General features: G+C 74.8%; 44 protein-coding genes and 1 riboswitch (1 of these 45 running past the window's edge). Of the genes, 30 read left to right on the top strand and 14 right to left on the bottom strand.

Going from position 1 to position 57671, the window contains the following annotated elements:
- A protein-coding gene (locus ACIQPQ_RS23365) for an amino acid adenylation domain-containing protein (RefSeq protein ID WP_401306587.1) crosses the window boundary here: on the bottom strand, positions 1-15953 show its 5' portion. It extends 3589 nt beyond the left edge of the window; the window shows 15953 of its 19542 coding nt (coding positions 1-15953); its start codon is at positions 15951-15953; its stop codon lies beyond the left edge, outside the window.
- Between the two features lie 174 nt (positions 15954-16127).
- Between ACIQPQ_RS23365 and ACIQPQ_RS23360 the strand changes: the two genes are divergently transcribed.
- From ACIQPQ_RS23360 to ACIQPQ_RS23340, 5 genes are all read left to right on the top strand, one after another.
- On the top strand, positions 16128-17168 hold the full coding sequence (locus ACIQPQ_RS23360) for a FecCD family ABC transporter permease (protein ID WP_401306584.1): 1041 nt from the start codon (positions 16128-16130) through the stop codon (positions 17166-17168).
- Between the two features lie 232 nt (positions 17169-17400).
- Positions 17401-18540 carry a FecCD family ABC transporter permease gene (locus ACIQPQ_RS23355; RefSeq protein ID WP_401306581.1) on the top strand — a complete coding sequence of 380 codons (1140 nt, stop codon included), beginning with the start codon at positions 17401-17403 and terminating at the stop codon, positions 18538-18540.
- Between the two features lie 121 nt (positions 18541-18661).
- Positions 18662-19522 carry an ABC transporter ATP-binding protein gene (locus ACIQPQ_RS23350; RefSeq protein WP_401307155.1) on the top strand — a complete coding sequence of 287 codons (861 nt, stop codon included), beginning with the start codon at positions 18662-18664 and terminating at the stop codon, positions 19520-19522.
- Between the two features lie 256 nt (positions 19523-19778).
- Positions 19779-21131, top strand: coding sequence for a lysine N(6)-hydroxylase/L-ornithine N(5)-oxygenase family protein (locus tag ACIQPQ_RS23345; RefSeq protein ID WP_401306579.1), 1353 nt, complete (start codon positions 19779-19781; stop codon positions 21129-21131).
- A gap of 250 nt (positions 21132-21381) precedes the next feature.
- Positions 21382-22536 carry a serine hydrolase domain-containing protein gene (locus ACIQPQ_RS23340; protein ID WP_401306576.1) on the top strand — a complete coding sequence of 385 codons (1155 nt, stop codon included), beginning with the start codon at positions 21382-21384 and terminating at the stop codon, positions 22534-22536.
- Positions 22537-22666: 130 nt separating this feature from the next.
- Here the strand turns inward: ACIQPQ_RS23340 and ACIQPQ_RS23335 are convergent, their stop codons facing one another.
- Positions 22667-23734 carry a PP2C family protein-serine/threonine phosphatase gene (locus tag ACIQPQ_RS23335; RefSeq protein ID WP_401307153.1) on the bottom strand — a complete coding sequence of 356 codons (1068 nt, stop codon included), beginning with the start codon at positions 23732-23734 and terminating at the stop codon, positions 22667-22669.
- 341 nt (positions 23735-24075) lie between these two features.
- Positions 24076-24840, bottom strand: coding sequence for an IclR family transcriptional regulator (locus tag ACIQPQ_RS23330; RefSeq protein ID WP_401306575.1), 765 nt, complete (start codon positions 24838-24840; stop codon positions 24076-24078).
- A 183-nt stretch (positions 24841-25023) separates the two neighbouring features.
- Here ACIQPQ_RS23330 and ACIQPQ_RS23325 point away from each other — a divergent pair, with 183 nt between their 5' ends.
- Genes ACIQPQ_RS23325 through ACIQPQ_RS23315 form a run of 3 tightly spaced genes read left to right on the top strand, consistent with a single transcriptional unit; the run spans position 25024 to position 26872 of the window.
- On the top strand, positions 25024-25815 hold the full coding sequence (locus tag ACIQPQ_RS23325; RefSeq protein ID WP_401306572.1) for a nucleotidyltransferase domain-containing protein: 792 nt from the start codon (positions 25024-25026) through the stop codon (positions 25813-25815).
- Complete coding sequence (locus tag ACIQPQ_RS23320) at positions 25812-26096, top strand: BON domain-containing protein (RefSeq protein WP_401306570.1); 285 nt, start codon at positions 25812-25814, stop codon at positions 26094-26096. Before ACIQPQ_RS23325 ends, ACIQPQ_RS23320 begins: the two co-directional genes overlap by 4 nt.
- Before the next feature lie 50 nt (positions 26097-26146).
- Positions 26147-26872 (top strand): metallophosphoesterase, encoded by a 726-nt coding sequence (locus ACIQPQ_RS23315; RefSeq protein WP_401307151.1) that lies wholly within the window; start codon positions 26147-26149, stop codon positions 26870-26872.
- 333 nt (positions 26873-27205) lie between these two features.
- Here the strand turns inward: ACIQPQ_RS23315 and ACIQPQ_RS23310 are convergent, their stop codons facing one another.
- Entirely contained in the window at positions 27206-28225 is a 1020-nt protein-coding gene (locus tag ACIQPQ_RS23310; RefSeq protein WP_383774006.1) for a YihY/virulence factor BrkB family protein, read from the bottom strand.
- Positions 28226-28406: 181 nt separating this feature from the next.
- On the bottom strand, positions 28407-28904 hold the full coding sequence (locus ACIQPQ_RS23305; RefSeq protein WP_401306568.1) for a MarR family transcriptional regulator: 498 nt from the start codon (positions 28902-28904) through the stop codon (positions 28407-28409).
- A 147-nt stretch (positions 28905-29051) separates the two neighbouring features.
- Here ACIQPQ_RS23305 and ACIQPQ_RS23300 point away from each other — a divergent pair, with 147 nt between their 5' ends.
- From ACIQPQ_RS23300 to ACIQPQ_RS23220, 17 genes are all read left to right on the top strand, one after another.
- On the top strand, positions 29052-30329 hold the full coding sequence (locus ACIQPQ_RS23300) for a PP2C family protein-serine/threonine phosphatase (RefSeq protein ID WP_401306566.1): 1278 nt from the start codon (positions 29052-29054) through the stop codon (positions 30327-30329).
- Between the two features lie 109 nt (positions 30330-30438).
- Positions 30439-30644, top strand: a riboswitch (cobalamin riboswitch).
- Between the two features lie 29 nt (positions 30645-30673).
- On the top strand, positions 30674-31384 hold the full coding sequence (locus ACIQPQ_RS23295; RefSeq protein ID WP_401306563.1) for an energy-coupling factor ABC transporter permease: 711 nt from the start codon (positions 30674-30676) through the stop codon (positions 31382-31384).
- On the top strand, positions 31381-31779 hold the full coding sequence (locus tag ACIQPQ_RS23290) for an energy-coupling factor ABC transporter substrate-binding protein (protein ID WP_401306561.1): 399 nt from the start codon (positions 31381-31383) through the stop codon (positions 31777-31779). Before ACIQPQ_RS23295 ends, ACIQPQ_RS23290 begins: the two co-directional genes overlap by 4 nt.
- 6 nt (positions 31780-31785) lie before the next feature.
- Positions 31786-32535, top strand: coding sequence for a cobalt ECF transporter T component CbiQ (cbiQ, locus tag ACIQPQ_RS23285; RefSeq protein WP_401306558.1), 750 nt, complete (start codon positions 31786-31788; stop codon positions 32533-32535).
- Positions 32532-33389, top strand: a complete 858-nt coding sequence (locus tag ACIQPQ_RS23280) for an energy-coupling factor ABC transporter ATP-binding protein (protein ID WP_401306556.1) — start codon at positions 32532-32534, stop codon at positions 33387-33389. Before cbiQ ends, ACIQPQ_RS23280 begins: the two co-directional genes overlap by 4 nt.
- Positions 33390-33484: 95 nt before the next feature.
- Positions 33485-34240, top strand: coding sequence for a YqjF family protein (locus ACIQPQ_RS23275; protein ID WP_401306553.1), 756 nt, complete (start codon positions 33485-33487; stop codon positions 34238-34240).
- Between the two features lie 409 nt (positions 34241-34649).
- A complete protein-coding gene (locus ACIQPQ_RS23270; RefSeq protein ID WP_401306550.1) occupies positions 34650-36209 on the top strand; it encodes a hypothetical protein in 1560 nt (519 codons plus the stop codon).
- Positions 36210-36461: 252 nt separating this feature from the next.
- Complete coding sequence (locus ACIQPQ_RS23265) at positions 36462-38129, top strand: FAD-dependent oxidoreductase (protein WP_401306547.1); 1668 nt, start codon at positions 36462-36464, stop codon at positions 38127-38129.
- Between the two features lie 283 nt (positions 38130-38412).
- The gene (locus tag ACIQPQ_RS23260) at positions 38413-38910 is read left to right on the top strand and encodes a hypothetical protein (protein ID WP_401306544.1); all 498 of its coding nucleotides are present in this window, start codon (positions 38413-38415) and stop codon (positions 38908-38910) included.
- Positions 38911-39070: 160 nt separating this feature from the next.
- Complete coding sequence (locus tag ACIQPQ_RS23255) at positions 39071-39739, top strand: class F sortase (RefSeq protein WP_401306541.1); 669 nt, start codon at positions 39071-39073, stop codon at positions 39737-39739.
- A gap of 211 nt (positions 39740-39950) precedes the next feature.
- Positions 39951-41135, top strand: coding sequence for a SchA/CurD-like domain-containing protein (locus ACIQPQ_RS23250; RefSeq protein ID WP_401306538.1), 1185 nt, complete (start codon positions 39951-39953; stop codon positions 41133-41135).
- A gap of 101 nt (positions 41136-41236) precedes the next feature.
- Positions 41237-41710 carry a cupin domain-containing protein gene (locus tag ACIQPQ_RS23245; RefSeq protein WP_401307148.1) on the top strand — a complete coding sequence of 158 codons (474 nt, stop codon included), beginning with the start codon at positions 41237-41239 and terminating at the stop codon, positions 41708-41710.
- Positions 41707-42975, top strand: coding sequence for a beta-ketoacyl-[acyl-carrier-protein] synthase family protein (locus tag ACIQPQ_RS23240; protein ID WP_383774030.1), 1269 nt, complete (start codon positions 41707-41709; stop codon positions 42973-42975). Before ACIQPQ_RS23245 ends, ACIQPQ_RS23240 begins: the two co-directional genes overlap by 4 nt.
- A complete protein-coding gene (locus ACIQPQ_RS23235; protein WP_401306536.1) occupies positions 42972-44228 on the top strand; it encodes a beta-ketoacyl synthase N-terminal-like domain-containing protein in 1257 nt (418 codons plus the stop codon). The genes ACIQPQ_RS23240 and ACIQPQ_RS23235 overlap by 4 nt, the downstream gene beginning before the upstream one ends.
- 40 nt (positions 44229-44268) lie before the next feature.
- The gene (locus ACIQPQ_RS23230; protein ID WP_383774034.1) at positions 44269-44526 is read left to right on the top strand and encodes an acyl carrier protein; all 258 of its coding nucleotides are present in this window, start codon (positions 44269-44271) and stop codon (positions 44524-44526) included.
- Position 44527: 1 nt separating this feature from the next.
- Positions 44528-45007 carry an SRPBCC family protein gene (locus ACIQPQ_RS23225; protein WP_401306532.1) on the top strand — a complete coding sequence of 160 codons (480 nt, stop codon included), beginning with the start codon at positions 44528-44530 and terminating at the stop codon, positions 45005-45007.
- A 60-nt stretch (positions 45008-45067) separates the two neighbouring features.
- A complete protein-coding gene (locus tag ACIQPQ_RS23220) occupies positions 45068-45403 on the top strand; it encodes a TcmI family type II polyketide cyclase (RefSeq protein ID WP_383774038.1) in 336 nt (111 codons plus the stop codon).
- Positions 45404-45505: 102 nt separating this feature from the next.
- Here the strand turns inward: ACIQPQ_RS23220 and ACIQPQ_RS23215 are convergent, their stop codons facing one another.
- The gene (locus ACIQPQ_RS23215; RefSeq protein ID WP_401306530.1) at positions 45506-46570 is read right to left on the bottom strand and encodes a methyltransferase; all 1065 of its coding nucleotides are present in this window, start codon (positions 46568-46570) and stop codon (positions 45506-45508) included.
- A 62-nt stretch (positions 46571-46632) separates the two neighbouring features.
- Entirely contained in the window at positions 46633-47739 is a 1107-nt protein-coding gene (locus tag ACIQPQ_RS23210; RefSeq protein WP_401306528.1) for a nitrous oxide reductase family maturation protein NosD, read from the bottom strand.
- A 170-nt stretch (positions 47740-47909) separates the two neighbouring features.
- On the opposite strand from ACIQPQ_RS23210, the gene ACIQPQ_RS23205 reads away from it, so the two are divergent.
- Entirely contained in the window at positions 47910-48326 is a 417-nt protein-coding gene (locus ACIQPQ_RS23205; protein WP_401306526.1) for a VOC family protein, read from the top strand.
- A gap of 13 nt (positions 48327-48339) precedes the next feature.
- Here ACIQPQ_RS23205 and ACIQPQ_RS23200 read toward each other — a convergent pair whose 3' ends face one another.
- The 3 genes from ACIQPQ_RS23200 to ACIQPQ_RS23190 all read right to left on the bottom strand — a co-directional run bounded on the left by ACIQPQ_RS23200 (position 48340) and on the right by ACIQPQ_RS23190 (position 50591).
- A complete protein-coding gene (locus tag ACIQPQ_RS23200; RefSeq protein ID WP_401306523.1) occupies positions 48340-48918 on the bottom strand; it encodes a hypothetical protein in 579 nt (192 codons plus the stop codon).
- A gap of 145 nt (positions 48919-49063) precedes the next feature.
- Positions 49064-49741, bottom strand: coding sequence for a sigma-70 family RNA polymerase sigma factor (locus tag ACIQPQ_RS23195; protein WP_401306520.1), 678 nt, complete (start codon positions 49739-49741; stop codon positions 49064-49066).
- Positions 49742-49898: 157 nt separating this feature from the next.
- On the bottom strand, positions 49899-50591 hold the full coding sequence (locus ACIQPQ_RS23190; protein ID WP_401306518.1) for a hypothetical protein: 693 nt from the start codon (positions 50589-50591) through the stop codon (positions 49899-49901).
- A gap of 584 nt (positions 50592-51175) precedes the next feature.
- On the opposite strand from ACIQPQ_RS23190, the gene ACIQPQ_RS23185 reads away from it, so the two are divergent.
- From ACIQPQ_RS23185 to ACIQPQ_RS23170, 4 genes are all read left to right on the top strand, one after another.
- Positions 51176-51655, top strand: coding sequence for a DUF4247 domain-containing protein (locus tag ACIQPQ_RS23185; RefSeq protein WP_401306516.1), 480 nt, complete (start codon positions 51176-51178; stop codon positions 51653-51655).
- Between the two features lie 84 nt (positions 51656-51739).
- Positions 51740-52177, top strand: coding sequence for a DUF350 domain-containing protein (locus tag ACIQPQ_RS23180; protein ID WP_401306513.1), 438 nt, complete (start codon positions 51740-51742; stop codon positions 52175-52177).
- A gap of 12 nt (positions 52178-52189) precedes the next feature.
- Complete coding sequence (locus tag ACIQPQ_RS23175; RefSeq protein WP_401306510.1) at positions 52190-53839, top strand: polyamine aminopropyltransferase; 1650 nt, start codon at positions 52190-52192, stop codon at positions 53837-53839.
- A gap of 137 nt (positions 53840-53976) precedes the next feature.
- Positions 53977-54900, top strand: coding sequence for an LLM class F420-dependent oxidoreductase (locus tag ACIQPQ_RS23170; RefSeq protein ID WP_401306508.1), 924 nt, complete (start codon positions 53977-53979; stop codon positions 54898-54900).
- 27 nt (positions 54901-54927) lie between these two features.
- On the opposite strand, the gene ACIQPQ_RS23165 is transcribed toward ACIQPQ_RS23170, so the two are convergent.
- The 4 genes from ACIQPQ_RS23165 to ACIQPQ_RS23150 all read right to left on the bottom strand — a co-directional run.
- On the bottom strand, positions 54928-55425 hold the full coding sequence (locus ACIQPQ_RS23165) for a hypothetical protein (RefSeq protein ID WP_401306505.1): 498 nt from the start codon (positions 55423-55425) through the stop codon (positions 54928-54930).
- A gap of 134 nt (positions 55426-55559) precedes the next feature.
- Positions 55560-56522 carry an alpha/beta hydrolase fold domain-containing protein gene (locus ACIQPQ_RS23160; protein ID WP_401306503.1) on the bottom strand — a complete coding sequence of 321 codons (963 nt, stop codon included), beginning with the start codon at positions 56520-56522 and terminating at the stop codon, positions 55560-55562.
- A gap of 50 nt (positions 56523-56572) precedes the next feature.
- On the bottom strand, positions 56573-57244 hold the full coding sequence (locus ACIQPQ_RS23155) for a lactate utilization protein C (RefSeq protein WP_401306500.1): 672 nt from the start codon (positions 57242-57244) through the stop codon (positions 56573-56575).
- Positions 57241-57671 (bottom strand): lactate utilisation protein LutB domain-containing protein (locus ACIQPQ_RS23150; protein WP_401306497.1); only part of this gene is annotated, 431 nt, incomplete at its 5' end. The genes ACIQPQ_RS23150 and ACIQPQ_RS23155, both read right to left, overlap by 4 nt.

Raw genomic sequence — 57671 nt, 5'->3', positions numbered from 1 at the left:
GCGAGGTGGACCACCATGACCTGGAACAGCGGGTGCCGGGCGAGCGAGCGGGCCGGGTTCAGGACCTCCACCAGCCGCTCGAACGGCACGTCCTGGTGGTCGAAGGCCGCCAGGTCCGACTCCCGCACGCGGGCCAGGAGTTCACGGAACGTCGGGTCGCCGGAGGTGTCGGTGCGCAGGACCAGCGTGTTGAGGAAGAAGCCGACGAGGTCGTCGAGACCGGCGTCGGTGCGGCCCGAGATGGGGCTGCCGATCGGGATGTCGTGTCCGGCGCCGAGCCGGGTGAGGAGGGTCGCCACCGCGGCCTGGAGCACCATGAAGACGCTGACGCCGTTGTCGCGGGCCAGGGTGTGCAGGGCGGTGCCGAGCGCGGCGTCCAGGGAGAGGTCGGCGGCGCCGCCCCGGTAGGTCGCCTCCAGCGGGCGGGGCCGGTCGACGGGCAGCGCCAGCTCCTCCGGCAGCCCGGCCAACGCCTGCTTCAAGTACGTGAGCTGACGGGCCGCCAGGCTGGTGGGGTCCTTCTCGTCGCCGAGGACCTCACGCTGCCAGAGCGTGTAGTCGGCGTACTGCACCGGCAGCGGCGTCCACCGCGGTGCCCGGCCCTCGGCGCGGGCCGCGTAGGCGAGGGCGAGGTCGGTGTGGAGCGGGCCCTCCGACCACTCGTCCCCGGCGATGTGGTGCAGGAGCAGCAGCAGCGTCCACTCCTCCTCGCCGGTACGGAACACGTGGACGCGCAGCGGGAGTTCGCGGTCCAGCGCGAAGCCGTACTCCCCCGCTTCGGCGAGGAGTTCGGGCAGCAGGTCCGCGTCGGTGTCGGTCACCGCGAACGGGACGCGGACCTCGTCGGGCGCGAGGACGTGCTGGCGGGCGCGGCCCGCGTCGTCGGGGAAGACCGTGCGCAGCGTCTCGTGGCGGACCACGACGTCGTGCACGGCCGCCTCCAGCGCGGCCACGTCCAGCGCGCCCGTGAGCCGCCACGCGGACGGGATGTTGTACGTCGCGCTGGGCCCCTCCACCTGGTACAGCACCCACAGCCGCTGCTGGGCGGAGGACAGCGGCAGTTCGGCGGGCCGTTCGCGGACCGTGAGCGCGGGGCGGCCGGTGCCGCCGTCCTCGGTGAGGACGCGGGCGAGGCGGGCGACCGTCGGCGCGTCGAACACGGTCCGCAGGGACACCTCGGCGCCGAGCGCGGCCCGGATGCGGGCGGTCAGCCGCATGGCGAGCAGGGAGTGACCGCCGAGGGCGAAGAAGTCGTCGTCGACGCCGACCTCGGGCACGCCGAGGACGGCGGCGAACGCCTCGCCGAGAAGGTCCTCGCGCGGGGTCCGCGGGCGGCGTCCGGAGCCGCTCGCGGCGAGGTCGGGCACGGGCAGCGCCTTCACGTCGAGCTTCCCGGCGACGGTCCGCGGCAGCGCGTCGACGGCCACATAGGCGGTCGGCACCATGTGCGCGGGCAGCGCGGCGGCGGTGTGGGCGCGCAGCAGCGCCGGGTCGGGCGCGCGTCCGGCGGCGGGCAGGACGTAGGCGACGAGCCTGCGCACGCCGGGGGTGTCCTCGCGGACCACGACGGCGGCGGTGGCGACGTCGGGGTGGGTGGCGAGGTGCGCCTCGATCTCCCCGGGTTCGATGCGGAAGCCGCGCAGCTTGACCTGGCCGTCGGCGCGGCCGAGGAACTCCAGGGAGCCGTCCCGGCGGCGCCGGACGAGGTCGCCGGTGCGGTACATGCGGTCGCCGGGCGCGCCGTGCGGGTCGGCGGTGAAGCGTTCCGCGGTGAGCGCCGGGCGGCCGAGGTAGCCGCGGGCCAGGCCCGCCCCGGCGAGGTACAGCTCGCCGGTGACGCCGACGGGGACGGGCCGCAGGGCGGCGTCGAGGACGTGGGCGCGGACGTTGTCGAGCGGCGCCGCCCAGGAGCCGTCGGCGTCGCTGTGCCAGCCGTACGCGTCGACCGCGTTCTCCGTCGGCCCGTACAGGTCGTGGACCTGGACGCCGGGCAGGGCGCGCAGCCGCTCCCACAGCGGGGCGGGGGTCGCCTCGCCGCCGACGGCGATCACGCCGGGCAGGGGGGCGCCGTCGGTGAGGAAGCCGTGGTGGATCAGCTCGCGGAGGTAGGTCGGGGTGACGTCGAGGAAGTCGACGCGTTCCCGGCCGAGGTGGGCGAGGAGGGCGGCCGGGTCGGCCATGACCGCCTCGTCGGTGACGTGGAGTTCGTGCCCGGCGAGCAGCCACAGCAGTGGTTCCCAGGAGCCGTCGAAGCTGAACGAGGCCGCGTGCACGGCCCGCAACGCGTCGCGTCCCAGGGCGCGTTCGGCGGGACGGATCAGGTCGTCGCGGTGGGCGGCGAAGAGGTTGCTCAGACCACCGTGGGTGCCGACGACGCCCTTGGGCGTGCCGGTGGAGCCGGAGGTGAAGATGACGTACGCGGCGGAGGCGGGGGTGAGGGCGGGCGCCGGGGCGGTGACCGGGGTGGTGGCCTCGGGGTCCGGGGCGCCGGTCTGCGCGTCACCGGTCGCCGGGTCGCCGGTGTGCGACGCGCCGGTCTGTGCGTCGCCGGTCTGCGGGTGGCCGTCGGTGTCGAGGAGAAGCAGCGGAGTGCCGTCGGGCAGCTCGGGTGCCAGGTCGACTGTGGTGAGAACACAGAGCGGTGCCGTGTCGCGGAGCATGAACTCCTGCCGCTCCACCGGAAGTCCGGGGTCGAGCGGGAGGTAGGCGGCGCCGGAGGCGAGGACGCCGAGGAGCGCCGGGACCATGAGGTGGCGGGGCAGGGCGAGGGCGACGACGCGTTCGGGGGCGGCGCCCCGGTCGCGCAGGGCGCGGGCCACCGCGTCGACCCGGTCGCCGAGCGCGCGGAAGGTGAGGCGGGCGGTGCCGGTGGCGAGGGCGGGCGCGTCGGGCCGCTCGCGGACGACGTCGGCGAGGATCTCGGGGACGGTGCGGGTCTCGGCGGGACGGGTGGTGTCGTTCCAGACCGTGGCGGCGGCGGTGCGCTCGGCGTCGGTGAGGACGTCCACGGCGGCCAGCGGGCGGGCGGGGTCGGCGGCGACCTGGCCGAGCAGGGAGAGCAGACGCCCGGCGAGCGTGGCGGCGGTCTCCTCGTCGGTGAGGTCGGTGGCGTACTCCAGGAGGAGCGCCATGTCATGGCCGGGGCCGTGGTCGACGAAGGTGAAGTCCAGGTCGAACTTGGCCATGCCGTTGTCCATGTCGAACCACTCGGTGGCCAGGCCGAAGAGGTCGGGGTCGCCGTCCGGCCGGTGGTGGTAGCCGAGCATGACCTGGAAGAGCGGGTTGCGGTCGGCGGCGCGGACCGGGTTGACGGCCTCCACGACCCGGTCGAACGGCACGTCCTGGTGCTCGAAGGCGGCCAGAGCCGCTTCCCTTACGCGGCCGAGGAGTTCGGCGAAGGTCGGGTCGCCGGACAGGTCGGTGCGCAGCACGAGCGTGTTGACGAAGAAGCCGACCAGGTCGTCGACGGCGCTGTCGGTGCGGCCCGCGATGGGCGCCCCGAGCGGGATGTCGTCGCCCGCGCCGAGCCGGTGCAGCAGGGCGGCGGTGGCGGCCTGGAACAGCATGAACATGCTGACCTGGTGGGTGCCGGCCAGCGTGCGCAGGACGTCGGCGGTGGTGTCCGGGAGCGTGGCGCGGACGACGGCTCCGCGGCCGGTGACGCGGGCGGCTCGGGGGCGGTCGAGCGGGAGCGGGATCTCCTCGGGGAGTCCGGCCAGTGCCCGGGTCCAGTGGGCGAGCTGGGTCTCCTCGGTCTGTGCGAGGAGGCGTTCCTGCCAGAGGGTGTAGTCGGCGTACTGCACGGGCAGCGGCGCCCAGTCGGGGGCCCGGCCCGCCGCGCGGGCGGCGTAGGCCCGGTCGAGGTCGGCGAGGAAGGGCCGGTCGGACCACTCGTCGGTGGTGATGTGGTGCAGGACGACGGCCACGACGTGGTCGTCGGCGGCGAGCCGCAGCACCTCGGCGCGGACCGGGAGGTCGGTGGCGAGGTCGAACGGGCGGCGCTGGGCGCGCTCGGTCCACTCCGCGATCGCGTCCTCGGTGCCGTCGGTGACCCGGACGTCGGGCGCGATCCCGCCGGGCGGGGCGATCCACTGGTACGGCTCGCCGTCGGCCTCCACGAACCGCGTGCGCAGCGTCTCGTGACGATCCGTCACATCCTGGAGGGCGGCGCGGAGGGCGTCCAGGTCGAGGGCGCCGCGCAGGCGGGACACCAGGGGGAAGTTGTAGGCGACGCTGTCGCCGGTGATGCGTTCCACGAGCCACAGGCGGCGCTGCGCGGCCGACAGCGGGACGCGCTCCGGGCGGTCGGGGGCGGCTTCGAGGACGGGCCGGGCGGGCTTGCCGGTGGCCGCGCGCAGGGCGAGCGTCTCCGGGGTGGGCGCCTCGAACAGGTCGCGGATGGCGAGTTCGGCGCCCAGTTCGGTGCGGGCGCGGCTGATGAGCCGGGTGGCGAGCAGCGAATGGCCGCCCAAGTCGAAGAAGTTGTCCTCCGCGCCGGTCCGGGGCAGCCCCAGCACCTCGGCGAACAGGCGGCACAGCACCTCCTCGACGGGGGTGCGCGGGCCGCGGCCCGCCGAGAGGGCGACGGCCGGTTCGGCGTCCGGCAGGGCGCGGACGTCGAGCTTGCCGTTGTCGTTCATGGGCAGGCCGGGCAGGACGACGAAGGCGGCGGGCACCATGTAGGCGGGCAGCCGCTGTCCGAGGTCGTCGCGCAGGCGCCGGACGAGGGCGGTGTGACCGCGTCCGGCGGCCGGGGTGTTGGCGTACGGGGCGTCGCCGCGGTCGGCGCGCGGCCGGTACAGGCCCGTCGTGCGGGTCTCTTCGGTGCCGGGCACGAACACGGCGTCGTAGTGGCCGAGTTCGTCGGACCAGGTGGTGAGCAGCCGGTGGCCGAGGGCTTCTGCCGTCTCGCGCAGGTCCTCCGGTTCGACGCCGGTCGCCCCGACGCCCGCCGGGCGGCCGGTGTCGAGGGCGCGCAGGCCCGCGAGGTCCCCGGCGGTGCGCGGGTCGGGCACGCGGCGCACGCGGAGCGGGCCGGTGCCGTCGAGGCGGGCGCGCAGGGCCTGGAGGCCGCTCCAGTCGACGGCGGGGACGTCGGCGAGCGCGGGCACGCCGGTGCCGTCGGGGGTGGCGTGCAGGACGACGTCGTAGCGGTAGCGGGTCAGTTCGTTGTGGTGACGGCCCGCCTTGGTGCGCAGGTCGACGCCGACGCCGAGGGTGGTGAACCAGTCGGGGTCGACGAGGAGTTCCTTCTCCAGGGCGAGGCCGCGCTCGACGGCCCGGCGCAGTGCGTCCGGTGCGGCGTCGGCCCCGGCCCGCGCGACCTGGATACCGGCCTGGAAGACGCGGGCCTGCCGCAGGTCGCGGATGTCGCCGAGGAAGAGGGAGCCGCCGGGGGCGAGGAGGCCGAGGGCGCCGCGGATGACCTGGTGGAGGTGGTCGAGGCTCGGGAAGTACTGGACGACGGAGTTGATGACGACGGTGTCGAACCAGCCGGTGGGCAGTCCGTCGGTCACCTCGGCGGGCTGGCAGCGCAGTTCGACCTTGCCCGCGAGCGCCGGGTCGGTGGAGACGCCCTCGGTGAGCTTGCGGATGACGGGGGCGGCGAAGTCGGTCGCCCAGTACGCCTCGGCGTCGGGGGCGAGTTGGGAGAGGAGGAGGCCGGAGCCGACGCCGATCTCCAGGATGCGGCGCGGGCCGAGCGCGCGGATGCGGGCGACGGTGGCCTCGCGCCACTCCCGCATGCCCTCCACGGGGATGGGGGTGCCGTCGTAGGAGCTGTCCCAGCCCGCGAAGTCCTCGGTGAACAGGGCGGTGCCGATCTCGGTGTACTCGGCGGAGTAGATCTCCTGCCATTCGCCGATCTGCTCGGCCTCGGCGGACGCGCGGGCGGCGGCGTCGGGTTCGGCGGGGACGACGTAGCCGACGAGGCGCTTGGTGCCGGGGGCGTGGACGTCGTCGCGGGCGAGGACGGCGGCCCGCGAGACCTCCGGGTGCTGGGCGAGGGCGGTCTCGATCTCGCCGAGTTCGACGCGGTAGCCGCGGATCTTCACCTGGTCGTCGGTGCGGCCGAGGAAGTCGAGGTTGCCGTCGGGGCGGCGGCGCACGAGGTCACCGGTGCGGTACAGGCGCTCGCCGGGCAGGCCGTAGGGGTCGGCGACGAAGCGTTCGGCGGTCAGGCCGGGCCGGTCGAGGTAGCCGCGGGCCAGGCCGACGCCCGCGATGTACAGCTCGCCCGGTACGCCCTCGGGGGCGGGCCGCAGCCAGGTGTCGAGGATGCGGGCGCGGGTGGCGCGGATCGGGCGGCCGACGGTCGGGGTGGCGCTGTCGAGGGTGCCGCCGCCGAGGGTGTTGATGGTGTACTCGGTCGGCCCGTACAGGTTGTAGCCGTAGGTGCCGTCGGTGTCGCGCAGGGTGTTCCACACGGTCTCGGTGACGGCCTCGCCGCCGAGCAGCACGAGCGGCGGCCGGTGGCCCTCCAGCAGGCCCTCCTCGATGAGGAGATGGGCGTAGGTGGGGGTCACGTTGACGACGTCGACGCGGTGTTCCTCGCAGTACGCGACCAGGGCGGTGGCGTCGCGGCGCAACTCCTCGTCGCAGATGTGCACTTCGTGGCCCTCGACGAGCCAGAGCAGCTCCTCCCAGGACATGTCGAAGGCGAAGGAGACGGTGTGCGCGATGCGCAGCCGCCGTCCGCCCGCGGAGGCGATCGCGGGGGCGAAGATCTCCTTCTGGTGGTTGAGCTGCATGTTGGTCAGACCGGCGTACGGCGTGACGACGCCCTTGGGGCGGCCGGTGGAGCCGGAGGTGTAGATGACGTACGCCGGGTGGTCCAGGCTGAACGTCACCTCGACCGGGGCGGCGGAGCGGGCCGCGAGGTCGGCGGCGGTGTCCGGGGCGTCGAGCAGCAGGCGCGGCAGGTCGCCGGTGAGGCGTTCGGACACGGCCCGGTTCGACAGCAGGAGCAGCGGGCGGGCGTCGGCCAGCATGGCGGAGAGCCGGTCGTCGGGGTGGTCCAGCTCCAGCGGCAGGTAGGCGGCGCCGGTGCGCAGGACGGCGAAGAGGGCGACGACGGTGTCGAGGGAGCGGGGCAGGCCGAGGGCGACGACCCGCTCGGGTCCGGCGCCGTGCGCGATCAGCAGCCGGGCCAACCGGTTGCAGGCGGCGTCGAGTTCGGCGTACGTGAGGGTGGCGTCGCCGAAGACGAGGGCGGTGGAGTCGGGGGTGCGGGCGGCCTGCGCGGCGAGCAGGTCGGCGACCGTCTCGTGCGGGACGGGCTGCCGTTGGGCGGCGTCCTCGCGGGCGAGGCGCGCGGTCTCCCGCAGCAGGGCGGTGTCGAGGGTGCCGACGGGCGCCGACGGGTCGGCCACCAGGCGTTCCACGAGGAGGACGAAGCGGTCCAGCAGGGCGCGGGCGTAGGCGTCGTCCAGCAGGTCGGGCCGGTAGGCGAGGGTGACGCGGACCCGGTCGCCGGGGGTGACGACGAGGTTGGCCGGGTAGTGGGTGGCGTCGACGTTGGCGACGGCGGTGGCGCCGTGCCGGTCGCGCAGCTCCGCCAGCCGCTCGTCGGTGTCGGCGTTGCGGAGCACGAACAGCGTGTCGAAGAGCCTGCGGTGCCCGGTCTCGGCCTGGAGCACGCCGAGGCCGAGGTACTCGTAGGGCATGAGCGCGAGGCGTTCGCCCTGGATGCGGCGGAGCAGGTCGATGACCGGTTCGCGCGGGTCGAGGGCGACGCGGGCGGGCACGGTGTTGAGGAACATGCCGATGACGTTCTCGACGTCCGGGACCTCGCTGGGGCGTCCCGCGACGGTGGTGCCGAACGCGACGTCGGTGCGGCCGGTGACGGCGGCCAGGGTGAGCCCCCAGGCGGCGTTCAGAACGGTGTTGGCGGTGAGGCCGTGACGGCGGGCGGTGTCGCGGAGCCGGTCGGCGGCCTCGGGCGCGAGGACGGCGTCGAGCTGCTTGGGGATCACCGGTTCCAGGCCCCGGTCGGAGACCGTGGGGGCCAGCAGGGTGGGCTCCTCGAAGCCGCTCAGGGCGGTGCGCCAGGCGCGGGTGGCCTCGGAGTCGTCCTGGTGCTCCAGCCAGGTGAGGTAGTCGCGGTACGAACCGGGCCGGTCCAGGCCCCACGGGTCGCCGCCGTTCTCGTAGAGGGCGAAGAGCTGGTCGAGGAAGAGCCAGGCGGACCAGCCGTCCCAGAGGATGAGGTGACGGCCGATGACCAGGCGGTCGCCGCGGTCGGCCCCGAGGCGGACGAGGAGCATGCGGAACAGCAGCGGGCTGGTCAGGTCGAAGCGGCGCGAGCGCTCCTCGTCCATCAACTCCCGCAGCCGTACGTCCTGTTCGGCGGGGTCAAGGGCCGAGAGGTCGACCTCGGTGAGGGGGATCCCGGCGTCCCGCACGATGAACTGCACGGGCTGGCGCAGGCCTTCGCTGGTGAACCCGGCGCGCAGGCTGGGGTTGCGGGCGAGGAGGGTGCGGGTGGCGGCGGTCAGCCGGGCGGTGTCGACGCGTTCGGCGAAGTCGAAGGACTCGTGGACGGTGTAGACGTCGAGGACGCCGTCGTCGTAGGTGGAGTGGAAGAACAGACCTTCCTGGAGCGGCGCGAGGGGCCAGACGTCCTCGACGCGGCCGGGGGCGAGCCGCTCGACGCGGGCACGCTCCTCCTCGGTGAGGGCGAACGCCCCCTCCACGGTGGCCGGTTCGGCGGGGGCGGCGGACTCGTGGAGGCCGGCCGCGGCGGCGAGGGCGGCCGGGGTGCGGTGCTCGAAGACGTCGCGCGGGCCGATCGCCAGGCCCGCGCGGCGGGCGCGGCTGGAGACGGCGATGGAGGTGATGCTGTCGCCGCCGAGCAGGAAGAAGTCGTCGTCGACCCCGGCGTCGGGGAGCTTGAGGACGGCCGCGAAGATCTCCGTGAGGACCTGCTCGCGGGGGCCGCGCGGCGCGCGGGCCTCGGCGCGGACGGCGCGCGGGGCGGGCAGCGCGGCCCGGTCCAGCTTGCCGCTCGGGCTGAGGGGCAGCGCGTCCAGCGTCACCCAGGCACCCGGCACCAGCGCGGCGGGCAGGAAGGCGGCGACGGCGTCCCGCAGGGCGCTCACGTCGGCGGGCGCACCGCTCCCCCGGGTCCCGGCGGCGTTCTCTTCCGCACCGGCGACGGTCCCGGCGACCGCAGCGGCTCCGGTGGCGGGGACGACGTAGGCGACGAGGGCGTTGTCGCGGACCGTCACGGCCGCCTGGGCGACCTCGGGCAGGGCCGTCAACGCGGCCTCGATCTCCCCGAGTTCGATCCGGTTGCCGCGCAGCTTGACCTGCCGGTCGGTGCGGCCGAGGTACTCCACGACGCCGTCGGCGCGGCGGCGCACCAGGTCGCCGGTGCGGTACATGCGGCTGCCGGGCGGCCCGTAGGGGTCGGCGGTGAAGCGCTCCGCGGTCAGGCCGGGGCGGGCGTGGTAGCCGCGGGCGAGCTGGACGCCGGTCAGGTACAGCTCGCCGGGGACGCCGTCGGGCACCGGGCGCAGCGCGGTGTCGAGGACGCGCAGGCTGGTGTTCCAGACCGGGCGGCCGATCGGCACCGCCGCTCCCGTACCGGTCGCGGCCGTCGGGTCGAAGGGGTGGTGGGTGACGTCGACGGCGGCCTCGGTGGGGCCGTACAGGTTGTGCAGCGGGACACCGGTCAGGGCGTGCCAGCGGGCGGCGGCGCCGACGGGCAGCGCCTCGCCGCTGCTGAGGACGCGGCGCAGGGAGGCCGCCCAGGAGGCGTCCTCGGTGACCTCGTCGGCCTGGAGGAAGGCCTCCAGCATCGACGGCACGAAGTGCATCGTGGTGACGCGTTCGGCGCGGACGAGTCCGGCCAGGTAGGCGGGGTCGCGGTGGCCGTCGGGCCGGGCGAGCACCACGGCGGCGCCTTCGAGGAGCGGCCAGAAGAACTCCCACACCGACACGTCGAAGCTGGACGGCGTCTTCTGGAGCACCCGGTCGTCGGCGGCCAGCCCGTACGCGTCCTGCATCCACGCGAGCCGGTTCACGATCGCCCGGTGCGTGACGACGACACCCTTGGGGCGGCCGGTGGAACCGGAGGTGTAGATGAGGTAGGCGGGATCGTCGGGCCCGGCCGTACGTACGGCGGCCCCGGCCTCCCCGGTCTCCCCTGCTTCCCCGTCGCCCACTGCGACTGCGTCGGCTACGTCGGCTACGTCGGCTACGTCACCGTCGGCACCCCGCGCTCCCCGCGCGTCCCCCGTCTCCTCCGCGTCGAGGATCAGCACCCGGGCCGGATCGGTGCCCTCGGGGAGCCGGTCGGCGGTGGCGGCGAGGGTGATCACGGTCGTGGCGCCGGAGTCGTCGAGCATGTGGGCCACCCGGTCGGCCGGGTAGTCCAGGTCGAGCGGCAGATAGGCGGCGCCCGCCCGGAGCACGCCGAGGAGGGCGACCATCAGCTCCGCCGAGCGGGGCACGGCGACTGCGGCGAACGTACCGGGCCGGGCCCCGCGCGCCCGCAGCCGGACCGCCAACGCCTCGGCGCGCGCGTCGAGTTCGGCATAGGTGAGCGAGGTGTCGCCGAAGACGACGGCCGTCGCGTCGGGCGTACGGCGGACCTGGTCCGCGAACGCGGCGGCGAGGGTGGTCTCCGGGACCTCGCGCGTCTCGCCGTGCGGGTGGGCGCGCAGGGCCTCGTCGGGGGTGAGGAGGTCGAGGGCGGCGACGGGCCGGGACGGGTCCTCGGCCAGCGCCTCCAGGAGGCGGGACAGCCGCTCGCCGAGCGTCCGGACGTACTCGGCGTCGAGGCGTTCGGCGTGGTGCTTGAGCCGCAGGTCGAGGCGGCGGCCGGGCTTGACGATGAGGGCGAGCGGATAGTGCACGGCGTCGTTGAAGGCGTCGGCGGTGATGCGGACCGTGCCGGTGGCGTCGCTGAGGTCGTGCTCGGCCGGATAGTTCTCGAACACGACGAGGGTGTCGAAGAGTTCGCCCTCGCCCGCGTGGCCGGTGAGGCGCTGGATCTCGGCGAGGCCGAGGTGCTGGTGGTCCAGGAGGCGGGCCTGCTCGTCCTGGAGACGGGTCAGGAGCGCGCCGAGCGTCTCCCCCGGAGCCCAGGTCAGGCGGGTGGGCAGGGTGTTGATGAAGAGGCCGACCATCGAGGCGATGCCGTCGACCTCGCCGTCGCGCCCGGACACCGTGGTGCCGAACACGACGTCGTCGCGGCCGGTGAGCCCGCCGAGCAGCAGACCCCACGCGGCCTGGACGACGGTGCCCAGGGTGACCCCGTGCTCACGGGCCCGCTCCGCGAGCAAGGACGTGGTGCGCTCGGGGAGTTCGAGGCGCACGTGCGCGGGGCGTACGGGGCCGGCGGCGGCCGGGGCGGTGACCAGGCGGGTCGGCTCGTCGAGCCCGGCGAGCGCGTCGCGCCAGGTGGCGCGGGCGGCGTCGCGGTCCTGCCCGGCGAGGCGGCGCAGGAAGGCGCGGTAGGGGGTGACGTCGGGCAGCGGCGGGGCGTCGGTGCCGTAGAACGCGAGGAGTTCGCGGTGCAGCACCGGCAACGACCAGCCGTCGGCCACGATGTGATGGAACGTCAGGACCAGACGGCTGCGGTGGGCGCCGAGGCGGACCAGGGCGCAGCGCAGCAGTGGGGGCGCGGCGAGGTCGAACCCGGCGGCCCGCTCCTCCTCGGCCACGGCGTCACCGAGTCCGTCACGCAGCTCGGGCGTCCGCGCCGACAGGTCGACCTCGCGCCAGGGGAGTTCGGCGGTGCGGGTGATGACCTGGACGGGGGTGCCGTCGGGGCGCTGGCGGAACGCGGCGCGCAGCGGGGCGTGGCGGTCCAGGAGGCGCTGGGCGGCGCGGCGCAGGAGGGTGGCGTCGACCGGGCCGGTGAGGTCGAGGATCTGCTGCACGACGTAGATGTCGGCGGGGGTGCCGGAGGCGGTGCCGGTGTGCGGCGTGGCCGTGCCGTCGATGCCGCCGGTCAGGGCGTGGAAGAAGAAGCCCTGCTGGAGCGGGGTGAGCGGGAGCAGTTCCTCGATGTCGAGGGGGTGGGTGCCCTGGATCTCGGCGCGTTCGGCGGTGTCGGCGTCGATGAGCGGCGCGTCGGCGGTCGCGGTGCCGCCGGGGAGGGTGTCGTCGTCGGTGCGGACGGCGGCCCGCGCGAGGGCCTCGGCGGTGCGGTGGCGGAACACCTCGCGGGTGGTGAGCCGCAGGCCCGCCTCCCGCGCGCGGACGAGGAGCTGGATGGCGGTGATGCTGTCCCCGCCGAGCGCGAGGAAGTCGTCCTCGGCGGTGACCGACTCCAGGCCCAGGACCTGCGCGAACAGCCCGCACAGCAGCTTCTCGCGGGGGGTCTGCGGGGGGCGTCCGGAGCTGAGGGCGGCGTAGTCGGGCGCGGGCAGGGCCCGGCCGTCGATCTTGCCGCTGGGGGTGACCGGGAGGGCGTGCAGGGGCACGAAGGCTGCCGGGACCATGTACTCGGGCAGCCACTCGGTGGCGTGCGCGCGCAGCGTCCGCATCAGGGCCGTCACGTCCCGGAAGGGGGCGGGGCGGTTGGCGTGCGGGAAGCGGGCGGCGGGCCGGTGCGGGCGGTACAGGCCGGTGAGCAGGGCACCGGCACGGGCCCCGGACTCCCCCGGCTCGCCTGTCTCGCCCGACGCCCCTGAGCCGACCTGGACGGAGCCCGGCACGGAGCCCGGACCGGTGGCCGGGGCCGGGACGAAGACCGTGTCGAACGCGCCGTCGTCGGCGGCGCCGTTCCACGTGTCGACGGTGATGAAGCCGTGCGCGGCGGCCAGCGCGCGCAGGGCCTCGGGGTCGGCGCCGGGGGTGTCGGCGCGGCTGCTGCCGTCGACGGCCCGCAGGTCCGCCAGGTCCTCGGTGAGGCGGGCGTTGGGTATCCCGGTGACGCGCAGCCGGGCCGGGCGGGCCGTGAGCAGCGCGGTCAGCCCGTCGGTGCCGCCCGCCTCCGCCCAGGAGACCTCCCGGCCGTCGGCCACGGCGTCCACCGGACCCGCGGAACCTACGGAACCCGCGGAACCCTGAGGGTCCGGAGTGTCCGTGGCGTCCGCCGAGGGCGTCAGCACCACGTCGTACCGGTAACGGCTCAGCTCGTTGTGGTGCGTGGCCCGCTTGAGGCGGATGTCGGCGTCGAGGCCGTCGAGGGAGGCGAAGAAGTCGGGGTCGAGGAGGAGTTCGTTCTCCCAGCGCACCGACCGCTCGACGGCGTCGCGCAGGACGCTCTTGTCCTCGGGCCCGGCGTCCCCGGCCTGCCCGGCGCCCCCGCCGAGCCGACGGGTCTCGACCGCCGCGCGCAGGGTGCGCAGCAGCCGCAGGTTGCGGACGTCGCCGACGACGATCCGGCCGCCGGGCGCGAGCAGCGCGGTGACCCGGCGCAGGACGTCGGCGAGGTAGGCGGCGTCCGGGAAGTACTGGACGACGGAGTTGATGACGACCGTGTCGAACCAGCCGGTGGGCAGGCCGTCGGTGTCGTGGGCGGGGCGGGCGCTCAGCTCGACCTTCCCGGACCACTCGGGGACGGTGTCGAGTTGGGCGCGCAGGGCGGCGATCGCCTCGGTGGAGAGGTCGGTGCCCCAGTACGCCTCGCAGTCGGGGGCGAGGGCGGACAGGATGAGTCCGCTGCCGACGCCGATCTCCAGCACCCGCCGGGCGTCGGTGAGTTCACGGATGCGGTCGACGGTCGCGGCGCGCCACTCGCGCATATCCTCGACGGGCAGCGGCCGTCCGTCGTACATGCTGTTCCAGCCCGCGAAGTTCTCGCGGAACCCGGAGCCGTCACCGGTCGCGCTCGCGCCCTCCGATCCGGCGGCGCTGTAGAGGAGTTCGTGCAGGGCGCGCCACTCCTCGACGCGCTCGTGGGCGCCGCTGTCCCCACCGCCCGGACCGTCCGTGCCCTCACCGTCCTGCGCGTCGCCGCGCGGGGCGTCCAGCGCGGGGACGACGTACGCGGCGAGGCGGCGGTCGCCGGGCCGGTCCTCGCGGGCCACGACGGTGACCTGGTCGACGGCCGGGTGGGAGCGCAGCACCGACTCGATCTCGCCGGGCTCGATGCGGAAGCCGCGGATCTTGATCTGGGCGTCGGCGCGGCCGAGGAACTCCAGCCGCCCGTCGGAGCGGCGCCGGACCAGGTCGCCGGTGCGGTAGAGGCGTTCGCCGGGGGCACCGAACGGGTCGGCGACGAAGCGCTCGGCGGTCAGGCCGGGGCGCCCGTGGTAGCCCCGGGCGAGGCCGCCGCCGCCGAGGTACAGCTCACCCGTGACGCCGGGGGCGACGGGCCGCAGCCGGTCGTCGAGGACGTAGGCGCGGGTGCCGGGGTCGGCGACGCCGATGGGGACGATCGAGCCCGCGGGGATGTCCGGATCGCACAGGCCGAGCGTGGAGTTGGTGGTGGCCTCGGTGGGGCCGTAGGCGTTGAACATCATCCGGCCGCGGGCGTAGCGGCCCACGAGTTCCGGGGAGACCCGCTCGGTGCCCGCCAGCAGGGTGGCGGTGGGCGGGAGTTCGACGTCCTCAGGCATCGCGGCGAGCAGCGCGGGCGGCAGGATCATGAAGGTGATGCCGTGCCGGTTCGCGTAGTCGGCCAACCCGGCGCCGGGCACGCGCAGTTCGGCGGGGACGACGACGAGACGGCCGCCGGAGAGCAGGCCGAGGCAGAGGTCCCAGAAGGCGACGTCGAAGCTGGGCGAGGCGAACTGGAGGACCCGGCTGTGCGGGCCGATCCCGAACCGTTCGCGCTGGGTCGCGACGAGCCCCGCGACCCCGGTGTGGGAGAGCAGGACGCCCTTGGGGCGGCCGGTGGAGCCCGACGTGTAGATGACGTAGGCCGCGCCGAGGACGCGCAGGCGTGTGCCCCGGTCGCTGTCGGTGGGGTCGTGGGCGGGGCGGTCCGCCAACTCGGCGGCGGTGCCGGGCGCGTCGAGCGCGAGGGTGGTCATGCCGGGCCGCTCGGGCAGGTCGCGGACGGTCTCGGCGTCGGTGACGAGGCAGACGGGCGCCGCGTCGTCGAGCATGTAGGCGATGCGGTCGGCCGGGTAGTCGTGGTCGACCGGCAGATAGGCGGCGCCCGCCTTGAGGACGGCGACCTCGGCGACGAAGAGGTCGATCGAGCGGGGCAGCGCCAGCGCGACGATCCGCTCGGGGCCCGCGCCGCGCGCGAGCAGGGCGTGCGCCAGCCGGTTGGCGCGCGCGTCGAGTTCGGCGTACGTGAGGGACTCGTCGGCGAGGACCAGGGCGACGGCGTCGGGGCGGGCGCGGACCTGCTCGGCGAAGAGGTCGGGCCAGGTACGGACCGGGACGGTGTGGTCGGTGGCGTTCCACTCCTCGACGACCTGCCGGTACTCGTCGGCGTCCATCAGGGCGAGCCCGGTGACCGGCGTGGCGGGCCGGGCGAGGGCGTCGGTGAGCAGGGTGCGGTAGTGGCCGAGGAGCCGGTCCACGGTGGCGGCGTCGAAGAGGGCCGGGGCGTAGGTGGCCCGCAGTCCGTCGGGGCCGGTCTCCACCAGCAGGTCGACGGGGCCGGGCAGTTCACCCGCGGGGCGGCCGGGGGTGGCGAACGCCACGTTGAGGAAGAGGCCGCCGCCGCGGGTGGGGCGCGGCGCCAGCTCGTCGACGAGGAGCGCGGTGGGCACCCGGTGGGTGACGGCGTCCTCGTGGGCCTGGCGGACCCGCCGGACGAGTTCGGTGAAGTCGGGGTCGTGGGCGGCGGAGACGCGCAGCGGCAGCCCGTCGTGGCCGACGGTGAGGTCGACGGCGGCGCCGTAGTGGTGGAGCAGGGCGGCGAACGCGGCGAGCTGCTGCGTGTCGGAGGCGTCCGGCAGGGGGCCGGTCAGCGTGCGGCTCGCCCGGTCGGGGTCCGGCTCCGAGGGGTGCGGCCGGTCGAAGGGCAACGCGGTCTCGGCGGGCGGCGGAGTGAGCGTTCGACGCCAAAAGGCCAGCACTTCTTCGGACCCGCACACAGCAGCGTGCCTCCCCAGGCTTCGTTCCCGGCCCTGAGCCGGAGGATCGGGCTCATAGTAAGGTAAGGGTTACCTTCATTCCCAGGGTGACGCCCTGGTGGCCGTGTGATGATCAGTGCGCGGGCGGGTTATTTCGGCCTAGAGTTAAGGCAAGCCTGACCAAAGGAAGTTGACGTGGGGACCTCTGAGGTCCGGGCGGCCACGGGCCCCCGCGCGGTACTGCTGCTCTCGCTCTCCGGTGCCGTCCTCGCACTGCTGTGCGCGCTGTCGATGGCGTACGGCGCCCTCGACGTGCCGCTGCGGCAGGTCTGGGACACCCTCCTCGGGGACGCGCCCAACGCCCGTGTGAGCAACGTCATCTGGTCGGTGCGGCTGCCGCGCACCGCGCTCGCCCTGGCGACCGGGGCCGCGCTCGGCCTCTCCGGCTCGCTGATGCAGGCCCTGACCCGCAATCCGCTGGCCGACCCCGGCATCCTCGGGGTCAGCGCGGGCGCCGCCTTCGCCGTCGTCCTGTCGGTGGGCGTGCTCGGGATCGGCTCGGTGTACGGCTACATCTGGTTCGCGTTCGCGGGCGCGCTCGGCGCGAGCGTGCTGGTCTACGTCCTGGGCGGGCTCGGCCGGTCCGGCTCCACGCCGGTCAAACTCGCCCTGTCCGGCGTCGCGGTGACCTCGGTGCTGTTCTCGCTGACCAGCGCGATCGCCCTGACCGACCCCGACGCCCTCAACCGCTACCGCTTCTGGTCGGCGGGTTCCCTCGCCAACCAGGACACCGATGTCCTGCTGCGGGTCCTGCCCTTCCTCGCCGTCGGCGCCCTGCTGGCCCTGGCGAGCGCGCCCTCGCTCAACAGCCTCGCGCTCGGCGACGACGTGGCGACCTCGCTCGGCCTGCGGCTGGGCCTGGTGCGTATCCAGGGCGTGGTGGCGGTGACGCTGCTGACCGGCGGGGCCGTCGCCGTGATCGGCCCGGTGGTCTTCGTCGGCCTGGTCGTCCCGCACATCGCGCGCGTCCTCGCCCAGTACGCCGGACTCGGCCCCGACCACCGCTGGCTGCTGCCCCTCTCGGCGATTCTCGCGCCCTGCCTGCTGCTGGCCGCCGACGTGGTGGGCCGGGTCGTCGACCGCCCGGTGGAGATCCAGGCCGGGGTGCTGGTCGCCTTCATCGGCGGCCCGTTCTTCATCGCCCTGGTCCGCCGACGCCGCCTCGCGGAACTGTGACCGTGCGCCCCGGACCCGCCGGACGACCGGCCCCTCCTCCCGCACCGGGCCCCGGCGCGTCCCGCCGCGCGTCCGCCCGCACGGCGCACGCATCCCGTACGGCCCGCTCGCCCCGCACGGCGCCCCCGCTCCGTACGGAGACCTCGCCCCGTACGCCGCGCACGCCCGGTACGCCCGTCGCGCACGGTACGTCCCAACCTCCCGTCCGTCTCGCTCCAGGGAGCCGCACGCCATGACGACCCAGCTCACCCCGGCGGGCCGGACGGACCCCGGCGGCCGGAAGGACACCGGGCCCGGCACACCGGCCGACGGCACCCCGGCCCGGCGGACCGCGGGCCGGGTCGTGTTCCGGCTGGCGGTGCCGCCCGTCTCCGGCGTGGTCCGCCCGCGGCTGCTCGCCGTGTCGCTGCTGCTGGCCGCCGCCGCGTTCGCCGCGTTCTGCGTGGAGACGGCGGTCGGCGACATCGCGCTCCCGCTGACGGACGTCGCGAAGGCGCTGTTCGGCGCGGCCGACCCCGGCACCCAGCTGATCGTGGACGAGCTGCGGCTGCCGCGCTCGCTCGCCGGGCTCATGGTCGGCATCGCGTTCGGCGTCTCGGGCGCGCTGCTCCAGGCGATGACCCGCAACCCCCTGGCCAGCCCCGACATGATGGGCATCACCCAGGGCGCGGGCGTCGCCGTCGTCGCCGGGATCGTCCTCGGCTGGGACGGCGGGCTCAGCACCGGCGCGCTCGGCCTGCTCGGCGCGCTCGCCGCCGCCGCGATCGTCTACGCCCTGGCCTGGAAGCGGGGCACCACCGGCTACCGGATCGTGCTGGTCGGCGTCGGGGTGTCCTGGATCTGCACCAGCGCCACCGACTACCTCATGGCCCGCGGCCAGCGCTTCCAGGCGCAGGCCTCGCTGGGCTGGCTGGTCGGCAACCTCAACGGCCGCACCTGGAGCCAGATCCAGCCGCTCGCGGTGGCCCTGGCGGTGCTGCTGCCGACGGCGCTGCTGCTCGGGCGGCTGATGCGGACCCTGGAACTCGGCGACGACGTCGCCCGCGGCCTCGGCACGCGGGTGCAGTCGGTGCGGGTCGGGGTGCTGCTCGTCTCGGTCGGTCTCGTCGCGTTCGGCACCTCGGCGGCGGGCCCGATCGCGTTCGTGGCGCTCGCCGCCCCGCAGGTCGCGCAGCGGCTGGCGGGGACCGCGTTCCCGCCGCCGTTCGCCTCGGGCCTGACCGGCGCCGTGATGGTGCTGGGGTCCGATCTCGTCGCCCGCAAACTGATCCCCGACACGGAACTCCCGGTCGGGATCGTCACGGGGGTCCTCGGCGCCCCCGTCCTGCTGTGGCTGCTCGTCCGCGCCAACCGCGCCGGTTCAGGAGGCTGAAGACGTGTCATCGACCGACAAGGGGCTCCCCGCCGGGCCCGGCGCATCCGGCGGGCCCGGCGCCCTCCCCCGCACCGACGGGAGCACCGCCCCGGCCCCCGGCGGCGCCGACGGCCCCGACCTGCGGGCCGAGGGCCTGCGCCTGGCGTACGACGACCGGGTCGTCGTGCACGACCTGGACCTCGCCGTCCCGCCGGGGCGGGTCACCGCGATCGTCGGCGCCAACGCGTGCGGCAAGTCGACGCTGCTGCGGGCGCTGGCCCGGCTGCTCGCCCCCGAGGCGGGCGCCGTCCACCTCGACGGCCGCGCCGTGCACACCATCCCCACCCGGGCCCTGGCCCAGCGGCTCGGCATCCTGCCGCAGGCGCCGGTCGCGCCCGAGGGGCTGACCGTGGTGGACCTGGTGGGGCGCGGCCGGGCCCCGCACCAGAGCTGGTGGCGGCAGTGGTCGAGCGCCGACGAGGACGCCGTCCACGAGGCGTTGCGGGCCACGTCGATGAGCGACCTCGCGCACCGCGCCGTGGACGAGCTGTCCGGCGGGCAGCGCCAACGGGCGTGGATCGCGCTGGCGGTGGCGCAGGGCACGCCCGTGATGCTGCTGGACGAGCCGACGACGTATCTCGACCTGGCGCACCAGATCGACGTGCTGGACCTGATCACCGACCTCAACCGGCACCAGGGCCGCACGGTGGTGATGGTGCTGCACGACCTCAACCAGGCCTGCCGGTACGCCGATCACGTGGTCGCGATGAAGGCGGGCCGCATCGTCGCCGAGGGCGCCCCGGCGGACGTCATCACGGCCGAGGTCGTCGAGGACGTCTTCGGGCTGCGCTGCGTCATCGGCGAGGACCCGGTGAGCGGGACGCCGATGGTGATCCCGATGGGCCGCCACCACGGCACCGAACCCCCGGTGCGCTCCGGGGAGTCCGGGGACTCCGCGACCGCCGCCGGGCCCGTGGAGAAGGTCTCCGGCCGGGCGTAGCCCGCAGCGGGCGCCCGACGTGGGGCGCCCGGTCCTTCCGTGACCGACAACACACCGTCCCCGCCGAGCCGTTGCCGCAGGCGGGCGGGGGCGGGTCCGCGGGGCTGCCCGGGGGCCGCCGGGGGTGCCGTTCAACCCCCCGCCCCCTCCCACCCATTGAGAGGTAAGGCTAACCTTATCTACGATGGGTCCGTTTGGGGGGAGTCACGGATTCCTCGCGGAGAACCCGGTCAGCTCTAAGGAAGGCGATGACGCGGTGACGACCCTGCACAGCGGGCCCGACACGGTCTACGACGTACTGGGGATCGGCTTCGGCCCCTCGAACCTCGCCCTCGCGATCGCCGTGCACGAGCACAACGCGACCGCGCCCGAGGGCGAACGGCTGCGGGCCGGCTTCGTCGAACGGCAGGCCGGCTTCGGCTGGCACCGGGGGATGCTCATCGACGACGCCACCATGCAGGTGTCGTTCCTCAAGGACCTGGTGACGATGCGCGACCCCACCAGCGACTTCAGCTTCCTGTGCTTCCTGCGCGAACAGGACCGCCTGGTCGACTTCCTGAACCAGAAGACGCTGTTCCCGCTGCGCGTGGAGTTCCACGACTACTTCGCCTGGGCCGCCGCCCGCCTCGCCCACCTCGTGGAGTACGGGTCGGAGGTCGTCGCGGTGCGGCCGGTCGTCGAGGACGGCGAGGTCCGCTGGTTCGACGTCGTCTCCCGCGCGCCCGGCGGCGACGGGGAACCGACGGTGCGCCGCACCCGCGCCCTCGTCGTGGCGACCGGCCTGGAGCCGCACCTGCCGCCCGGCGTGGTGCCCTCCGGACACGCCTGGCACAACAGCGAGTTGCTGCCCCGGGTCGCCGAACGGGTGCGCTCCGGCGAGCCGGTGCGGCGCGCGGTCGTGCTGGGCGCGGGCCAGAGCGCCGCCGAGACCGTCGACTACCTCCACCGCAGCTTCCCCGAGGCCGAGATCTGCTCGGTGTTCGCCAAGTACGGCTACACGCCCGCCGACGACAGCCCGTTCGCCAACCGGATCTTCGACCCGGAGGCCGTGGACCTCTTCCACGGGGCGCCGCCCGCCGTGAAGCAGGCCCTGCACGACTACCACCGCAGCACCAACTACTCGGTCGTCGACCTCGACCTGATCGAGTCGCTGTCCCGCACGATGTACCGGGAGAAGGTGCAGGGCACCCAGCGCATACGGATGCTGAACGTGTCCCGGCTGCGCGAGGTGACGCGGCGGCCGGACGGCGTCCGGGTCACCGTCGAGTTCCTGCCGACCGGCGAGGAGCAGGTCCTCGACGCCGACCTCCTCGTGTACGCCACGGGCTACCGGCCGCGCGGCATGGGCGACAACCTCGGCGAGGTCGCCAAGGTCTGCCTGCGCGACGACGAGGACGCGCTGCGCGTCGGCCGCGACCACCGCGTGGAGACCGTCGCGCACGTCTCCGCCGGGGTCTACCTCCAGGGCGGCACCGAGCACACCCACGGCCTGACCTCGACCCTGCTGTCCACGACGGCGGTCCGGTCCGGCGAGATCCTGACCTCCCTCCTCGCCCACCGCCCCGCGCCCGCCCCGGCCGGCCCCGCCGCGGAGCACGCCTCCGCCTGACCCGAGCCGCCCCCCGCGTCCGCGCCCCCCGTCCCAGACCGCGGGCGCGGACGCAGGCGTGTCCGCGCCCGGCCTCCCCCGGCGCCGCTCCCCCGGTCGCCCTCATCTCCCGCCCTGCCGTGCCGCCGAGACCCTCACCTGACTTGACATTTCGAAGTCAGGTCGGAAGGGTGACGGTCCAGATGACTTCGAATATCGAACTCAGCCATGCACGTGGACGTCGTCGGACGACGTCGGATCGGAGGCACCCATGAGCGGCGACCAGGTCTCGGGCCACTGCGACCCGCGCTTCACCCCGGTGCGCGACACCCTCGCCGACCTGCTGGACAGCGGCGAGGACCTGGGCGCGTCGATCGCCGTGGACGTCGACGGCGAGACCGTCGTCGACCTGTGGGGCGGCTGGCACGACACGGACCGCCGTACGCCCTGGACGCGCGACACCCTCGTCAACGTGTGGTCGACGACCAAGACCGTCACCGCGCTCGCCGCGCTCGTCCTGGTCGAGCGGGGACTGCTCGACCCGTACGCGCCGGTCGCCCGCTACTGGCCGGAGTTCGCCGCGGGCGGCAAGGAGGCCGTCGAGGTCCGCCACGTCCTCTCGCACACCTCGGGCCTCTCCGGCTGGGACGCGCCGTTCACCACCGAGCAGATGTACGACCTGCCGACCGCGACGGCCGCGCTCGCCACGCAGAAGCCCTGGTGGGAACCGGGAACGGCGTCGGGCTACCACGCGCAGACCATGGGACACCTGGTCGGCGAGCTGGTCCGCCGGGTCACCGGACTGTCGCTGACGGAGTTCGTGGCGCGGGAGCTGGCGGGGCCGCTGGGCGCCGACTTCCGGATCGGTGCCGCCGTCTCCGACACCCACCGGATCGCCCCGGTGATCGTGCCGCCGCCGCTGCCGATCGACTTCGGCGCGCTCGACCCGGACAGCCCGGTCTACAAGACCTTCGTCGGCCCGAGGACCGACCCCGCCGCCGCCAACACCCCCGCGTGGCGGGCGGCGGAACTGGGCGCCCTCAACGGCCACGGCAACGCCCGCTCGGTCACCCGCCTGCTGCGCGTCCTGGCCCTCGGCGGCACCGCGGACGGGGTCCGGCTCCTCTCCCCCGAGACGGTCGACCTGGTCTTCGACGAACAGAGCCACGGCGTCGACCTCGTGCTCGGCGTCCCGGTCCGCTTCGGCATCGGCTTCGCACTCCCGGAGGCCCGGACGGTGCCGTACATCCCGAGCGGCCGGGTCTGCTACTGGGGCGGCTGGGGCGGCTCCCTGGCCGTCGCGGACCTGGACCGCCGCGTCACCGTCAGCTACATGATGAACAAGATGGGCGCGGGGATCATCGGCTCACCCCGCGCGGAACGGTATCTGCGCGCGGTGTACGCGGCACTGGGCGAGGGGCTGTGACGGGGGCGGGGCACGCCGACGCGTGACGTCGCCCCGTCCCGCGCGACGGCCCGCCGCCCGGCGCGTGAGCTGACGGCACCCCGGAGCCCCAGAGCCGCCCCCGGCTCCGCTCCGCCCCGCCCGCGGGCCGTCAGACGCGCTGCTCGGCCGCGGGGGCCGGTGAGGGTGCGGAGGCCGGGCCGGGGGCCGGGGGCTTGCGGATGAGCAGGAGCGCCGCGTCGTCGTGGAGGCGTCCGCCGACGTGGTCGAGGAGGTCGTCGTGGAGCGCGGACAGGGTGCGGGCGGGCTCGTCGGTCAGCCGCCGCCGCAGTCCGTCGGCGAGCGGGTAGAACGCGCGGGCCCGGTCGCGGGCCTCGGTCACGCCGTCGGTGTAGAGCAGCAGCTGGTCGCCGTGGGCGAAGGGGAGGACGTGCAGCGTGGGCGTCTCGTCGTGCAGGGCGCGCAGCCCCAGCGGCGGGGCGGGACGCGGCGGTTCGACGACCGTGACGTCCCCGGGCGGGCGCACCAGCAGCGGGGGCGCGTGCCCGCAGTTGACGATCTCCAGGCGGTCGTCGCCGGGGTGTCCGGCGACGACGGCGGTGACGAAGTCGTCGGGGCCGAGGTTGCGCGCGAGGCTGCGTTCGATCCGCTCGACGACGGTCCGCAGGTCGGGCTCGTCGTGGGCGGCCTCCCGGAACACCCCGAGCACCAGGGCCGCGGTACCCACCGCGGGCAGCCCCTTGCCCCGCACGTCGCCGACGATGAGCCGGACGCCGTACGGCGTGGGGACCAGGGCGTAGAGGTCGCCGCCGATGCGGGCCTCGGCCGCGGCGGCGCTGTAGCGGACGGCGACCTCGAAGGGGCCGACGGTCGGCGGCACCGGGGCCAGCAGGGCGTGCTGGGCGGTCTCCGCGACCGAGCGGACCGCGGCGAGGACGCGTTCCCGGCGGGTGCGCAGGACGCTGACCAGGCCGCTCGCCAGGGTGACGGCCGCCAGCACCGACAGCACGGCCGCCAGTTCGCGGGCCGGGACGCCGTGGCGGGTGCCGAGGAGGAGCCCCAGGGCGGCGGCGAGCAGACCGACGCACACGACGCCGCGCGTGCCGTTGGTGCTGGCGGCCAGGGCGGGTCCGGCGGCGAGGAGGGGCAGCCAGATCGCGTCCGCGCCGCCGACGGGGTCCACGAGGAGGACGACGACGGCGACGGCGAGCACCGGCAGGACGGGGGTGCCGGCGGCGAGCCGGGCGAGCGCCCGCCGGGGCGCCGGTCCGGCGGTCCGGTCGGCCGGGGTCTCGGACCGCAGCGGGGGCTGGGAGAACGGGAGCCGGTGGGCGCGGAACAGGGTCCGGGGGCCGGGCACGGTCCAGTGACCGTCGCGGCGGTCTCGTCGGGCCGGAGTCATCTCGTGTCCGCAGTCCTCACCTGTGGGGGCCCGCACACGGGAGCGCGCGCGGGGATGCCTGTGACGGCACTGTCGGGGCGATGTAGGGAGTGAAGTACCGAATCACCCGTTTCATCCAGGAAAACGTGCCGGGTCGGGGCGCCACAAGGTGAGTATTTTCAGATAGTGAGCGACAGGCTTCGCGTGACCCGGCTCGCGGTCGGGATCAGCCTCTCCCGCACCTCCCGCAGCCGCCTCGGCCGGTGCGCCGGGAGCGAGACGCCGAGCGAGCCGAGCAGGTCGCCGCTGTAGACGGGGACGGCGACACAGACCGTGCCGAGGGCGTACTCCTCCAGGTCGGTGACGGCCGGGGCGAGCGGGGCCGCGTCCAGGCGGCGCACCAGTTCGCGCGCGCTGGTGATCGTGCGCGGGGTGAGGTCCGGGAGGTGATGGCGGCCCAGGTACTCGCGGCGGGCGTCGTCCCCCATCTCGCGCAGCACGGACTTGCCGAGCGCGGTGGCGTGCCCGGCGTCCTCGAAGCCCACCCACAGGTCGACGCGGGGCGCGCGGGGGCCGTCGACGATCTCGGCGACCCGGATCTCGCCCTCCTCGTAGAAGGTGAGGTAGGCGGCCCCGGCCAGTTCGTCGCGCAGGGCGGCGAGCGCGGGCCGTACGCGGCTCAGCAGCGCCTGCCCCCGGCCGGTCGCGCGCAGCGTCTGGAGCTTGTCACCGAGGACGAAGCCGCCGTCGTCGAGCTTGCGCACGTAGCCGTCGTGGACGAGGGTGCGCAGCAGGTGGTACGCGGTGGCGAGCGGGAGGCCGGTCTCGCGGGCCAGTTGCTTCGCGGGCGCGCCGTTCTCGTGCGCGCCGACCGCCTCCAGCAGACGGAAGGCCCGTCGCACCGAGCTGATGAGCGTCGGGGCGCCCTTGCTCTGCACGGCCATGGTTCCAGCGTGCCCCGGAGGCCCGCGGCGGGCAATCCGCGCCGACGCGATGGGCCCGCCGCTGTCGCGGGTCGTGTCGGCGGGGTCGCTGCGGGTACCCGGACTCCCTCGGTGGGGCCCGTCCAGGGGGACGGCCCGGAGTCGGGCCCGGACAGCCGGGTCCGAGGGACGAAAGGGCAGTTCATGACGGAGCAAGCGGACGACGGGCCGCCGGCCGAGCACGCCGGAGCGGCCGCGCTGCGGCTGGCGGGGGGCGGGACGGGGCCCGACCCGACGAACGGGCGCGCGCAGCAGGCTCCGCCCCCTCCGCACGACCCGATCGCGGCGGACCCGCCCCCCGACCACAACCAGGCGCTGCTCCAGGCCGCGAAACAGGTGGGGTCGCTGCTCAAGCGAGCGGGTCACCGGTTCGCCCTGGCGGGCAGCGTCGCGGTGTACGCCCACGGCGGCACCCAGAACCTCCGTCACGACGTCGACTTCGTGTTCCGTCCCCAGGACGCGGAGAGCGTCGCCGAGACCCTGCGGGCGGCCGGGCTGGACGTGTACGCGCCGCCCGAGGACTGGCTGTTGAAGACGACCTGCTTCGGGCAGCAGGTCGATCTCATCCTGGAGCTGGCCCATCAGCCGGTCTCGACGGAACTCCTGGACCGGGCACCGGAGTTGTCGGTGGACTCGGTGCTGATGCCGGTGCTGGCGCCGACCGACCTCATGCACAGTCTCGTGGCCGCCTTCTCGGAGCACCACTGCGACTTCGGAGCGGCCCTGCCGATCGCCCGCACCCTGCGCGAGCGCGTCGACTGGGACACGGTCCGCGCCGCCGTCGGCGACCGGCCGATGCAGGACGCCTTCTTCTACTTCCTGGAGCGGCTGGAGGTGGTTCCGCCGAGACGGCCGCGGGCCGAGGACGCGGGGCCCTGGCAGGGCACCGGCGACGGAGTGCGGGGGCAGGTCATGAGGAAGGAGCGCACATCATGAGGGAACCGACAGCCGGAACGGACCGTCCGTCCGACCCGGCGCACACCGAGTACCGGGTCGCGCACCTGCGGGAGCGCCTCGCGGCCGAGGACCTGGCCGAGCTGGGCGTCCGCGCGGACGTGCGGGGCGGCACGGTGCGGGTGACGGGCACCGTGCCGTCCGCCGAGTGCCGCGAGGCGCTGCTGCGGACGGTCCGGGAGGAACTGTCGGGCCTGGCCGTGCAGACCGACGTGGTGGTGGCCGGGACGTCCTCCCCCGAGCGGGCGGAGGATCTGCCGTGAGCGCCGGAGCCGCCGTGAGCGGGGAACCGGCCGCGACCGGGGGGTCCGCCGTGGTCCGGGTCGCCGCCGTGGGGGACATCCACATGGGGCCCGAGAGCCAGGGCCTGCTGCGGCCCGCGTTCGAGACCCTCGACGCGTGCGCCGACCTGCTGCTGCTGGCCGGCGATCTGACCCGGCACGGCACGCCGGAGGAGATGGCGGTGGTCGCCCGCGAGGTCGGGGGGCTGCCGGTGCCGGTCGTCGCCGTGCTCGGCAATCACGACCATCACGACGAGCAGCCCGAGAAGGTCACCGCGATCCTCCAGGACGCCGGGGTGACGGTGCTGGAGGGCGAGGGGACCGTGGTGGAGTGCGCCGGGACCCGCGTCGGGGTCGCCGGGGTCAAGGGATTCGGCGGCGGGTTCGCCGGACGCAGCGCCGGGGAGTTCGGCGAGCCCCTGATGAAGGAGTTCGTCCGCTGCACCCGGCGCAGCGCGGACGCCCTGCACGCGGCGCTGCTCGGCCTCGCGGAGGAGGACTGCGCGGTACGGGTGGCCCTCACCCACTTCTCGCCCGTCGCGGACACGCTGGCCGGGGAGCCGCCGGAGATCCACCCGTTCCTGGGCAGCTATCTGCTGGCCGAGGCGATCGACACCGCGGGCGCCGACCTCGCCGTCCACGGCCACGCCCACCTGGGCACCGAGCACGGGATGACCGCGGGCGGGGTACGGGTCCGCAACGTGGCCCAGCCGGTCATCGGCCAGGCCTTCCACGTGTACCAGCTCCATCCGGCCTGATCGGAGCCCGATCACCGGTACGGGGCCCGTCGCCGTCGGCACGGGCCCCGCGCCCGTCCGCGCGGGCCCGCCCGGCGTCGGGGCACGCACCGTCGCCGTTCGCGCGGGTGAGCACGCCACTGGCCGGATCTGGCTGTGTCCGGTCCACGAGGCACGATCCGCGACCACGTCCTCACCGGCCCCGCCGCCGACCGCGGGCCCGCCCGTACGCGTGCCGCCACCTTCTGGGCATCAACCCGCTGAGCCGTCTGCGCGAGATGCGGCTCGGGCGCGCCCAAGAGAAGCTGCGGGCGGCCGACCCGCGCGGAGGACCGACGGCCGCAGGGCCGCCGGTCAGCCGTCGACCGGGCGGTCCCGCTCGCGTTCCGCCCGCTCCCGGTCCTCCTCGTCCCAGGCGCGGGTGTCCCGCGGCGGCACGTACGGCTCCTCGTCGCGCGGATGGCCGCCGGCGACCGCCCGCTGCCGGGCCAGCTCGGCGTCGAACTCCAGGCCGAGCAGGAGGGCGATGTTGCTGATCCACAGCCACACCAGGAACACGATCACCCCGGCGAGGGTGCCGTACGTCTTGTTGTACGACGCGAAGTTCGCCACGTAGAAGGCGAACCCCGCGGACGCGAGCAGCCAGATCACCAGGGCGACCACGCTGCCCGGCGTGATCCAGCGCCAGCCGCGGCCCTTGACGTTCGGGGAGGCCCAGTACAGCAGCGCGATCATCAGCGTGACGAGGACGACCAGCACCGGCCACTTGGCGATCGACCACACGGTCAGGGCGGTGTCGCCGATGCCGAGGACCGAGCCCGCGCGGCGGGCCAGCTCCCCGGTGAAGACCACGATCACGGCGCTGACCACGGCGAGGACCAGCAGCACGACGGTGACGCCCACCCGGACGGGCAGCACCTTCCACACCGGACGGCCCTCGGGCATGTCGTAGACGGCGTTCGCGCTGCGGATGAAGGCGGCGACGTAGCCGGAGGCCGACCACACGGCGAGCACGATGCCGACGACCGCCATGAGGGAGCCGATGCCGCCGCGCCCCTGGAGCTGGGTGACCGCGTCACTGATGATGTCGCGGGCCGAGCCCGGCGCGAGCTTCTGGAGGTTCTTCAGGACCTCGTCCGTCGCCGACTTCCCGGCGATGCCGAGCAGGGAGACGAGGACCAGCAGGGCGGGGAACAGCGAGAGCACCCCGTAGTAGGTGAGCGCGGCGGCCCGGTCGGTGAGTTCGTCGTCCTGGAACTCCTTGACCGTGCCCTTCAGCACCGCCCACCACGAGTGCCCGGGGAGCTGGGTCGGTTCGTCCGGGGCCCGCCGCTCCACCCGCTCGTCGGGGCCGGTTCTCGATGTACGTGCCATGGGGGTGGAGTAACCCGGACGGGCCGATCCATACGGTTCTTTCTCGCGAGACCAGGACCGCGGGGGGAAGGTTTCCGGCGACTCGGGGTAGCGGTCTCTTTGTGAACGAATCGTGTGCGGCGCCCTGCGGACGGGTGGCGGCGCCGGGTGCCGGACGACGGCACCGGGCCGCCCCGGCCGTTCAGGCCGTACGCGCTCCCGGCTGCCGGCCGGACCCGCGGTCCTCGCCGTGCATGCCGGCCGCGGCCGCGTCGACGAACGCCGCCAGGCCCTCCGCCAGGGCGGCCCGCTGCCCGGCGGGCATGCGCGCCAGGACTGTCCGCAGCTCCCGCTGGCGGCGCACCCGCAGGTCGGCGAGGAAGGACCTGCCGCGGGCGCTGAGGTGCAGGTGCACCTCGCGCCGGTCGGCGGGGCTGACCACGCGCTCCACGAACCCGGCGGCCTGGAGACGGTCGCAGAGGCGGCTCGTCGAGGGCGGGGTGGAGGCCAGCGAGTCGGCCAGTGTGCGCAGGTTGATGCCGTCCTGGTGCTCCAGGATCAGCAGCACCCGCAGCTGGGACGCGGACGCCGGAGCGGTCGAGGCGCGGCCCCACAGCACTTCCAGCAGCTCGGCGGCCGTCGAGGTCACGCGTGCCACCTCGTCGGGGTCCGGCCGGTCACGGAAGGCAGTCACGGTCACACTCTCGCAGGCGCTGGGGCGACCGCCAGCGTACTAGGGCACGCGTTTCCGAACCCCCGCCCGACGAGCGGCGGGTGTCCGACGGGTCCCGGCGGACACCTCCGGCTCACGGGCCGACCCACCACGAAGGATCGGTGCATCACCGTCGTGAAGAGATTCGAGACCACAGAGCGCGCCGTACGGACGGCGGCGCCGCACGAGCTGCTGGACGCGCTCCGTCGCGCCCTGGCCGAGCAGTACGGGGCGCGCGCCGTGGAGCTGTTCATGGCCGACTACAGCCTGACCACCCTGCAACCGGTGTTCGCGCCCGAGAACACGGAGAGCATCGAACACGCAGAGAACACAGAAGACGCAGAGAACCCAGAGAATACGGAGAGCCCGGAAGGCGTCGGGAGCGCCGGACCCGCGGTCGGCGGGGCGGAAGGCGCGTCGGACGTCCCGTCGGTGCACAACAGCCCGGCCGGGCGGGCGTTCGGGTCTCAGGAGCCGTTCGTGCAGCCCCTGCGCGGTGAGGAAGGGCTGGTGCGGGTGCATCTGCCGGTGTCGGTGCGCGGTGACCGGCTGGGCGTGCTGTCGGTGGACCTGCCGGACCAGGAGTACGCGTCGGCGCCGCTGGACGAACTGCGGGAGATCGCGGAGGTGCTGGGCCGTGAGGTGGTCGTCGCCGACCGCGACACCGACCTGTATCTGCGGGCCCGGCGCCGCGACCGGCTGACCCTGGCCGCGGAGATCCAGTGGCAGTTGCTGCCCGGCCGCTCCTGTTCCTTCCCCGAGTACGAGCTGGGCGCCCAGCTGGAGCCCGCGTACGCCATCCACGGCGACAACTTCGACTGGTCCGCCGCGGCCGACCGGCTGACGCTGTACGTCACCAATGGCATGGGCGAGGGCACGGAGGCCTCGCTGCTGACGAGCCTCGCCGTCAACGCGCTGCGCAACGCGCGCCGCGCGGGCATCCCGCTCGCCGACCAGGCGGCCCTGGCCGACCAGGCGGTCTACGCCCACTACCGGGGCCGGAGTTATCTCTCCGTGCTCATGCTGGACGTCGAGACGGCCACCGGCCGCGCCCGCGTCGTGGACGCGGGCTCCCCGCAACTGCTGCGCCTGCGCGACGGGGTGGTGGAGCGGGTCCACTTCGACGCGCAGCTCCCGCTGGGCATGTTCGAGGAGACCGACTACGTGGCCCAGGAGTTCCAGGTGCAGCCCGGAGACCGGCTGGTGTTCGTGAGCGACGGCGTCTACGCGGTCGCCTCCCCCGGCGGCGAGGCGTACGGCGACGCGGCGCTCGCCCGCGCCATCTCCGCCACCCGGCTGCTGCCCGCCGCCGAGGTGCCGCGCGCCGTGCTGCGCGAACTGACCAGCCACCGCGGCCGTCCGGTCCCCGACGACGACGCCCTCGTCCTCTGCCTCGACTGGCACGGCCGCTGAGCCGCCTTCCCCGACGGACACACGACGGGCGCGGGACGGCTCCCCGCGCCCGCGGCCACGCCGGTGCGTGAGACCCCCGCCCGCCGTGGGCGCGCCCCCCGGTGCCGCTTGTCACCGCCCCTGTACTGGCACTACTGTCACGACGCCTTGGTGAACGGGAAATCCGGTGTGATGCCGGTGCGGCCCTCGCCACTGTGATCGGGAAGTCCGGCTCCGGCCCTCACGGGCAGCCACTGGGTCCTCGGACCCGGGAAGGCGGAGCACGGGCGGTGTCACCCGTCAGCCAGGAGACCGGCCAGGGCGCGTCAACCATCCACGAGGTGCTGGAGAGGGTCTGCCAAGCCATGCACATAGCCGAGGGATTTCTGCCTCCGGCGCACGCGGTCGCCTGGGGCGTCGCGTCGGCGCCGTTCGTCGTCCACGGAGTCCGGTCACTCACCCGTGAGGTCAGGGAGCACCCCGAGAGCACCCTGCTGCTCGGCGCCTCCGGGGCCTTCACCTTCGTCCTGTCCGCGCTGAAACTGCCGTCGGTCACCGGGAGTTGCTCCCACCCGACCGGCACCGGCCTCGGCGCGATCCTGTTCCGCCCGCCGATCATGGCCGTCCTGGGCACGATCACCCTGCTCTTCCAGGCGCTGCTGCTCGCGCACGGCGGGCTCACCACGCTCGGCGCCAACGTCTTCTCCATGGCCATCGTCGGCCCGTGGGCGGGCTACGGCGTCTACCGGCTGCTGAAGCGGTTCGGGGTCCCGCTGATGCCGGCCGTGTTCTTGGGCGCGTTCGCCGCCGACCTGTCCACCTACTGCGTGACCAGCGTGCAGCTGGCACTGGCGTTCCCCGACCCCGGCACCGGGTTCCTGGGCGCGCTCGGCAAGTTCGGCTCCATCTTCGCCGTCACGCAGATCCCGCTCGCCGTGAGCGAGGGCCTGCTGACCGTGCTCGTGATGCGGCTGCTGGTGCAGTCCAGCAAGGGCGAACTGACCCGGCTGGGCGTGCTGGTGACCGGCGGCGGACGCGGCGCGGCGAAGAACACCACGGAGGCGGTGGCCCGATGAGCCCGAACCCGAAGCTGAACCGGAACAACCGCACCAACCTCCTGCTGCTGCTCGCCGTCCTCGCCCTCGCGGTGCTGCCGCTGGCCCTCGGGCTCGGCGACCACAAGGAGGAGCCGTTCGTCGGCGCCGACGCCGAGGCGGAGACCGCGATCACCGAGATCGAGCCGGACTACGAGCCGTGGTTCACCCCGCTGTACGAGCCGCCGTCCGGGGAGATCGAGTCGGCGCTGTTCGCCGTGCAGGCGGCGCTCGGCGCGGGCGTCCTCGCCTACTACTTCGGCGTCCACCGGGGCCGCAGGCAGGGTGAGGCCCGCGCCCTGGCCCGCGCCGACGGACCCGAAGGGGCGCCGGAGGGCTTCGCCGAGGGCGAGGGGTCCGCGCGGGGACGGGTCTGAGTCCCGGTGCTGCCGATCGACGCGGCGGCGCACAGCAGTCGCTGGCGCCGCCGCCATCCCGTGGACAAGGCCGTGCTCGGGCTGGGGCTGACCCTGCTCGCGATCTCGCTGCCGCCGTGGCCCGGGGCGGCCCTCGTCCTGCTGACGGCGCTGACCGTGCTGCTCGGCCCGGCGGGCGTCCCGCCGCGCCGGCTGTGGCGGGCGTACCGCGTCCCGCTGGGGTTCTGCGCGACCGGCGCGGTGACCCTGCTGGTGCAGGTGGGCGGGCCGGACGGCCTGGTCTCCCTCGCCGACGGGGGCCCGCTGCGGGCCGGGGAGCTGATGCTGCGCACGTCGGCGGCCTCGCTGGGCGTGCTGCTGTTCGCGTTCACCACGCCGATGTCCGACCTGCTGCCGCGCCTGGTGCGGGCGGGCGTGCCCGCGCCGGTGGTGGACGTGGCGCTGGTGACGTACCGCATGAGTTTTCTGCTGTTGGACTCGGTGCGGCGCATCCGTCAGGCGCAGGCCGCCCGGCTCGGGCACACCGGCCGGGCCGCTGAGTGGCGGTCGCTGGCCGGGCTCGGCGCGACCGCGTTCGTCCGCGCCTTCGACCGCGCGGCGCGGCTCCAGACGGGTCTCGCCGGGCGCGGCTACGACGGGACGCTGCGCGTGCTGGTGCCCGAGGCCCGGGTCTCCGTCCGTTTCACGGTGCTGAGCGCCGGGCTGCTGCTGGCCCTCGTCGCCCTCACTCTCGTCCTGGAAGGTCCCCTGTCATGAGCGAGCTGGTCACCCTGCGGGGTGCGTCGTTCGCGTACGAGGACGGCCCGGTCGTGCTCGACGGTCTCGACTTCACGGTGCGCGGGGGGCGCGCCCTGGCGCTGCTGGGCCGCAACGGCAGCGGCAAGACGACGCTGATGCGGCTGCTCAGCGGCGGCCTGCGCCCCCGCACCGGCACCCTCGCGGTCGAGGGGCGGCCGGTGACGTACGACCGCAAGGGGCTGACCCGGCTGCGGACGTCCGTGCAGCTGGTGGTGCAGGACCCGGACGACCAGCTGTTCGCGGCGTCGGTCGCGCAGGACGTGTCGTTCGGTCCGCTGAACCTGGGGCTTCCGGACGCCGAGGTGCGCGGCCGGGTCGAGGAGGCGCTTGCCGCGCTGGACATCACCGCGCTCGCCGACCGGCCGACGCACCTGCTCTCGTACGGCCAGCGCAAGCGGACCGCGATCGCGGGCGCCGTGGCGATGCGGCCGCGGGTGCTGATCCTCGACGAGCCGACCGCCGGGCTCGACCCCGACGGGCAGGAGCGGCTGCTCGCCACCCTGGACGGGCTGCGCGCGGCCGGTACGACGGTGGTGATGGCCACCCACGACGTCGACCTGGCCCTGCGCTGGGCCGACGACGCGGCCCTGCTCACCCCGTCCGGCGCGCACACCGCCCCGGCCCCCGACGCGCTGGCCCGCACCGATCTCCTGCGGGAGGCGGGCCTGCGCCTGCCGTGGGGCGTCGCGGTCGGGCGCCTCCTCACCTCCCAGGGCCTGCTCGCCGACCCCCAGGCGGGCCCCCGCAGCCCGGAGGACCTGGCCGCGCTGATCGCGCCGCGCCCGGCTCCCCCGCTCCCGGCCGAGAGCTGAGCCGGAGGACCGGAAGGAGCGCGGCGCGGTCCCGGCTCCGGGGTGCCCTGGGGCCGCGTCCCGCCGCCGGGGGTGCCGTCTGCGATGCTGGCGCGGTGCAGCCGCCCGCCGCAGTGACACCCGACGCCCCCGGTCCCATAAGGACGGCCCTGCTCACGCAGCAGTGGCTCGACCTGTGCTTCGTGCACTGGGCCGTCGCCCCGGAGACGGTGGCGCCGCTGCTGCCGCGCGGCACGGTGCCGGACGTCCACGAGGGGCGGACGTACGTCGGGCTCGTCGCGTTCCGGATGCACCGGGTCGGCTGGCTGGGGCTGCCGGGGGTGCCGTACCTCGGGTCGTTCCCGGAGACCAACGTGCGGCTGTACTCGGTGGACGCGGACGGGCGGCGCGGGGTGGTGTTCCGGTCGATGGACGCCTCCCGGCTGATCCCGGTGCTGATGGGGCGGGCCGGGTTCCGGCTGCCGTACCTGTGGGCGCGGATGAGCGTGCGCGCCGACGGGGACACGGTCGCCTACCGCAGTGCCCGGCGTTGGCCGGGGCCGCGCGGGGCGTCCAGCCGGATCGTGGTGCGGCGGGGTGAGCGGATCGGGGAACCGACCGCGCTGGAGCACTTCCTGACCGCCCGCTGGGGCATGCACAACGCCTTCTTCGGCGGTGCCGCCTACCTCGCGAACCAGCATCCGCGCTGGCCCCTGTACCGCGCGGACCTCCTCGTCTGCGAGGAGGACCTCATCGCCGCCGCCGGGCTCCCCGCACCGGCCGGGGCCCCGGTCAGCGTCCTGTACTCCCCCGGCGTACCGGTACGGCTGGGCCGCCCGGCACGTCGTCCGGCGGGCATCCCGACTCCCTGACGGTGCCGCGCCGCCCACGGCGAGGAGGCGGTGGGCGACCCGCCCGGCACTCGAACCGGTCATCGACCCCGCCGCCCCTGTCGGCCCGTCCTTCCCGCCCTTACACTTCCAAGTCCGAGGGGATCAGGCGCTGTTGCGACGGCGTCGGCAATGGGGGAGGACAGCGATGTCCGGGGATCAGTACGGCCCGCACGACCACGGGTCGGGACCGGGATCAGCGGCGGGGGACAGCACGGGAGCGGGGGACGCGGCGAGACCCGGCCCGGCGTCCGGCCCGGACCCGGCCACGGGACCGGCACAGACACCGCCGCCACCCCCAGGACCTGCACCGACACCCGCACCCGCACCTGGATCAGCCGCCGGACCGGCACCGGCCCCCGCACAGGGCCCCGGCTTCGCCATGCCGCCCATGCCGCCCGGACCGCCGCCCGTCCAGATCTGGGGCCCGCCCGCCCCGCCCGCGCCGGCCGAGCCCCCGGACGCGGCGCGTGCCGCCGCCGTCGCCGCGCTCAACCTGAGCGGCCTCGGCCTCGGCTACCTCCTGGTCCGGCGCTGGCTCCTGGCCGCCGTGTGCTGGGTGGCCACGATCGTGCTGCTCCTGGTGGCGCTGCCCGCCGACCCGGACGGCGTGCCGACGGGCTGGCTCGTCCTCTACGTCGCGGTCCTGATCGCGGCGGCGGCGCACGGCGCCGTCGTGGGCCTGCGCAGCCGCGCCCTGATCCCGCGCTCACCGATCGCCCTGATCCTCGGCCTGGTGCTGCTCGCCGTGCCCGCGGGCGGTGTCGTGCTCTACGGCGACGCCAAGGACGAGGCGACCGAGCAGATGCTCCTCGACCGGCTCGACGAGGCCGACGCGCTGGTGGCGAAGGCGGGCCGCACCGACTTCAGCAGCGGCCGCGCCGACTACCGCCGCGCCCTGCGGGACTACGAGGACCTGCGCGCCGACCACCCCGGCTCGCGGGCCGCCGCGAAGGTGCCGTCGCGCATGCGGACGTACTACACGACCGTCGCCGCCGCCTACGAGGACAAGGACTACTGCACGGCGATCGCGCCGCTCACCTACCTGCGGACCGTGCCGGACGACCTGCCGTCCACGGACCTCGGGGCGCTGGAGAAGTGGCCGGACGACCGGCTGGCGACCTCGCTCTACGAGTGCGGGTCGACGGGGCTCGCGGAGGACCGCTCCACCTGGGCCTCCCAGTTCGGCGAGCTGCTCACCACCTTCCCCGACTCCGAGCAGGCGAAGAAGGTCCAGCCCGCCGTGAGCGCCGCCGTCGACCGGGAGGCCAAGGGCCTCGGCGGTGACGACCCGTGCCGCGCCGTCACCCGGCTGCGTTCCCTGGGCACCAGCATCGACGGGCTGCCGGGCGAGGAGGCGGGCCTCGACGCCACGCTCACCCAGCAGGCGGGCCGGGCCACCGGCAGCGCCGCCGAGGGCACGTACGCCTGCGGGGTGGACCAGTACCGGGACGGCGACTTCTCGGCCGCGCAGACGACCATGACCGAGTACGCCAAGACCGGCAAGAACGCCAAGAACACCGCCCGCGCCCGCAAGATAGCGATCGGCGCCGAGGTCGCGCAGACCGTCCCGGCCGCCGGGAAGTCGCTGCCCACGACCCGCAGCGGCGGCAGCATCTCGGTGACGGTGAAGAACGACAGCCCCGACGACATCACGGTCCTCTACACGGGCCCGGTCACCGGGAGCCTCACCCTCAAGGGCTGCGGCAGCTGCAAGGCGTACTCCTTCAGCTCGACCATCCTGCGGGGCTTCAAGCCGTGCAGCGGCGGCAAGAACTACCCGGAGCGCACGATCAGCCTCCCGGTCGGCACGACGTACTTCGTGCACAAGTCGAAGTCCGCGTCGTCGTCCCTGTCCTCCTCGCCCGCCTCCGACACGGCGAAGCTGGAGCCGGGCTACATCTACACCGAGTGCGCCTACACCACCACCGGTCTGGGGTCCGGCCTCTGACCCCGGCGCACTGACCCGCGGCCCGAGGGCCCGGGGCGGACCGTCCGGCGCGCACGCCGGCGCCGCCGCCCCGGGCCCTTCGCCTGCCCGGGACCAGGCGGCCGGGGTGCTCCGAACGACCGTCCCTATGCGGGTGAAGCCTGGGCCGCCGCCCGCCGCGCGGGGCATGCATGACAGCCCCGGCCGGACCGGCCGGACGGCCCTGCGCCGTGCCTTCGGTCCGGCGGACACGACCGTGCTGGAGACAAAGTGATGACCGAAAGAACCGACCCGCCCGGCGGCGCGCCCCACCGGGTTCCCGTCCTCGTCGTCGGCGGCTCCCTCGTGGGCCTGTCGACCTCGCTGTTCCTCGGCCGGCTGGGGGTGGAGCACACCCTGGTGGAGCGCCACTCCGGCACCTCCCACCACCCGCGCGGACGCGGCAACAACGTCCGCACGATGGAGCTGTTCCGGACCGCGGGCGTCGAACCGGCGATCCACCGGGCGGCGGCCACCCTCGCCGACAACCACGGCATCCTCCAGGCCCCCTCGCTGACCGGCGACGCGGGCGAGTGGCTGGTGAAGGACATCGACCCGGGCGGCGGTCTGGCCCGCTTCAGCCCCAGCTCTTGGTGCCTGTGCAGCCAGAACGACCTGGAGCCGGTCCTGCGCGACCACGCCGTCTCGCTCGGCGGCGACCTGCGCTACTCCACCGAGCTGATCTCCTTCGACCCCGACCCCGACGGGGTGACGGCGGTGGTGAAGAGCCGGGAGACCGGCGAGCACACCACGGCCCGCGCCGACTGGCTGGTCGCCGCCGACGGCCCGCGCAGCCCCGTCCGCGAGCAGCTCGGGATCGGCCAGAGCGGACCCGGCGAGCTGTTCAGCAACGTCAGCATCACCTTCCGCTCCCGCGCCCTCGCGGACGTCGTCGGGGAGCGCCGGTTCATCGTCTGCTACCTCACCAGCCCCGACGGAGACGGCGCCCTGCTGCCCGTCGACAACCGCGAACGGTGGGTCTTCCACGCCCCCTGGCACCCCGAACGCGGCGAGACGCTGGAGGAGTTCACCGACGAGCGGTGCGCCGAGCACATCCGGCGCGCCGTCGGCCGGGCCGACCTCGACATCGAGATCACCGGCCGGGCGCCCTGGCACGCCGCGCAGCGGGTGGCGACCGCCTACCGCTCCGGGCGGGTGCTGCTCGCGGGCGACTCCGCGCACGAGATGTCGCCGACCGGCGCGTTCGGCTCCAACACCGGCATCCAGGACGCCCACAACCTGGCGTGGAAGCTCGCCGCGGTCCTCGGCGGCTGGGCGGGCGAGGACCTCCTCGACAGCTACGACCTCGAACGCCGCCCCGTCGCGGAGGCCACCAGCGCCCGCGCCGCCGTCCGGTCGGCCGAGCACAGCCACCCCGGTTTCGCCCCGCCCTCCGGCGGCCCCGGCGCGGGCGGCGGCGCGCCCCAGCGCGGCATCCTGAACGTGGCGCTCGGCTACCGCTACCCGCTCGGCGCGGTGCACGGCGCCGACCCGGCCGCGCCCGTCGTCCCGGAGGGCCTCACCCTCGACGGCCGCCCCGGCACCCGGGCGCCCCACCTGTGGGTGCGCCGGGCGGGGAAGCGGATCTCCACGCTCGACCTGTACGAGCGGACCCCGGTGCTGCTGAGCGACGCCGACGCCCCGGCCGACTGGCACGAGGCCGCCCTGCGGCTGGCCGCGGAACTCTCCGTACCGCTGGTGTCGTACCGTCTCGGCGCCGCCGACGGCGCCGAGTTGGCGCCCGAGGACGGCGTCGACTGGCACGAGCGGCACGGCACGGCGCCCGGCGGGGCGGTGCTCGTCCGCCCCGACGGCTTCGTCGCCTGGCGCTCCCCGGGCCCGGACCCGCGCGCCGAGGACACCCTCCGGGAGGTCCTGACGGCGGTGCTGGCCCTGGGCTGACCCGGCCGCCCCCGCGGCCGAGGGCCCGCGCCGACCACCCCCTGGGTGGCCCGGCGCGGGCCCTTCCCGCGTCCCGGCACCGCCGCCCCGGCGGACCCCCGCGCCCAGGACACGGACGGCTCACCCGGGCGGGCCCCGGTTGCCCCGTACGGCCCCCGCACTCACCCGGCTGAGCGCCCCGAGTGGTGGCGGACGGAACTGTCACTGACGGTGGATCACGTCAGGGCCGGGTCTCCCCAGCTGACGAAGCGACAGCTGCCCGGCCGGACGGAAGGACCCACAGATGCGCTCTGCACGCCTGATCCTGGCCACCGCGGCGGCCTCCGCCGCTCTCGCCCTCGCCGCGCCCGGCGCGTACGCGGCGGGTGACTGGGACCACGACGACGCCGACTCCGGATACAGCAAGGAGCACAAGACCGAGGGCAGGACCGAGTCCGGGCACGACGCGCCGCGCGGCGGGATGCACACCGGCGGCGGCGCCCTCACCGCCGTCAACGCCGACGACTGGGGCACCGCGCGCGACCCGAAGCACGACCCGGAGACGTACAAGAAGGACAGCGAGCAGGAGAAGGACTCCTCCTGGACCAAGGACAGCGAGGAGAGCAACGAGTCCTGGAGCGGCGGTGGCGGCGGCTACGAGAAGCCGAGCGGCGGCGTCCACACCGGTGGCGGCGCGCTCGACACGCCCGCGGTGACCGCCGGCGGTCTGGCCGTGCTCGCCCTCGCCGGGGCCGGCCTGTACGCGGCGCGTCGCAAGAAGTCGGCCGCCGGCCTGGCCTGACCCGTGCCGGGCGACATAGCAGCCGTGGCCGCCACCCGCGTTCCAGGTGGCGGCCCGGCTCGCTTTCCGGCCCCCGCACGGGCACCCCGGTCGCCTTCCCAGGCCGTTTCCCCGCCGTTCCCCGCCCCGCCGCCGTGAACCGCAAGTGAGGTCGCTCCCGATGGCAGACTCCCCCACCTCTTCCGCCGACGGCACGGCCGCCGCCCGCCCCGGCCGGGGCACGACCCTGCTCTGCGCCGGGGTCCTGCTGGTGCTGGCGGTACGCCTGTTCGGCGACCCCGACCCGCAGTCCGCCGACCCCGCCCCGCCGCGGGCCGCCCCCCAGTCCGCATCCTCGGCGCACGCCTCCCCCGACGCCCGCCCCGTCGGCCCCCGGCTGCCCCGGTCGGCGCCCGTCCGGCTGCTCATCCCGAAGATCGACGTCGACGCCCCGTTCACCGACCTCGCCATCGCGAAGAACGGGCAGCTCGAAGCGCCCCCGGCGCACGACACCAACCTCGTCGGCTGGCACGCCAAGGGCGCCTCGCCCGGGGAGAGCGGCACCGCGGTCGTCGCCGGGCACGTCGACACGGCCACCTCCGCCGCCGTGTTCGCCCGGCTGAGCGAGCTGAAGAAGGGCGACACCTTCCAGATCCGCCGGGCCGACGGACGCAAGGCGACCTTCGTCGTCGACGACGCGGAGAACTTCGCCAAGGACGACTTCCCGAGCGACCGGGTGTACGGCGACACGCCCCGCGCCGAGGTACGCCTCATCACCTGCGCGGGCGACTACGACCGCGCCGTCAAGGACTACACCGAGAACCTCGTGGTGTTCGCGCACCTCAAGTGAGCGCCAACCGCCGTACGGGGCGGGTCCGGGACCCGTTTCTCACACGGACGAGGGGGCCCGGTCACCCGCGTAGTCCTTCCCGGTCGCGCACTGGTCTGGACCGCCACAGGATCGAATCACGCTCACGTCGCGTCGTCCCCTCCCCCTTCCCGTCCCACCCCGCGCCCGCCCTCTCCGCTGCCTGACGGCTTCCTCAAAGGAGTCCCCCACGATGACCACCACGTCCGCCGCCACGAACCCCGCGCCCCACCCGGCCCCCGTCTCCCCCGCTCCGGCCCGTCAGGCGTCCCAGCGGGTCTCCCAGTCCGTCTTCGACGGGTCCCACCTCCGGGTCGTCCTCCTGGTGGACGTCTACGACGGCGCCCAGCAGCAGTTCCTGGAGGCGTACGAGCAGCTGTGCAACCAGGTCGCGTCCGTCCCCGGGCACGTCAGCGACCAGCTCTGCCAGTCCATCGAGAACCCCTCGCAGTGGCTGATCACCAGCGAGTGGGAGAGCGCCCCGCCGTTCCTCACCTGGGTCAACAGCGAGGAGCACGTCGAGATGGTGAAGCCGCTGCACAACTGCGTGAGCGACACCCGCTCACTCCGCTTCCACGTGGTGCGCGAGACCGGCGGCCCCGCGGCGACGGCCGAGCCCGGCGAGCGGCGCCTCCAGACGTCCCCGCGCATCGGCGACGGCGTCATCCGGCACGCCATCACCTTCACCGTCCGGCCGGGCACCGAGGAGAAGGTCGCGAAGATCCTCTCCGACTACGCCTCGCCCGAGCCGCACGTCGACGACCAGACGCGGCTGCTGCGCACCTCGCTGTTCATGCACGGCAACCGGGTGGTGCGCGCCATCGAGGTCCGCGGCGACCTCCTCGCGGCGCTGCGGCACGTCGCCCGCCAGCCCGAGGTGCGGGCGGTCGAGGAGGCCATCAACCCGTACCTGGAGCAGGACCGCGACCTCGACGACCCCGAGTCCGCCCGGGTGTTCTTCACCCGCGCCGCCCTGCCGGCCGTGCACCACGTCTCGGCGGGCGAGTCCGGCGCGGACGTCGTCCGGCACGCGCTGTACTACCCGGCCCGCGAGAACAAGGGGCTGCGGCTGGCGGAACTCCTCGCCCAGCAGGACGAGCGGGCGGCGGACGACCCGACGAGCCCGGTGCTGCGCAGCACGATCTTCCAGCGCGACGACATCGTGATGCGGCTGATCGACGTGCGCGGCGGCATCGCCATCGACCCCGGCACCGTCCTCGGTCTCACCGACCCGGCCCGCTCGGCGGAGCTGACGGGGCTGCTCGACGGGAACGCCTTCACCGCCGACCCGGACGCGCTGCGCGACGGCTCGGCGCCCCGGCTGCTCGACCTCGCCCGTATGGACCTCGTCACCGACCGCCGGGCGCCCGACGCCTGAGCCGTCCGCACCGCCCGATCCCCGGCAGGCGGGCGCGGGGCGCCCGGCCGCACCAGCACACGAAACGGAGCTACGTCGTGATCTCATCCCGTCCCAGAATCGTGGACCTCAGCGAGGTCGAGCCCAACACCCGGCGCGGCGGCGACCTGCGCGCCATGCTCACCCCGGCCACGGTCGGCTCGACCAGCGGCTTCATGGGCCTGGCCCTGATCGAGCCGGGCGACCGCATCGGCGAGCACTACCACCCGTACTCCGAGGAGTTCGTGTACGTGGTGTGCGGTCAGCTGGAGGTCGACCTCGACGGGGAGCCGTTCGCGCTCCAGCCGGAGCAGGGGCTGATGATCCCCAAGAACATGCGGCACCGGTTCCGCAACGTCGGCAAGGTCGAGGCGCGGATGGTGTTCCACCTCGGCCCGCTGGCGCCGACGCCGCCCCTCGGCCACGTCGACACGGAGGAGGACGCGATCCCGTTCGTGCCCGACGCCGTCCCGCAGGCGGTGGCGGCCGACGGCGCGCCCGCCGGGGCGCACGGCGGAGCGGTCCGGGCGGCCGGACGACGGCAGGCCGGCTCATGACCCGGCGGGTGGCGGTCACCGGCATAGGTGTGGTCGCCCCGGGCGGCATAGGGGTGCCGGCGTTCTGGGACCTGCTCTCCCACGGGCGGACCGCGACGCGGGGCATCACCTTCTTCGACCCGTCGGGTCTCAGGTCGCGGATCGCGGCCGAGTGCGACTTCGACCCGGCGGCGTACGGCCTGGACGCCGAGCAGACCGCCCGCAGCGACCGCTACATCCAGTTCGCGCTGGTCGCGGGCGCCGAGGCGGTCCAGGACTCCGGGCTCGACCTCGGCCGGGAGAACCCGTGGCGGGTCGGGGTGTCGCTGGGCACCGCCGTCGGCGGCACCACGCGGCTGGAGAACGACTACGTGCTCGTCAGCCACGGCGGCGAGCGCTGGGACGTCGACCCCACCCGGGCCCGGCCCGACCTGCACCGGGCGTTCACCCCGGCCACCCTCGCCGCGACGGTGGCGGAGCGGTTCGAGGCGCGCGGCCCGGTGCAGACGGTGTCGACGGGCTGCACCTCGGGCCTGGACGCGGTCGGGTACGCGTTGCACACCATCGAGGAGGGCCGCGCGGACGTCGTCCTCGCGGGCGCCTCGGACTCCCCCATCTCCCCCATCACGATGGCCTGCTTCGACGCGATCAAGGCCACGTCGTGCAACAACGACGACCCGGCGCACGCGTCGCGGCCGTTCGACGCCGACCGGGACGGGTTCGTGATGGGCGAGGGCGGCGCCGTCCTCGTGCTGGAGGAGCTGGAGCACGCGAAGGCGCGCGGCGCGCGGATCTACTGCGAGCTGGGCGGCTACTCCACCTTCGGCAACGCCTACCACATGACCGGGCTGACCAGTGAGGGCCTGGAGATGGCGCGGGCCATCGAGCACGCCCTCGACCACGCGCGCACCGACCCGACCGGGATCGACTACGTCAACGCGCACGGCTCGGGCACCAAGCAGAACGACCGGCACGAGACGGCCGCCGTGAAGCGGACGCTGGGCGAGCACGCCTACGCGACGCCGATGAGTTCCATCAAGTCGATGGTGGGCCACTCGCTGGGCGCGATCGGCGCGATCGAGGTCGTGGCCTGTGTGCTGGCCCTGGAGCACCAGGTGGTGCCGCCCACCGCGAACTACACCACCCCCGACCCCGAGTGCGATCTGGACTACGTGCCGCGCGAGGCGCGGGAACGGAAGCTGGACAGCGTGCTCTCCGTGGGCAGCGGGTTCGGCGGGTTCCAGTCGGCGGTGGTCCTCAACCGGCGGAGGGAGAACACACGATGACCAGGACCCGACCGGGGCGCGCCGTCGTCACCGGGATCGGTGTGGTCGCGCCCAACGGCGTCGGCACCGACGCTTTCTGGAAGGCGACCCAGGAGGGCCTCAGCGCCCTCGACCGGGTCACCCGCGAGGGCTGCGAGGACCTGCCGCTGCGGGTGGCGGGCGAGATCCGCGACTTCGAGCCGACGGCGTCGGTCGAGGAGCGGTACCTCGTGCAGACCGACCGCTTCACGCACTTCGCGCTCGCGGCGACCGACCACGCCCTGGCCGACGCCCGGCTCGGGCAGGCCGACACCGGCGACGAGCCGTACGGCGTGGGTGTGGTCACCGCGGCCGGGTCCGGCGGCGGCGAGTTCGGTCAGCGCGAGCTCCAGCAGCTGTGGGGCAAGGGCAGCCGGTTCGTCGGGCCGTACCAGTCGATCGCCTGGTTCTACGCGGCGAGCACCGGCCAGATCTCGATCCGGCGCGGCTTCAAGGGCCCCTGCTCGGTCGTCGCCTCCGACGAGGCGGGCGGCCTGGACGCCGTGGCGCACGCGGCACGGGCGGTACGCCGTGGGACCGACGTCATCGTGGCCGGGGCGACCGAGGCGCCGCTCGCGCCGTACTCGGTGGTGTGCCAGCTCGGGTACGCGGAGCTGAGCACCGAGGCCGACCCGGCCCGCGCCTACCGCCCGTTCACCGACGCGGCCTGCGGGTTCGTGCCCGCCGAGGGCGGCGCGATGTTCGTGGTGGAGGCCGAGGAGGCCGCCCGGCGACGCGGGGCGCGGGCGCGGGCGACGATCGCCGGGCACGCGGCCACGTTCACCGGCGCCTCCCGCTGGGACCTGTCCCGCGCGGGCCTCGCGGAGGCGATCCGGGCGGCGCTGGCGGAGGCGGAGTGCGCGCCGGAGGAGATCGACGTGGTCTTCGCGGACGCGCTCGGCGTGCCGGACGCGGACCGGGCCGAGGCGCTGGCCCTGGCCGACGCGCTCGGCGCGCACGGCCGCCGGGTGCCGGTGACGGCCCCCAAGTCCGGTTTCGGGCGCGGCTACTGCGCGGCGCCGGTGCTGGACACGGCGGCGGCGGTGCTGGCCATGGAACACGGGCTGGTCCCGCCCACCCCGCATGTCTTCGACACGCGGGACGACCTCGACCTCGACCTGGTCACCGGCCGGGCCCGGCCCGCGGAGCTGCGCACGGCGCTGGTCCTCAGCCGGGGCCTCATGGGGTCGAACGCGGCGCTGGTGCTGCGGCACGGCGCGTCCGGTCCCGCGTAGCGGACCGGGACGGCACAGAGAACAGAAGGAGAGAGACCGCATGAGCAACCGCATCACCGTCGAGGAACTGTCCGAGCTGATGAGGAAGTCGGTGGGCGTCACCGTCGCCCCGGCCGACCTGGAACGCGACCCCGGCGTCGCCTTCGAGACCCTGGGCGTCGACTCCCTGGGTCTGCTGGGCATCGTGGGCGAGCTGGAGAACCGCTACGACACGCCGATGCCGCCGGACGCGGAACGCAGCAGGTCGCCGCGGGAGTTCCTGGACCTGGTCAACAGCGCTCTCCTGGCGGGGGCGTGACATGAGCGGACACACCGAGAACGAGATCACCATCGCCGCGCCGCTGGACCTGGTCTGGGACCTGACCAACGACGTCGCGAACTGGCCGAACCTGTTCAGCGAGTACGCCTCCGCGGAGATCCTGGAGCAGGAGGGCGCCCGGACGAAGTTCCGGCTCACCATGCACCCGGACGACAACGGCAAGGTGTGGAGCTGGGTCTCCGAGCGGGAGGCCGACCGCAGGACGCTCAGCGTCGACGCCCGCCGCGTGGAGACCGGGCCCTTCGCCTACATGAACATCCGCTGGCGGTACGAGGAAGTGCCGGGCGGCGTGCGGATGGTGTGGACGCAGGACTTCTCGATGAAGCCCGAGGCGCCGGTCGACGACGACTGGATGACGGACAACATCAACCGGAACTCCAAGGTCCAGCTGGCGCTGATCCGGGACCGCATCGAGCAGGCCGCGCGGGAGCAGCAGCCCGTGCCGAGCCTCGCCGACTGACGCGGTCCGGCCGAGCGTGGTGACCGGCAGCGGGCCGAGGCAACGGGACAGGAGAGCAGGATGACGCACCAGGAACTGATCGTCGCGCGGATGGCGCCGGGGTCCGCCCCGGACATCGCGAAGCTGTTCGCGGAGTCGGACCGGGGGGAGCTGCCGCACCTCATCGGGGTGACCCGGCGCAGCCTCTTCCAGTTCGACGACATCTACATGCACCTGATCGAGTCGGAGCGCGATCCGGGCGAGGCGATCCAGAAGGCGGTCGGGCACCCGGAGTTCCGCGACATCAGCGAGAAGCTGACGGCGTACGTCCGGGCGTACGACCCGCAGACGTGGCGGTCGCCGAAGGACGCGATGGCGAACCGCTTCTACGTCTGGGAGCGCGACGCCCGCGGGTGAGGCGCCGCGCGCCACCGGTGGCCGGGTCCGCGAGAGCGTCGCGGACCCGGCCACCGGTGGTTCACGGGGTCGTGCGGGGGTGGCCGGGTCGTCGGCGGTGGGTCAGGCCGGGACGACGCAGTCGAAGGCGTGCAGGTAGGGGTTGACCGGCCGGACGTCGTTCACGACGAGACCGGCGGCGGTGAGGCGGCCGAGCATGCTCTCGGTGGTGTGCTTGGCGCCGCCCACGTTGAGCAGGAGCAGCAGGTCCATGGCGGTGCTGAACCGCATCGACGGCGAGTTGTCGACGAGGTTCTCGATGACGACGACGCGGGTGCCGGGGCCGCCCGCGTCGATGACGTTGCGCAGGCAGCGGGCGGTGCTCTCGTCGTCCCACTCCAGGATGTTCTTGATGACGTACACGTCGGCCCGGACGGGGATGTCGACGCGGCAGTCGCCGGGGACGACGGTGACCCGGTCGGCGAGCGCGCCGCCGGGACGCAGCCGGGGGTCGGCGTTCTCGACGACGCGGGGCAGGTCGAGGAGGGTGCCGCGGATCGCCGGGTACTTCTCCATCAGGCTGGCCACGACGTGTCCCTGGCCGCCGCCGATGTCGGCGACGGAGCCGGCGCCCGACAGGTCGAGGAAGTCGGCGACGTCGCGCGCGGACTGGGAGCTGGAGGTGGTCATGGCGCGGTTGAAGACGACGGCCGACTCGGGGGCGTCCTCGTTGAGCCAGGTGAAGAACTCCTTGCCGTAGAGGTCCTCGACGACGTTGTGGCCGGTGCGGACGGCCTCGTCCAGCTTCGGCCAGGCGTCCCAGGTCCACGGCTCGGTGCACCACAGGGTGATGGCGCGCAGGCTGTGCGGGTCGTCCTCGCGCAGCAGGCGGGACATGTCGGTGTGGGCGAAGGTGCCGTCGGGCAGCTCGGTGAAGACGCCGTAGCAGGTGAGGGCGCGCAACAGGCGGCGCAGCGGCTTGGGTTCGGTCTTCACGGCGGCGGCGAGGTCCTCGACGGCGACGGGCCGCTCGCCGAGGGCGTCGGCGACGCCGAGGCGGGCGGCGGCGCGCAGGGCGGCGGCGCAGGCCGCGCCGAACACCAGCTCGCGCAGGCGCATCGAGGGCATGGGGGCGGACCCGGCGGGGGCGGGGGCCGCGGCGGCGGGGGCGGTTTCTGCGGTCGTCATACGTCCGCCTTCCTGGGTCGGTGACGTCGTGTGTGTGCGGGGGTGTGTCGGTGTACGGCTCGTCAGCACAGGCCCGCGGGCCGGGACAGGGCGCAGGTGTTGCCCTGGAAGGTGTTGTCCTTGCCGGGGCTCTGGTCGACGAGGTCGGCGGGGACGTTGCCGCTGAGGCGGTTGTCGCTGACGCGGTTGCGGTCGCTGGTGGCGCCGACGAAGCTCTTGAGCAGCACGATGCCGCCGGAGAGGGGGGAGTTCCCGGCGTTGTCGTGGATCTCGTTGTCCGTCAGGAGGGCGTCCTCGGTGCCGGTGAGGACGATGCCGGAGCCCTGGAGGGCGTCCAGGCGGGCGGTCTTGGGACACGACTTGTTGTTGGCGACGATGGTGTTCGCGGCGACGGTGACCGCGCCCGCCTTGGGCTTGTTCTCGTCGCCGACGAGGAAGACGCCCGCGCAGTTGCCGGTGACGCGGTTGTCCTCGACGGTGAGGTTGCGCAGCCGCCGGACGGTGACGCCGATGCGGTTGCCCTCGAGGCGGTTGCGTTCGACGCGGGTGCCGAGGGTGTCGGTGGCGCCCTCCTCCTCGGTCACGGTGTTGGCCAGGAAGAGGCCCGCGTCGCCGTTGTCGCGGGCGGTGTTGCCGCGGAACACGCCGCGGGTGGAGGCCTCCTGGGCGATGCCCCACACGCCGTTCTTCACGGCGGTCACGTTGCGGACGTTCAGGCCGTCGGTGGCGTACGCGTGCACGCCGGACTTGGTGAACCCGGTGACGGTGAGGGAGGAGAGGGTGACGCCCTCGACGGGGTTCGCCTTCGTGCCGACCACGCAGACGCCGTTGCCGCTCGAAGCGCAGTCGGCGGCGACCCTTGCGGCGCCGGTCGCGGGGGTGGCGGCGGTCGCGGTCGTCGCGGGGGTCGCGCCCGGTTCGATCACCACGCCGGGGCCCAGGCCGCGCAGGGTGAGCCGGGGCGTCGTGACGGTGACGCTCTCCCGGTAGGTGCCGCGGGTGACGAGGACGGTGTCGCCGGGTGCGGCGGCGTCCACGGCCTGCTGGATCGACTGCCCCGGCCGGACCACGTGGGTGTGGTGGCCCGCGGCGGAGGAGGGTGCCGCGCCGAGACCGGCTCCGACGACGGCGGCGGTGCACGCGAGGTACGCGATATGGTATTTCGTCATAAAGCGGACCATAGGCTCAACGGGTCGGCGGGCCTCGGGTATGCGCCGTCCGGTGGCGTGTTGCCCGGCGGGCCGCCGGGCGTGTCACGGTGCGTCGCCCGACAGGCCGTGGCCGTCTCCCCGCGTTACGGTGCGGGCGTCCGGTCCCCGTCCCGTTCCCGGAGGTGGTCATGGCCTCGCGCCTCAACCCGTATCTCAGCTTCGGCGGCGACGCCCGCGCGGCCCTGGAGTTCTACCAGGACGTCTTCGGCGGCGAGCTGCTGGTGCACACCTACGGCGACTTCGGGCAGCCGGACGCGCCGGAGGCCGGGCAGGTGATGCACGGGATGCTGGAGACCCCGGCCGGTTTCACCCTGATGGGCGCCGACGTCCCGCCCGGCACGGAGCACGTGCCCGGCAACGCCTTCTCGGTCAGCCTGAGCGGGGACGACGCGGCCGGGCTGCGCGGCTACTGGGAGCGGCTGTCCGCCGACGGCGAGGTGTCGGTGCCGCTGGAGCGGCAGATGTGGGGCGACGTCTTCGGCATGTGCACGGACCGGTTCGGCATCCCGTGGATGGTCAACATCAGCGAGCCGCCGACGGCGTGAGCCGCGGCGCGGTTCACGCCAGGAAGTCGCGGATCAGCCCGGCCGGGTTGGCGGCCGCGGTGGCCTCCTCCTCCCAGCCGGGACAGTCCATGTCGAACACGACCACGGGCAGGGGGCGGCCGAAGGCCCGCTCGACGGCGCAGCTCGCGTGGAGGTCGCGGGCGAGGGTGACGACGGCGTCCTGGAAGTGGCCGTGCAGCCGGGCGGACCGCTCACGGAGCACGTCGTCCCCGAGCACGCGGCCGAGGTCGGACGCGCCGTCGTACCAGAGGCCGAGGGCGCGGGCCTCCGCCTCGAAGAGCGGGCCGCCGAGCGGGTCCTCGGGGACACCGCCGAGCCGTTCGAAGCCCTCCAGGAGCCAGTAGGCGTAGTTCCAGCGGGCCTCCTGGGGATCGGTCTCCGCGCAGGCCCGCGCGTACCGGCTCTCGGTGTTGTGGCCGATGTCCACGTACGGGCGGCGGTGGTCGGCGTCGACGCGCCAGACGTTGAACGCCAGGACGTAGATCTCGGGTCGCAGCCGCTCGGGGACGCGCTCCAGGATGCCGGTGGCGGCCTGGTGCAGGTGGGCCCGGAGGGTGTTCGGTTCCGTCACGTGCGCCAGCGTGCCACTCCCCCGCGCGGCCCCGCCGGGCACCCCCGTCACCCTGCACCCCCGTCGCCCCCGTCGCCCGGTGGGCGTGCCCTGCGCACCGGCCGGGCGCGCGGCCGTCCCGTGGCGCGCGCCCGGCCCCGGAGGCTCAGGCGACCAGCGCCGGGGCGGCGGCCCGCGGCGCGGGCTCGGTGGCGGCGGGCCGCTCCGCGTCGTCGAGCAGGGCCAGCAGGGCGGTGCGGGCGCGGGCGACGCGGGAGCGGACCGTGCCGATGGGGCAGTCGCTGACCTCGGCGGCCTCCGCGTAGGGCAGGCCGAGGAGCTGGGTGAGGACGAAGGCCTCGCGGCGTTCCTCGGGCAGGCAGGCCAGCAGGTCGAGGAGGGCGACGCCGTCGTCGAAGCCCGGCAGGCCGCGCGGCTGGGCGAGTTCGACGGCGAGCTGCCAGTCCGCGGTGTCGGACAGCCGGGGCCGGGCCGCCGCGTACCGGTAGCTGTCGATCACCGCGCGGCGGGCGATGGACAGCAGCCAGGCGCGGGCGGAGGAGCGGCCCTCGAACCGGTGCAGGCTGCCGAGCGCGCGCAGGAACGTGTCCTGGGCGAGGTCGTCGACGGCCTGCGGGTCGGCGCAGAGGTGGGCCACGTAGCGGTGCACGTCGCGGTGGAGCGCGCGGACGAACCGCTCGACCGCCACCGCGTCACCGGTCCGGGCGGCGAGCGCCCACGCGGTTATCGACTCGTCGGCCGAGACCGCCGTACCGCCTTTTCCGCAGGCGTCCGGGGAGACGAGCGGGGCAGAAGTGATCACCTGGTGTCCTTCTCGGGTCATCCGGAGCCGCGGTGGCGCGCGCGGGGACGCCGGTATGCGCGGGCGGGCGCGCGCGGCACGGGCGGGTCCGGTGAGGGGAGAGGCCGTGCGCGTCGGGGACGCGGGGACGGCCGTGACCCGGGGCGCGCGGGGGCGGCCCCGGTGGTACCGGCTGCCGTCAGGCGGCAGCGGTCCCGTGGGGCGGGCCCCGAGAGGTGATCGCGTGGACGAGGAGGAGCCGCGGCGCCCGGTCGGCGCGGTGGCGGCGGGCGCGGACGCGCGGGCGGTCCGGCGGGACCGGCAGGGCGAGCAGCAGCCGCAGCGGGGCGGCGAGCCGCGCGGCGACGGCGCGCAGGATGCGGAACGTGGCCTGCTCGCCGTACGCGAGCCAGAGTCCGCACAGCAGGGCGGCGAGGAGGTGGGCGGCGAGCATGCCGAAGGACGATCCGGGCCCGCCGTCCGCGCCGCCGAGGTGACTCATGTGGCCCATGTGCCCCATCGGCATCGGCATCGGCTCGGACGTGGCGTCCGGCAGGGAGGGCACGGACATGGCGCGCAGGGGGTTCAGCGCGGTCCCCGCGGCGTCGGGGGCCGGGGCGGGGGTGCCGTCGCCGGTCGCCGACTGGGCGTAGGAGAACGCCGTGTGCAGCGCGGTCTGGGCGGCGACGACGACCGTCACGACGAGGACGGGTCCGCGCTCGCGTGCGGCGAGGGCCCAGCCGACGGCCGCGGTGACGGCCAGTGCGGCAGCCAACGCCGCCGCGGGCACCTGGCGTTCGGACATCAGGGCGTGGCCGAGGGCGGCGAGCAGCACGCAGACGGCCGCGAACATCGCGGCCCGCAGTGTGCGCGTTCCCCACCCGGCAGTCATGGCGCCTCATCTTCGCATCCGGGCCCCGGCCGCCGCCGGGGTCTTCGGCAGATCGGTCCGCCGTCCGCGGCGCCGGAGGGGGCCGCGGCGCGTCCGGCGGACCGGGTCGCCACCGCGCGGCCCGTCACGGGGCCGCCGGACGGGACGGCGAGGAAGGTCGGGGGGCGTGCGTCACCGGGTCTCCACCTCTCGTCGCGCGGGACGGCCGGCCGGCGGGGTACCGGACGGCCGCGGGAAGTGCCGCCCCAGACGTCGGACGGAGCCCGCGCCGAGTTCCCGCACCGTGGAGTGGCGTGCGTCACAGGGGTATGGCGGCGGAACGATCCGGTCCGTCACCGGCTCTCGGACCCTGTACGCCGTATGTGCGATACTCGGCGCCGCTCATAGCAAGATCTGACCGGGGGGTCCCACGTGCATGCCGCTGTCCGTCGGCGCCCGCGCCCACCGGTCGGTCCCCGGGGACGCCGTTCCCGGGCGGCACGGACACCGGGCGGGACGCCCCGCACGGCGGCACACGTCGCGCTCCCCCGCACCCTGCGCGTCCCGGCGCGGACCGCGGGGGCGCGCCCCCGGCTGGAGGCCCGATGAAGAGCGCCCGAGTGGAGCGCGCCCCGCTGACGAACACCCGGCCGACGCCCGCCGGGCCGGCGCATGTCCGGTTGCTGCGCGGGGCGTTGGCGGCGGCGCTGGCCGTGTTCCTGCTCGCCGCCTGCTCCTCCGGCGGGGGCGGTGGCGGCAACGCGGTGCCGCGCGGCTGGATCGGCAAGGAGTACCGCAAGGACGGCGGGATCGGCAGCTACTGGCTCGCCCCGGCCACGGCTCCCGCCCGGGTCGCGGACGCCATCCACGGTCACCGCCGCGCCCTGGACCGGACGAGCGGCGGCACCTCGCAGTTCCTGCGGTACCGCGACGACATGGTCACCGTGACGCCGTACGGCGGCGGCAGCCGGATCGAGATCGAGGACTACCGCAACGGCTACCGGCGCCACAGCAGTTACCTGACGAACTGGCCCGACCCGGACGGCGACAGCTTCCGCGGCGGCGGGCCCGGCTCGGGCAAGTGACGCCCCGCCGGGCCCCGTTCCGCTTCCGCGGACCGCTGTTCTCCCCCCGACCCTGACGACGACGCCGTCCAGAAAGGCAACGCAGTGACCGAGATCTTCGAGTCGACCGGCCAGGCCCTGCTCTACGGAGTGGTGGGCCTCGTGGTGATGGCCGCCGGCTTCCTCGCCCTCGACCTCGTCACGCCGGGGAAGCTCTTCCACGTGGTGTGGGCCGACCGCAACCGGGGCGCGGCCGTCCTGCTGGGCAGTCAGTCCCTCGCGGTCGGCCTGGTCGTCATGGAGGCGATCCGCGCCAGCGAGTCCGAACAGGGCCTCGGCCACGGCCTGGTGAGCACCCTGCTGTACGGCCTGGCGGGCGTCCTCGTGATGACCGTGGTCGGCATCGTGATCGGGGTCCTCACGCCGGGCCGGATGGGCGCGACCGTGTTCGACGACGAGGACGGCCGTCCGCACCCCGCCGCCTGGGTCCAGGCGGGCATGTACCTGGGGACCGCCGCCATGGTCGGCGCGGCCCTCTCCTAGGCTCCTCGCGTCATGACCACCGGCACCACTCCCCTGCCCGGCACGGCCGACGGCCCCGCCACCGCCGCCCCGGTCGGCCCGGCCGAACCGCCCGGCCGTTCCGGGCTTCCCGTGGCGGACGGGTTCGGCCGGGGCGCGCGCTTCCTGCTGCTGCTCTCCGTCTTCCTCTGCGCGGCCTGCGGGCTGGTGTACGAGCTGGCGCTCACCGCGCTGGGCAGCTATCTCATCGGCAACTCGGTGCTCCAGACGTCGGTGGTCATCTCGGTGATGGTCTTCGCGATGGGCATCGGATCGCTCGCCGCGAAGCCTCTGCGGCACCGCCCGGTCGGCGCGTTCGCCCTGGTCGAGGGGGCGCTCGCGCTGGTCGGCGGGCTGTCCGTGCTAGTGCTGTACGCGGCCTTCGCCTGGCTGCGGGTCTACACCCCCGCGATGATCGTGGTCGCGCTGCTGGTCGGGCTGCTCATCGGGGCGGAGATCCCGCTGCTGATGACGCTGTTGCAGCGCATCCGGCGGCAGGAGGCGGGCAGCGCCGTCGCCGACATGTTCGCCGTCGACTACATCGGGGCGCTGGTCGGTGGGCTCTGCTTCCCGCTGCTCCTGCTGCCCACGTTCGGCCAGTTGAAGGGCGCGCTGGTGGTGGGCGCGGTCAACGCGGTGGCGGGCGTGCTGGTCGTGCTGGTGATCTTCCGGCGGCGGACGAGGCGGCGGACGCGGTACGGGCTGCTGGCGTTCGCGGCGGTGGTGCTCGGGGTGCTCGGCACGGCGTACGCGCTGGCGGACGACCTGGAGGTGACGGCCCGTCAGCAGATGTACCGGGACCCGATCGTGCACGCGGAGACGACGCCGTACCAGGAGATCGTCGTCACCCGGTCGACCGCCTTCACCGGGAAGCCGGACCTGCGGCTCTTCCTCAACGGCGACCTCCAGTTCAGCTCGGTCGACGAGTACCGCTACCACGAGTCGCTGGTGCACCCGGTGCTCGCGGGCGCCCGCGGTGACGTCCTCATCATGGGCGGCGGCGACGGGCTGGCGCTGCGCGAGGTGCTGCGCTACGACGACGTGCGGCGGGTGACGCTGGTCGAGCTGGACCCCGCGATGACCACGCTGGCACGGGAGTTCGGGCCGCTGCGCGATCTCAACGACCGGTCGCTGGAGGACCCGCGGGTGACGGTGGTCAACGAGGACGCCTTCAACTGGCTGCGGGACGCGCGCGGCCGGTACGACGCCGTGATCGTCGACTTCCCCGACCCGGACACGGCGGCCCTCGCCAAGCTGTACTCCGTCGAGTTCTACGGGCTGTTGAACCAGGTCCTCACCCCGCGGAGCCGGGTGATGGTGCAGAGCGGGTCGCCGTTCTTCGCGCCGAAGACGTTCTGGTCGATCGCCCGCACCGTCGAGGAGGCGGGGTACGCGACGACCGCCTTCCAGGTCGACGTGCCGAGCTTCGGCAACTGGGGCTACGTCCTGGCCGCGCCCGGCACCCGCACACCGCCTGCGCTGCGGCTGGCCCCGGACGCGCCGCCGCTGCGCTACCTGGACGACGCGGTGCTGAAGGCGGCAACGGTGTTCCCGGTGGACCGCAGACGGCAGGACGTCCGGCCCAGCACGCTGATGGACCCGGCCGTGCTGGAGTACGTGCTGGACGAGTGGCGCGACTACTGACCGGGGCGGACCGGCGCCGGTCCGGCCACGGGGGCGCAACACCCGTTCACACACGTCGCGTCGACGACACACCGCCGACAGGTGACTGTCACACGGAACCCGGAATGGGCGCCCCGGCACCGCTCGTTCGCCTGGACATGACTCTCGGCGTAGCGCTCCACGCGATCGACACCGACAACCAGATCGACGCCTCCGTACGGCTCGCCCGGGAGGCGGCGGAGGCCGGGCTGCGGTCGGCCTGGTTCGGGCAGACCTTCGGCGCGGACTCGCCGCTGCTGGCGGCGATCGTGGGCCGCGAGGTGCCCGCGCTCCAGGTCGGCACCTCGGCGATCCCGGTGTTCGGCCGGCATCCGCTGACGGTGGCGAGCGCGGCCCGCACCGCGCAGGCGGCCACTCACGGGCGCTACCACCTCGGGCTGGCCCTCGGCACCAAGTTCCTCACCGAGGGCGGCTTCGGCCTCCCCTTCGAGCGGCCCGTCGCCCGGCTGCGTGAATTCCTCACCGCGCTGCGGCAGTTGACCGAGACCGGCACCGCCGACTTCCACGGCGAACTGATCACCGCGACCACCCCCGTGCCCGCGCAGGTACCGGGCGCGGAGGGCGGGGTGCCGCTGCTGGTGGCGGCCATGGGACCTCAGGCGCTACGCGCAAGCGGCGAGTTGGCGGACGGCATCCTGCCCTACCTGGCCGGGCCGCGCGCGCTGGCCGAGCACATCGTCCCGGCGCTGACCAGGGCCGCGGAGGCGGCCGGACGGCCCGCGCCGCGGATCGTCGCGCTGGTGCACGGCGTCGTCACCGACGACGTCGACGCCGTCCGCGCGAAGGCCACCGAACAGCTCGCCTTCTACGAGCAGATCCCGTCCTACGCGCGCGTGGTCGACCTGTCCGGCGCGCGGCGGGCCGGTGAGGTCGCGGTGATCGGCGACGAGCGGACCGTCACCGAGGAGATCCGGCGCTACCGGGACGCCGGGGCCACGGAGGTGGTGTTCTCCGGCACCGACCTCGCCGGGGACGCGGACCGCCGCCGCACCTGGGCCCTGCTCGGCGACCTCGCGGGCTGACGTCGGCCCGGCGGCTCCCCCGGACAGTCAGGACATCAGCTTGTGCCCCTCGGTGAGGACGGAGGGCGCTCCGTCGGCGTCGACGCGGCGGAGCTTGGCGACACCGTCGTACTTGCGGGCCAGGAGGAGGAAGGTCAGGCCGAGGACGGGTGCGAAGAAGCCGCTGAGCCCGGTGTACGGCATCCAGGACGCGGTGTCGGTGTCGTAGTCGAGGTCCTCCGGGCCGTCCGGCTGGATGCCGACGGCGAAGGTCAGCCAGAGCAGGAACGCGGCGAGCGCGAGGAAGAGGAGACCGAGGAGCAGGTAGGTGACGCGCCGCCGGACCGTGGCGGCGCTGCTGTGCAGCGTCACCCGGAAGCGTTTCCCGCAGGTGGCGCAGACGAAGCCGGTGCCGGCGCTGCCCCGCGCGGGCCGCGCCGGAAGCTGCTGGACGCGGTGGGTGACGGTCACCACCGCGACCCCCTTCGCGCCGAGCACGTGCGCGAACATCGTGCTGGGCACATCCCGAATGACCGTGGACAGCATGGTGGTTCCCCCCGGAAGCGGTCGCCGTGCGGCAGGGAGCCATCATGCCCGGGGGAACCGCTGTCGAACCACGGGGAGATGCAAGACTTCACCCCAATTCCCTTGCATCATCGTTTAATTGACGCTTCATCAGTTCATGGGACCGTCTCCGGGGCGGGCGCCTCGCTCAGGTGCCGGGCGAGGAACGCGACGCTTCGCGCGACCAGCGGCGCGACGTCGGCGTTGAGGAAGATGTGCTCGGCGCCGGGGACCGGGACGAGGTCCGCCTCGTTGCCCTCGGCGCGCAGCAGGGCCGCGAGGCGCGCGCTGTGCGCGTAGGGGACGAGGGTGTCGTCGGTGCCGTGCATGAGGAGGAACGGCGGCGCCGCCCCGCGCACGTACGCGACGGGCCCGGCCGCGACCGCCCGCCGGGCCAAGGCGCCGGGGTCGGCCGGGTCGGCGCCGCCCAGCAGGGTGGCGTAGGGGTCCAGGGGGCCGGGGTCGTCCGGCAGCAGGTCGGCGACGTCGGTGATGCCGTACCAGTCCACGACGGCCGCCACCGCGGAGTCGCCCTCGGTGACGCCTTCCGTGCCCTCCAGCCACGGGTCGGCCGTGCCGGTCAGTCCGGCGAGCGCGGCGAGATGGCCGCCCGCCGACTCCCCCCACACGCCGATCCGCCGGCCGTCGACGCCGAGCCGGTCGGCGTGGTGGCGGAGGTAGCGGACGGCGGCCTTCACGTCGTGCAGCTGGGCGGGGAAGGGGGCTTCGCGGGCGTGCCGGTAGTCGAGGGTCGCCACGGCGAGACCGGCGCGCAGCACGGACCCGAAGAGGAGGTCGGCGCTGACGGTGGGCGGCGGGTGGCGCCGGTCGCCCTCCATCCAGGCGCCGCCGTGGACCCAGAGCACGACGGCCGGGGGCCGGGCGGCCGGGGGGACGGCGAGGTCCAGCAGGCGGGCGCGGTAGCCGGAGGTGGTGGCGTAGCTCAGTCCGTCGTGACGGCGGACGCCGTCGGGGCCGGTGACGGGCGGGGTCGGGGGCAGGTGCGCGGGCGGTACGGCGAGTTCGGGCGGGGGCCAGGTGACGCGGCCGGGGGCCGGGCGCGCGGGTTCGGGCGGCAAGGGCGTCTCACCTCGGGGAGGTCGGCGGCGGCTGGGACACGGCCTAGGGTTCAGGGCTGGACGAGGACGACGTCGAGGCGGCGGGGGCCGTGCACGCCCTCGACGCGTTCGAGTTCGATGTCGCTGGTGGCGGACGGGCCGGAGATCCAGGTCAGCGGCCGGTGCGGGACGAGCCGCGCCAGCGCGGCGGGGACGGAGGCGACGACCTGCTCGGGGGCGCGTACGACGCACACGTGGTGGTCCGGGACCAGGGTGAGCACGCGGCGGCCCTGGCCGGGGCCGCCGTCCAGGACGAGGGTCCCGGTCTCGGCGACGGCCAGCGCGCATCCGGTGACGACGGCGTCGGCGCGGTCGCAGGCGGCCGGACCGAGCGGCGGGTCGTCGGTGAGCAGGGTGGCCGTCGTCGCGGTGAGCCAGTGCGGCGGCAGGCCCTCGGGGACGATCACCGTGCGGGACCGCTGCCGGTCCAGGACGGCGGCGACGGTCGCCGCCAGCTCGGCGGGCGTGCACCGGTGCACGTGCGCCCGGTACTCGGTGAGCCGGTCGTCGAGGAGGTCCGCCAACCCGTCCGGCAGTGCGTCAGCCGGCCCGTCCGGCGGCAGACCGGGGGCGGGGGCGGTCCGGTAGTCGCGGGGGACGGTCACGTCCTCGGGGCGTTCGGTGTCCGGTACGTCGGCCAGGGCGGCGCGGACGCGGGCGAGCACGGTGTCACGGCTGGTCACGGGCGCTCCTCGGTCGGGGGCTCGGCGGTCGGGTGCGCACCGTCAGGGGGCTCGGCGTGCGGGTGTTCCCCGGTCGGGTGCTCCCCGGTGGGGCGGTTGGCGCGCCACCAGGTGCGGAACGGTTCGGCGGCCACGCGGGGCAGGTCCCGTTCCGCGCTCCAGGCGCCCGCGCCGGGGCCGGGCAGCCGCCGGGGGTGCAGGCGCCGGGTGGCGGCGGCGGTCCGCTGGGCGGCCTCGTACAGCGCGGGCCGGTCCAGGACCGCGCCCGCCGCCCGGACCACCGCGTGCTCCAGCCGGTGACCGGGGCCGCCCTGGTCGGCGACGCGTTCGCGGAGGTGGACGAGGATGTCGGGGATGTCGATGGCGACGGGGCAGACGTCGTAGCAGGCGCCGCAGAGGGTGGAGGCGTAGGGGAGGGAGGCGTCGA

The organism is Streptomyces sp. NPDC091281, assembly GCF_044757425.1.
Taxonomy (GTDB): Bacteria; Actinomycetota; Actinomycetes; order Streptomycetales; family Streptomycetaceae; genus Streptomyces.
This window is presented reverse-complemented; position numbering and strand designations above follow the sequence as displayed.

What these genes read in the sequence shown, in the direction of transcription:
- ACIQPQ_RS23355 (WP_401306581.1), top strand. Translation starts at nt 17,401, where the DNA reads ATGACGACCCAGCTCACCCCGGCGGGCCGGACGGACCCCGGCGGCCGG.
- ACIQPQ_RS23340 (WP_401306576.1), top strand. Translation starts at nt 21,382, where the DNA reads ATGAGCGGCGACCAGGTCTCGGGCCACTGCGACCCGCGCTTCACCCCG.
- ACIQPQ_RS23330 (WP_401306575.1), bottom strand. Translation starts at nt 24,840, where the DNA reads ATGGCCGTGCAGAGCAAGGGCGCCCCGACGCTCATCAGCTCGGTGCGA.
- ACIQPQ_RS23325 (WP_401306572.1), top strand. Translation starts at nt 25,024, where the DNA reads ATGACGGAGCAAGCGGACGACGGGCCGCCGGCCGAGCACGCCGGAGCG.
- ACIQPQ_RS23320 (WP_401306570.1), top strand. Translation starts at nt 25,812, where the DNA reads ATGAGGGAACCGACAGCCGGAACGGACCGTCCGTCCGACCCGGCGCAC.
- ACIQPQ_RS23310 (WP_383774006.1), bottom strand. Translation starts at nt 28,225, where the DNA reads ATGGCACGTACATCGAGAACCGGCCCCGACGAGCGGGTGGAGCGGCGG.
- ACIQPQ_RS23295 (WP_401306563.1), top strand. Translation starts at nt 30,674, where the DNA reads ATGCACATAGCCGAGGGATTTCTGCCTCCGGCGCACGCGGTCGCCTGG.
- ACIQPQ_RS23290 (WP_401306561.1), top strand. Translation starts at nt 31,381, where the DNA reads ATGAGCCCGAACCCGAAGCTGAACCGGAACAACCGCACCAACCTCCTG.
- ACIQPQ_RS23280 (WP_401306556.1), top strand. Translation starts at nt 32,532, where the DNA reads ATGAGCGAGCTGGTCACCCTGCGGGGTGCGTCGTTCGCGTACGAGGAC.
- ACIQPQ_RS23270 (WP_401306550.1), top strand. Translation starts at nt 34,650, where the DNA reads ATGCCGCCCGGACCGCCGCCCGTCCAGATCTGGGGCCCGCCCGCCCCG.
- ACIQPQ_RS23265 (WP_401306547.1), top strand. Translation starts at nt 36,462, where the DNA reads ATGACCGAAAGAACCGACCCGCCCGGCGGCGCGCCCCACCGGGTTCCC.
- ACIQPQ_RS23260 (WP_401306544.1), top strand. Translation starts at nt 38,413, where the DNA reads ATGCGCTCTGCACGCCTGATCCTGGCCACCGCGGCGGCCTCCGCCGCT.
- ACIQPQ_RS23255 (WP_401306541.1), top strand. Translation starts at nt 39,071, where the DNA reads ATGGCAGACTCCCCCACCTCTTCCGCCGACGGCACGGCCGCCGCCCGC.
- ACIQPQ_RS23250 (WP_401306538.1), top strand. Translation starts at nt 39,951, where the DNA reads ATGACCACCACGTCCGCCGCCACGAACCCCGCGCCCCACCCGGCCCCC.
- ACIQPQ_RS23240 (WP_383774030.1), top strand. Translation starts at nt 41,707, where the DNA reads ATGACCCGGCGGGTGGCGGTCACCGGCATAGGTGTGGTCGCCCCGGGC.
- ACIQPQ_RS23235 (WP_401306536.1), top strand. Translation starts at nt 42,972, where the DNA reads ATGACCAGGACCCGACCGGGGCGCGCCGTCGTCACCGGGATCGGTGTG.
- ACIQPQ_RS23230 (WP_383774034.1), top strand. Translation starts at nt 44,269, where the DNA reads ATGAGCAACCGCATCACCGTCGAGGAACTGTCCGAGCTGATGAGGAAG.
- ACIQPQ_RS23225 (WP_401306532.1), top strand. Translation starts at nt 44,528, where the DNA reads ATGAGCGGACACACCGAGAACGAGATCACCATCGCCGCGCCGCTGGAC.
- ACIQPQ_RS23220 (WP_383774038.1), top strand. Translation starts at nt 45,068, where the DNA reads ATGACGCACCAGGAACTGATCGTCGCGCGGATGGCGCCGGGGTCCGCC.
- ACIQPQ_RS23215 (WP_401306530.1), bottom strand. Translation starts at nt 46,570, where the DNA reads ATGACGACCGCAGAAACCGCCCCCGCCGCCGCGGCCCCCGCCCCCGCC.
- ACIQPQ_RS23210 (WP_401306528.1), bottom strand. Translation starts at nt 47,739, where the DNA reads ATGACGAAATACCATATCGCGTACCTCGCGTGCACCGCCGCCGTCGTC.
- ACIQPQ_RS23205 (WP_401306526.1), top strand. Translation starts at nt 47,910, where the DNA reads ATGGCCTCGCGCCTCAACCCGTATCTCAGCTTCGGCGGCGACGCCCGC.
- ACIQPQ_RS23195 (WP_401306520.1), bottom strand. Translation starts at nt 49,741, where the DNA reads ATGACCCGAGAAGGACACCAGGTGATCACTTCTGCCCCGCTCGTCTCC.
- ACIQPQ_RS23190 (WP_401306518.1), bottom strand. Translation starts at nt 50,591, where the DNA reads ATGACTGCCGGGTGGGGAACGCGCACACTGCGGGCCGCGATGTTCGCG.
- ACIQPQ_RS23185 (WP_401306516.1), top strand. Translation starts at nt 51,176, where the DNA reads ATGAAGAGCGCCCGAGTGGAGCGCGCCCCGCTGACGAACACCCGGCCG.
- ACIQPQ_RS23175 (WP_401306510.1), top strand. Translation starts at nt 52,190, where the DNA reads ATGACCACCGGCACCACTCCCCTGCCCGGCACGGCCGACGGCCCCGCC.
- ACIQPQ_RS23170 (WP_401306508.1), top strand. Translation starts at nt 53,977, where the DNA reads ATGACTCTCGGCGTAGCGCTCCACGCGATCGACACCGACAACCAGATC.
- ACIQPQ_RS23165 (WP_401306505.1), bottom strand. Translation starts at nt 55,425, where the DNA reads ATGCTGTCCACGGTCATTCGGGATGTGCCCAGCACGATGTTCGCGCAC.